Annotated in this window: 60 protein-coding genes, 1 tRNA gene and 2 pseudogenes (1 of these 63 running past the window's edge); 27 read left to right on the top strand and 36 right to left on the bottom strand. The window is 69.2% G+C overall.

Going from position 1 to position 53,902, the window contains the following annotated elements; translation table 11 throughout:
• Positions 1 to 1,076 carry the 5' portion of an APC family permease gene (locus ACWCSU_RS16470; RefSeq protein WP_449935745.1) on the bottom strand. Its footprint begins 172 nt before the window's first position, so 1,076 of the gene's 1,248 nt are visible here — the first part of the coding sequence; its start codon is at positions 1,074 to 1,076; its stop codon lies off the left edge, out of view.
• Positions 1,077 to 1,156: 80 nt separating this feature from the next.
• Here ACWCSU_RS16470 and ACWCSU_RS16465 point away from each other — a divergent pair, with 80 nt between their 5' ends.
• The 4 genes from ACWCSU_RS16465 (at position 1,157) to ACWCSU_RS16450 (ending at position 4,158) form a co-directional block, all read left to right on the top strand.
• Entirely contained in the window at positions 1,157 to 1,627 is a 471-nt protein-coding gene (locus ACWCSU_RS16465; protein WP_449935743.1) for an Lrp/AsnC family transcriptional regulator, read from the top strand.
• Between the two features lie 70 nt (positions 1,628 to 1,697).
• Positions 1,698 to 3,119: a serine hydrolase domain-containing protein gene (locus ACWCSU_RS16460; protein WP_449935740.1), complete on the top strand. Its 1,422-nt coding sequence runs from the start codon at positions 1,698 to 1,700 to the stop codon at positions 3,117 to 3,119.
• Between the two features lie 20 nt (positions 3,120 to 3,139).
• A complete protein-coding gene (locus ACWCSU_RS16455) occupies positions 3,140 to 3,571 on the top strand; it encodes a hypothetical protein (protein ID WP_449935738.1) in 432 nt (143 codons plus the stop codon).
• A complete protein-coding gene (locus ACWCSU_RS16450) occupies positions 3,568 to 4,158 on the top strand; it encodes a TetR/AcrR family transcriptional regulator C-terminal domain-containing protein (RefSeq protein WP_449935737.1) in 591 nt (196 codons plus the stop codon). The genes ACWCSU_RS16455 and ACWCSU_RS16450 overlap by 4 nt, the downstream gene beginning before the upstream one ends.
• Positions 4,159 to 4,529: 371 nt before the next feature.
• On the opposite strand, the gene ACWCSU_RS16445 is transcribed toward ACWCSU_RS16450, so the two are convergent.
• The 6 genes from ACWCSU_RS16445 to ACWCSU_RS16420 form a co-directional block, all read right to left on the bottom strand.
• Positions 4,530 to 5,675 carry an acetyl-CoA C-acetyltransferase gene (locus ACWCSU_RS16445; RefSeq protein WP_357708232.1) on the bottom strand — a complete coding sequence of 382 codons (1,146 nt, stop codon included), beginning with the start codon at positions 5,673 to 5,675 and terminating at the stop codon, positions 4,530 to 4,532.
• A gap of 72 nt (positions 5,676 to 5,747) precedes the next feature.
• Positions 5,748 to 6,398, bottom strand: coding sequence for a hypothetical protein (locus ACWCSU_RS16440; protein WP_357708231.1), 651 nt, complete (start codon positions 6,396 to 6,398; stop codon positions 5,748 to 5,750).
• Positions 6,399 to 6,422: 24 nt separating this feature from the next.
• Positions 6,423 to 7,097 carry a class F sortase gene (locus ACWCSU_RS16435; RefSeq protein ID WP_449935736.1) on the bottom strand — a complete coding sequence of 225 codons (675 nt, stop codon included), beginning with the start codon at positions 7,095 to 7,097 and terminating at the stop codon, positions 6,423 to 6,425.
• A 71-nt stretch (positions 7,098 to 7,168) separates the two neighbouring features.
• On the bottom strand, positions 7,169 to 8,458 hold the full coding sequence (locus ACWCSU_RS16430; protein WP_449935734.1) for a hypothetical protein: 1,290 nt from the start codon (positions 8,456 to 8,458) through the stop codon (positions 7,169 to 7,171).
• 190 nt (positions 8,459 to 8,648) lie between these two features.
• A complete protein-coding gene (locus ACWCSU_RS16425; RefSeq protein ID WP_449935733.1) occupies positions 8,649 to 9,428 on the bottom strand; it encodes a class F sortase in 780 nt (259 codons plus the stop codon).
• On the bottom strand, positions 9,428 to 10,849 hold the full coding sequence (locus ACWCSU_RS16420; RefSeq protein ID WP_357708227.1) for a hypothetical protein: 1,422 nt from the start codon (positions 10,847 to 10,849) through the stop codon (positions 9,428 to 9,430). The genes ACWCSU_RS16425 and ACWCSU_RS16420 overlap by 1 nt, the downstream gene beginning before the upstream one ends.
• A 199-nt stretch (positions 10,850 to 11,048) precedes the next feature.
• Between ACWCSU_RS16420 and ACWCSU_RS16415 the strand changes: the two genes are divergently transcribed.
• Complete coding sequence (locus ACWCSU_RS16415; RefSeq protein ID WP_364095929.1) at positions 11,049 to 12,194, top strand: acyl-CoA dehydrogenase family protein; 1,146 nt, start codon at positions 11,049 to 11,051, stop codon at positions 12,192 to 12,194.
• Positions 12,195 to 12,237: 43 nt separating this feature from the next.
• Entirely contained in the window at positions 12,238 to 12,399 is a 162-nt protein-coding gene (locus ACWCSU_RS16410) for a hypothetical protein (RefSeq protein ID WP_357708225.1), read from the top strand.
• 13 nt (positions 12,400 to 12,412) lie between these two features.
• Here ACWCSU_RS16410 and ACWCSU_RS16405 read toward each other — a convergent pair whose 3' ends face one another.
• Positions 12,413 to 12,841 (bottom strand): MarR family winged helix-turn-helix transcriptional regulator, encoded by a 429-nt coding sequence (locus tag ACWCSU_RS16405; protein ID WP_449935731.1) that lies wholly within the window; start codon positions 12,839 to 12,841, stop codon positions 12,413 to 12,415.
• 20 nt (positions 12,842 to 12,861) lie between these two features.
• Here ACWCSU_RS16405 and ACWCSU_RS16400 point away from each other — a divergent pair, with 20 nt between their 5' ends.
• Entirely contained in the window at positions 12,862 to 13,224 is a 363-nt protein-coding gene (locus ACWCSU_RS16400; protein ID WP_357708222.1) for a MarR family transcriptional regulator, read from the top strand.
• Here ACWCSU_RS16400 and ACWCSU_RS16395 read toward each other — a convergent pair.
• The 3 genes from ACWCSU_RS16395 to ACWCSU_RS16385 all read right to left on the bottom strand — a co-directional run bounded on the left by ACWCSU_RS16395 (position 13,221) and on the right by ACWCSU_RS16385 (position 17,071).
• The gene (locus tag ACWCSU_RS16395; protein WP_449935729.1) at positions 13,221 to 14,024 is read right to left on the bottom strand and encodes an alpha/beta fold hydrolase; all 804 of its coding nucleotides are present in this window, start codon (positions 14,022 to 14,024) and stop codon (positions 13,221 to 13,223) included. The genes ACWCSU_RS16400 and ACWCSU_RS16395 overlap by 4 nt on opposite strands.
• Positions 14,021 to 16,243 (bottom strand): SpoIIE family protein phosphatase, encoded by a 2,223-nt coding sequence (locus ACWCSU_RS16390; protein WP_449935727.1) that lies wholly within the window; start codon positions 16,241 to 16,243, stop codon positions 14,021 to 14,023. Before ACWCSU_RS16390 ends, ACWCSU_RS16395 begins: the two co-directional genes overlap by 4 nt.
• Before the next feature lie 123 nt (positions 16,244 to 16,366).
• Positions 16,367 to 17,071: a metal-dependent transcriptional regulator gene (locus tag ACWCSU_RS16385; RefSeq protein WP_357708219.1), complete on the bottom strand. Its 705-nt coding sequence runs from the start codon at positions 17,069 to 17,071 to the stop codon at positions 16,367 to 16,369.
• A 102-nt stretch (positions 17,072 to 17,173) separates the two neighbouring features.
• Between ACWCSU_RS16385 and ACWCSU_RS16380 the strand changes: the two genes are divergently transcribed.
• The gene (locus ACWCSU_RS16380; protein ID WP_357708217.1) at positions 17,174 to 17,797 is read left to right on the top strand and encodes a UdgX family uracil-DNA binding protein; all 624 of its coding nucleotides are present in this window, start codon (positions 17,174 to 17,176) and stop codon (positions 17,795 to 17,797) included.
• Here the strand turns inward: ACWCSU_RS16380 and ACWCSU_RS16375 are convergent.
• The gene (locus tag ACWCSU_RS16375; RefSeq protein WP_357708215.1) at positions 17,743 to 19,029 is read right to left on the bottom strand and encodes an MFS transporter; all 1,287 of its coding nucleotides are present in this window, start codon (positions 19,027 to 19,029) and stop codon (positions 17,743 to 17,745) included. The two genes, ACWCSU_RS16380 and ACWCSU_RS16375, sit on opposite strands and share 55 nt — an antisense overlap.
• Positions 19,030 to 19,039: 10 nt before the next feature.
• Positions 19,040 to 19,717 (bottom strand): pyridoxamine 5'-phosphate oxidase, encoded by a 678-nt coding sequence (gene pdxH / locus ACWCSU_RS16370; RefSeq protein ID WP_357708213.1) that lies wholly within the window; start codon positions 19,715 to 19,717, stop codon positions 19,040 to 19,042.
• A gap of 153 nt (positions 19,718 to 19,870) precedes the next feature.
• Here pdxH and ACWCSU_RS16365 point away from each other — a divergent pair, with 153 nt between their 5' ends.
• Entirely contained in the window at positions 19,871 to 20,977 is a 1,107-nt protein-coding gene (locus ACWCSU_RS16365; RefSeq protein ID WP_357708212.1) for a citrate synthase 2, read from the top strand.
• 111 nt (positions 20,978 to 21,088) lie between these two features.
• Complete coding sequence (gene serC / locus ACWCSU_RS16360; protein ID WP_357708210.1) at positions 21,089 to 22,198, top strand: phosphoserine transaminase; 1,110 nt, start codon at positions 21,089 to 21,091, stop codon at positions 22,196 to 22,198.
• Here serC and ACWCSU_RS16355 read toward each other — a convergent pair.
• The gene (locus tag ACWCSU_RS16355) at positions 22,195 to 22,566 is read right to left on the bottom strand and encodes a BlaI/MecI/CopY family transcriptional regulator (protein WP_364095949.1); all 372 of its coding nucleotides are present in this window, start codon (positions 22,564 to 22,566) and stop codon (positions 22,195 to 22,197) included. The two genes, serC and ACWCSU_RS16355, sit on opposite strands and share 4 nt — an antisense overlap.
• A gap of 37 nt (positions 22,567 to 22,603) precedes the next feature.
• Here ACWCSU_RS16355 and ACWCSU_RS16350 point away from each other — a divergent pair, with 37 nt between their 5' ends.
• On the top strand, positions 22,604 to 23,182 hold the full coding sequence (locus tag ACWCSU_RS16350) for a TIGR00645 family protein (RefSeq protein ID WP_357708207.1): 579 nt from the start codon (positions 22,604 to 22,606) through the stop codon (positions 23,180 to 23,182).
• A 3-nt stretch (positions 23,183 to 23,185) separates the two neighbouring features.
• On the opposite strand, the gene ACWCSU_RS16345 is transcribed toward ACWCSU_RS16350, so the two are convergent.
• The 8 genes from ACWCSU_RS16345 to ACWCSU_RS16310 form a co-directional block, all read right to left on the bottom strand.
• Complete coding sequence (locus ACWCSU_RS16345) at positions 23,186 to 23,806, bottom strand: rhomboid family intramembrane serine protease (RefSeq protein WP_364095954.1); 621 nt, start codon at positions 23,804 to 23,806, stop codon at positions 23,186 to 23,188.
• A gap of 114 nt (positions 23,807 to 23,920) precedes the next feature.
• Complete coding sequence (locus tag ACWCSU_RS16340; RefSeq protein WP_357708204.1) at positions 23,921 to 24,685, bottom strand: crotonase/enoyl-CoA hydratase family protein; 765 nt, start codon at positions 24,683 to 24,685, stop codon at positions 23,921 to 23,923.
• 6 nt (positions 24,686 to 24,691) lie between these two features.
• Positions 24,692 to 25,465 carry an SDR family NAD(P)-dependent oxidoreductase gene (locus tag ACWCSU_RS16335; protein WP_357708202.1) on the bottom strand — a complete coding sequence of 258 codons (774 nt, stop codon included), beginning with the start codon at positions 25,463 to 25,465 and terminating at the stop codon, positions 24,692 to 24,694.
• 48 nt (positions 25,466 to 25,513) lie between these two features.
• A complete protein-coding gene (locus ACWCSU_RS16330; protein ID WP_449935722.1) occupies positions 25,514 to 25,852 on the bottom strand; it encodes an STAS domain-containing protein in 339 nt (112 codons plus the stop codon).
• A 161-nt stretch (positions 25,853 to 26,013) separates the two neighbouring features.
• Positions 26,014 to 26,751 (bottom strand): energy-coupling factor ABC transporter ATP-binding protein, encoded by a 738-nt coding sequence (locus ACWCSU_RS16325; protein WP_449935720.1) that lies wholly within the window; start codon positions 26,749 to 26,751, stop codon positions 26,014 to 26,016.
• Positions 26,745 to 27,500 carry a cobalt ECF transporter T component CbiQ gene (gene cbiQ, locus ACWCSU_RS16320; protein WP_357708199.1) on the bottom strand — a complete coding sequence of 252 codons (756 nt, stop codon included), beginning with the start codon at positions 27,498 to 27,500 and terminating at the stop codon, positions 26,745 to 26,747. The genes ACWCSU_RS16325 and cbiQ overlap by 7 nt, the downstream gene beginning before the upstream one ends.
• 23 nt (positions 27,501 to 27,523) lie before the next feature.
• Complete coding sequence (locus ACWCSU_RS16315) at positions 27,524 to 28,531, bottom strand: energy-coupling factor ABC transporter permease (RefSeq protein WP_357708198.1); 1,008 nt, start codon at positions 28,529 to 28,531, stop codon at positions 27,524 to 27,526.
• 74 nt (positions 28,532 to 28,605) lie between these two features.
• A complete protein-coding gene (locus ACWCSU_RS16310; RefSeq protein ID WP_449935717.1) occupies positions 28,606 to 30,462 on the bottom strand; it encodes a glycosyltransferase family 2 protein in 1,857 nt (618 codons plus the stop codon).
• 292 nt (positions 30,463 to 30,754) lie between these two features.
• On the opposite strand from ACWCSU_RS16310, the gene ACWCSU_RS16305 reads away from it, so the two are divergent.
• Together ACWCSU_RS16305 and ACWCSU_RS16300 are read left to right on the top strand one after the other, a co-directional pair.
• Positions 30,755 to 31,126 (top strand): hypothetical protein, encoded by a 372-nt coding sequence (locus tag ACWCSU_RS16305; protein WP_449935716.1) that lies wholly within the window; start codon positions 30,755 to 30,757, stop codon positions 31,124 to 31,126.
• Positions 31,127 to 31,438: 312 nt separating this feature from the next.
• Positions 31,439 to 32,380 (top strand): D-2-hydroxyacid dehydrogenase family protein, encoded by a 942-nt coding sequence (locus tag ACWCSU_RS16300; protein WP_449935715.1) that lies wholly within the window; start codon positions 31,439 to 31,441, stop codon positions 32,378 to 32,380.
• A 27-nt stretch (positions 32,381 to 32,407) separates the two neighbouring features.
• On the opposite strand, the gene ACWCSU_RS16295 is transcribed toward ACWCSU_RS16300, so the two are convergent.
• Positions 32,408 to 32,977 carry a CGNR zinc finger domain-containing protein gene (locus ACWCSU_RS16295; RefSeq protein ID WP_449935713.1) on the bottom strand — a complete coding sequence of 190 codons (570 nt, stop codon included), beginning with the start codon at positions 32,975 to 32,977 and terminating at the stop codon, positions 32,408 to 32,410.
• A gap of 72 nt (positions 32,978 to 33,049) precedes the next feature.
• On the opposite strand from ACWCSU_RS16295, the gene ACWCSU_RS16290 reads away from it, so the two are divergent.
• On the top strand, positions 33,050 to 33,799 hold the full coding sequence (locus ACWCSU_RS16290) for a class I SAM-dependent methyltransferase (RefSeq protein ID WP_449935712.1): 750 nt from the start codon (positions 33,050 to 33,052) through the stop codon (positions 33,797 to 33,799).
• 54 nt (positions 33,800 to 33,853) lie between these two features.
• Positions 33,854 to 34,624 (top strand): arylamine N-acetyltransferase family protein, encoded by a 771-nt coding sequence (locus tag ACWCSU_RS16285; protein ID WP_449935711.1) that lies wholly within the window; start codon positions 33,854 to 33,856, stop codon positions 34,622 to 34,624.
• A gap of 125 nt (positions 34,625 to 34,749) precedes the next feature.
• On the opposite strand, the gene ACWCSU_RS16280 is transcribed toward ACWCSU_RS16285, so the two are convergent.
• Complete coding sequence (locus tag ACWCSU_RS16280; RefSeq protein WP_397042202.1) at positions 34,750 to 35,592, bottom strand: hypothetical protein; 843 nt, start codon at positions 35,590 to 35,592, stop codon at positions 34,750 to 34,752.
• A 55-nt stretch (positions 35,593 to 35,647) separates the two neighbouring features.
• Between ACWCSU_RS16280 and ACWCSU_RS16275 the strand changes: the two genes are divergently transcribed.
• Both ACWCSU_RS16275 and ACWCSU_RS16270 read left to right on the top strand, forming a co-directional pair.
• Positions 35,648 to 36,352: a class I SAM-dependent methyltransferase gene (locus ACWCSU_RS16275; protein ID WP_449935710.1), complete on the top strand. Its 705-nt coding sequence runs from the start codon at positions 35,648 to 35,650 to the stop codon at positions 36,350 to 36,352.
• 203 nt (positions 36,353 to 36,555) lie between these two features.
• On the top strand, positions 36,556 to 37,377 hold the full coding sequence (locus ACWCSU_RS16270) for a hypothetical protein (protein WP_449935709.1): 822 nt from the start codon (positions 36,556 to 36,558) through the stop codon (positions 37,375 to 37,377).
• Between the two features lie 63 nt (positions 37,378 to 37,440).
• Here the strand turns inward: ACWCSU_RS16270 and ACWCSU_RS16265 are convergent.
• Positions 37,441 to 37,700 (bottom strand): annotated as a pseudogene (locus tag ACWCSU_RS16265) (Imm8 family immunity protein).
• Between the two features lie 293 nt (positions 37,701 to 37,993).
• Between ACWCSU_RS16265 and ACWCSU_RS16260 the strand changes: the two are divergent.
• Positions 37,994 to 38,728 (top strand): Type 1 glutamine amidotransferase-like domain-containing protein, encoded by a 735-nt coding sequence (locus tag ACWCSU_RS16260; RefSeq protein ID WP_364095986.1) that lies wholly within the window; start codon positions 37,994 to 37,996, stop codon positions 38,726 to 38,728.
• A 71-nt stretch (positions 38,729 to 38,799) separates the two neighbouring features.
• On the opposite strand, the pseudogene ACWCSU_RS16255 reads toward ACWCSU_RS16260, so the two are convergent.
• The 3 genes and pseudogenes from ACWCSU_RS16255 to ACWCSU_RS16245 all read right to left on the bottom strand — a co-directional run.
• Positions 38,800 to 39,063: pseudogene (locus tag ACWCSU_RS16255) on the bottom strand (DUF5984 family protein); the annotation flags it as partial.
• A gap of 542 nt (positions 39,064 to 39,605) precedes the next feature.
• Positions 39,606 to 40,526 carry a hypothetical protein gene (locus ACWCSU_RS16250; protein WP_449935708.1) on the bottom strand — a complete coding sequence of 307 codons (921 nt, stop codon included), beginning with the start codon at positions 40,524 to 40,526 and terminating at the stop codon, positions 39,606 to 39,608.
• Positions 40,519 to 40,971 (bottom strand): RNA polymerase sigma factor, encoded by a 453-nt coding sequence (locus ACWCSU_RS16245; RefSeq protein WP_449935790.1) that lies wholly within the window; start codon positions 40,969 to 40,971, stop codon positions 40,519 to 40,521. The genes ACWCSU_RS16250 and ACWCSU_RS16245 overlap by 8 nt, the downstream gene beginning before the upstream one ends.
• A gap of 244 nt (positions 40,972 to 41,215) precedes the next feature.
• On the opposite strand from ACWCSU_RS16245, the gene ACWCSU_RS16240 reads away from it, so the two are divergent.
• The gene (locus ACWCSU_RS16240; RefSeq protein WP_449935707.1) at positions 41,216 to 41,680 is read left to right on the top strand and encodes a hypothetical protein; all 465 of its coding nucleotides are present in this window, start codon (positions 41,216 to 41,218) and stop codon (positions 41,678 to 41,680) included.
• 228 nt (positions 41,681 to 41,908) lie between these two features.
• On the opposite strand, the gene ACWCSU_RS16235 is transcribed toward ACWCSU_RS16240, so the two are convergent.
• Entirely contained in the window at positions 41,909 to 42,220 is a 312-nt protein-coding gene (locus tag ACWCSU_RS16235) for a hypothetical protein (RefSeq protein WP_449935705.1), read from the bottom strand.
• A gap of 300 nt (positions 42,221 to 42,520) precedes the next feature.
• On the opposite strand from ACWCSU_RS16235, the gene ACWCSU_RS16230 reads away from it, so the two are divergent.
• Positions 42,521 to 42,973 (top strand): hypothetical protein, encoded by a 453-nt coding sequence (locus tag ACWCSU_RS16230; protein WP_449935704.1) that lies wholly within the window; start codon positions 42,521 to 42,523, stop codon positions 42,971 to 42,973.
• A gap of 193 nt (positions 42,974 to 43,166) precedes the next feature.
• Complete coding sequence (locus ACWCSU_RS16225; RefSeq protein WP_449935702.1) at positions 43,167 to 43,613, top strand: hypothetical protein; 447 nt, start codon at positions 43,167 to 43,169, stop codon at positions 43,611 to 43,613.
• A 392-nt stretch (positions 43,614 to 44,005) separates the two neighbouring features.
• On the opposite strand, the gene ACWCSU_RS16220 is transcribed toward ACWCSU_RS16225, so the two are convergent.
• Positions 44,006 to 45,295 carry a hypothetical protein gene (locus ACWCSU_RS16220; RefSeq protein ID WP_449935701.1) on the bottom strand — a complete coding sequence of 430 codons (1,290 nt, stop codon included), beginning with the start codon at positions 45,293 to 45,295 and terminating at the stop codon, positions 44,006 to 44,008.
• A gap of 346 nt (positions 45,296 to 45,641) precedes the next feature.
• Here ACWCSU_RS16220 and ACWCSU_RS16215 point away from each other — a divergent pair, with 346 nt between their 5' ends.
• Together ACWCSU_RS16215 and ACWCSU_RS16210 are read left to right on the top strand one after the other, a co-directional pair.
• A complete protein-coding gene (locus ACWCSU_RS16215) occupies positions 45,642 to 45,926 on the top strand; it encodes a hypothetical protein (RefSeq protein WP_449935699.1) in 285 nt (94 codons plus the stop codon).
• Positions 45,927 to 46,213: 287 nt separating this feature from the next.
• Positions 46,214 to 46,906: a GntR family transcriptional regulator gene (locus ACWCSU_RS16210; protein WP_449935697.1), complete on the top strand. Its 693-nt coding sequence runs from the start codon at positions 46,214 to 46,216 to the stop codon at positions 46,904 to 46,906.
• 8 nt (positions 46,907 to 46,914) lie between these two features.
• Here ACWCSU_RS16210 and ACWCSU_RS16205 read toward each other — a convergent pair whose 3' ends face one another.
• Positions 46,915 to 47,307: a hypothetical protein gene (locus ACWCSU_RS16205; RefSeq protein WP_449935696.1), complete on the bottom strand. Its 393-nt coding sequence runs from the start codon at positions 47,305 to 47,307 to the stop codon at positions 46,915 to 46,917.
• Positions 47,308 to 47,485: 178 nt separating this feature from the next.
• On the opposite strand from ACWCSU_RS16205, the gene ACWCSU_RS16200 reads away from it, so the two are divergent.
• Complete coding sequence (locus ACWCSU_RS16200) at positions 47,486 to 48,166, top strand: site-specific integrase (RefSeq protein ID WP_449935694.1); 681 nt, start codon at positions 47,486 to 47,488, stop codon at positions 48,164 to 48,166.
• A gap of 61 nt (positions 48,167 to 48,227) precedes the next feature.
• Here the strand turns inward: ACWCSU_RS16200 and ACWCSU_RS16195 are convergent.
• Together ACWCSU_RS16195 and rlmB are read right to left on the bottom strand one after the other, a co-directional pair.
• Positions 48,228 to 48,300 (bottom strand) — tRNA-Thr (locus ACWCSU_RS16195).
• A 20-nt stretch (positions 48,301 to 48,320) separates the two neighbouring features.
• Positions 48,321 to 49,289: a 23S rRNA (guanosine(2251)-2'-O)-methyltransferase RlmB gene (gene rlmB / locus ACWCSU_RS16190; protein WP_357706250.1), complete on the bottom strand. Its 969-nt coding sequence runs from the start codon at positions 49,287 to 49,289 to the stop codon at positions 48,321 to 48,323.
• Between the two features lie 151 nt (positions 49,290 to 49,440).
• Here rlmB and ACWCSU_RS16185 point away from each other — a divergent pair, with 151 nt between their 5' ends.
• Both ACWCSU_RS16185 and ACWCSU_RS16180 read left to right on the top strand, forming a co-directional pair.
• Positions 49,441 to 50,139 carry a class I SAM-dependent DNA methyltransferase gene (locus tag ACWCSU_RS16185; protein ID WP_449935692.1) on the top strand — a complete coding sequence of 233 codons (699 nt, stop codon included), beginning with the start codon at positions 49,441 to 49,443 and terminating at the stop codon, positions 50,137 to 50,139.
• Positions 50,140 to 50,255: 116 nt separating this feature from the next.
• Positions 50,256 to 50,588, top strand: a complete 333-nt coding sequence (locus ACWCSU_RS16180; protein WP_449935691.1) for an NIPSNAP family protein — start codon at positions 50,256 to 50,258, stop codon at positions 50,586 to 50,588.
• 57 nt (positions 50,589 to 50,645) lie between these two features.
• Here ACWCSU_RS16180 and cysS read toward each other — a convergent pair whose 3' ends face one another.
• Positions 50,646 to 52,037, bottom strand: a complete 1,392-nt coding sequence (cysS, locus tag ACWCSU_RS16175; RefSeq protein WP_364096007.1) for a cysteine--tRNA ligase — start codon at positions 52,035 to 52,037, stop codon at positions 50,646 to 50,648.
• Positions 52,038 to 52,080: 43 nt separating this feature from the next.
• Positions 52,081 to 52,467 carry a PPOX class F420-dependent oxidoreductase gene (locus tag ACWCSU_RS16170; RefSeq protein WP_397042196.1) on the bottom strand — a complete coding sequence of 129 codons (387 nt, stop codon included), beginning with the start codon at positions 52,465 to 52,467 and terminating at the stop codon, positions 52,081 to 52,083.
• 59 nt (positions 52,468 to 52,526) lie between these two features.
• Between ACWCSU_RS16170 and ACWCSU_RS16165 the strand changes: the two genes are divergently transcribed.
• Positions 52,527 to 53,501 (top strand): DUF2637 domain-containing protein, encoded by a 975-nt coding sequence (locus tag ACWCSU_RS16165; RefSeq protein ID WP_449935688.1) that lies wholly within the window; start codon positions 52,527 to 52,529, stop codon positions 53,499 to 53,501.
• Between the two features lie 101 nt (positions 53,502 to 53,602).
• Here the strand turns inward: ACWCSU_RS16165 and ACWCSU_RS16160 are convergent, their stop codons facing one another.
• The gene (locus ACWCSU_RS16160; RefSeq protein ID WP_352355438.1) at positions 53,603 to 53,872 is read right to left on the bottom strand and encodes a GlsB/YeaQ/YmgE family stress response membrane protein; all 270 of its coding nucleotides are present in this window, start codon (positions 53,870 to 53,872) and stop codon (positions 53,603 to 53,605) included.
• Positions 53,873 to 53,902: the final 30 nt, after the last annotated feature.

Genomic DNA, 53,902 nt, shown 5'->3' with positions numbered 1-53,902 from the left:
CGCAACCGCCCGGCGGGCAGCACCCGGACCGCCGCCGCCACGCCCGCCGCCGTGACGGCCGCCAGGCACGCCGAGGTGGCCCGCATCAGCAGGTCCAGATCCACCGCCCACACCACGACGGGCACCGTCAGCACGGCCAGCGCCCCCAGGCTCCGGTACGGCCCCCGTCCCCCGGCCAGCCAGGCAGGCATGGCCCCGTCCCCGGCCAGCGCCACCCCCAGCCGCGCCGCCCCCGCCAGGTACGTGTTGACCGCCCCGAACGTCAGCAGCACCGCCAGCACCCCGGTCACCGGCCGCGCCACTCCCCCGAGGCCGGCCTCCAGCAGCGCGCTCAGCGGCACGCCCGGCATGTCCGCGCCGAGCACGCCGACCGAGGTGATGCTGACGCCCAGGTACAACACGCCGACCACGACGAGGGTGACCACGGTGGCCCTGGTCAGCCCGCGCCTCCCGGCGGCGAACTCGGCCGACAGGTGGCTGGCCGCCTCCCAGCCCACGAAGGCGAACATGAGCACCCCGGCCGCGCCGGCCACCCCGGCGAGCCCGTGCGGGGCGAAGGGGGTGAAGCGGTCGAGGTCGGCCCGCGGGGCGGCGGTGACCACGGCGACGGCCAGCAGGGCGACGAGCAGCGCGACGGAGGCGAGCTGCAACCGCCCCGAGGTACGCAGCCCGGCCGCGTTGGCGGCGAACGCCGCGGCGAGGATCAGCACGCCGGCCAGGGTGCCGTCCACGCCCAGGCACGCCTCGACGTACCGGCCGCCCACGAGCGCGCCCGCCACGGTCCCGACCGGCACGGCCCCGTAGAACCACCAGCCGACCACGGCGGCGGCCCGCGGCCCGAAGGCCAGCCCCGCGAAGCTCGCCACCCCGCCCCCGTCGGGATACCGGACGCCGAGCGCCGCGAACGTCAGCGCCACCGGCACGCTCAGCGCGAGCAGCCCCGCCCAGGCCAGCACGGAGGCCGGCCCCGCCGCCGTGGCGGCGAGCTGCGGCAGCACCAGCATCCCCGGCCCCAGCACCGCGCCCACCAGCAACGCCACGCCCTGCCCCGCACCCATCCGGCCCTGTTCAGTCATGCACGTGAAAGTAGCCCGATCGTTCGGCCTCACCCCCGCTCCACCGAACGTTCGATCGGAGAAGGGTGCAGAATCGCGTCATGGACGAACTTGATTCGGCGATCATCCGCCTGCTCCAAACGGATGCGCGGCAGTCCAACCGGGAACTGGCCCGCCGGCTCGGCATCGCCCCCTCGACCTGCCTGGAACGGGTGAGGGCGCTCACCCGGCGCGGCGTGATCCGCGGCTACCACGCCGACATCGACCCCGCCGCGCTCAACCGGAGCACGCAGGCGATGGTCTCGGTCCAGGTCCGCCCGCTGAGCCGGGCCGTGATCAACGCCTTCAAGCAGTCGGCCGCCGAGCTGCCCGAGGTGCTGAGCGTGTTCGTGCTGGCCGGCGGCGACGACTTCCTGCTGCACGTCGCGGTCCAGGACCTCGACCACCTCCACGCCTTCCTGCTCGACCGGCTCAGCAAGCGCAAGGAGATCGTCGGCTTCCGCACCTCGGTGATCTTCCAGCAGGTGCACGACACGGTGCCGGAGCGGCTGCCGTCCCCCATGGAGACCTGACTTTCGTCGGGGGTACCACTAGACCGTCGGCAGATTCGGAGGTGGGGGCGTTCTCCGTACGTTTGCCTGCATGAGCTTGAAGATCGCCCTCGCCGGGCTGGCCGCGGCCCTGACCCTCACCCCCGCTTCCGCCCCGGCCTTTGCCTCGGCCCCCGTCGAGCCGACCCCCGCCGCCGTGGACTCCTACCTGCGCGAGGCGCTGGAGGCCACCGGCGTGCCCGGCCTGTCCGTCGTGGTGACCCACGGCGACAAGGTCGTGCACGCCGCCGGGTACGGCAAGGACTCCGAAGGGCGTGCGATCAGCGCGGCCACGCCGATGCGGGTGGCCTCGGTGAGCAAGTCGTTCACCGCGCTGGCCGTGATGACCCTGGTGGAGCAGGGGAAGATTGCACTGGATGAGCCGGTGGCCGGGCAGCTTCCCGGTTTCCGGATGGCCGATCCGCGCCATGCCAAGATCACTGTGCGCCAGTTGCTGAACCAGACCTCCGGGCTGTCCGACAGCTCGCTGGACATCGGCGACCTGGAGTCCGCCGGCTCGCTGGCCGACTACACCGCCCGCCTGGCCGAGGGCCGCCTGGCCGCCGACCCGGGCAGCCGGTACGCGTACTGCAACGTCAACTACGACCTGGCCGCCCGGCTGGTCGAGACCGCGAGCGGCCGGCCCTTCGACGCCTTCATGAAGGACCGCGTCTTCGGCCCGCTCGGCATGACCGGCAGCGCCGTGAGCGCCCAGGCCGTCCGGCCGGCGGACGGTTTCGTCTCGGTCTACGGCATGTGGCTGCCCCGGCCGGAGGCGTCCGGGTTCCTGGACGGCAGCGGCTCGGGCGCGGTCATCACCACTGCCGCGGACATGGGCAAGTGGCTGATCGCCCAGAACGGCGCCGGCCGCCCGCTGGTCAAGAAGCAGAGCCTGGAGACCATGCACAAGCCCGGCCTGCAGGGCTACGGCATGGGCTGGGGCCTGGAGGAGGAGTCCGGACTGCTCGTGCACTCCGGCAACCTGTTCACCTACAACGCCGTCGAGGCCGTCTCGCCGAAGACCGGCTACGGCTTCGCCGTCATGACCAACGGCGCCTCGCTCTACGACCCCACCTACGACATCATGCGGGGCCTGGCCGCGATGAGCGAGGGCCGCGCACCGGCCGCCCTGGGCGGCGACCGACAGCTCTACGACCTGGTGCTGGGCCTGCTCGCCGTCGTGGCGGCCGGCCTCGGGGTCATGGGCGTGCTGCGGGCGCGGCGGTGGGCGTCCCGGCGATCGGGGAAGCCGTGGTGGCGGATCGCCCTGCGGCTGGTGCCGGTGCTGCTGCCGGTCCTGGTGTTCGCGTTCTACCCGAACTGGGTCTCCGTGCTGCTCAACGGCCGGTACGTGACCTGGGAGCAGCTCACCTACTTCCCGGCGTCGTTGTCGATCACCCTGCTCGCCGCGGCCCTCGCAGGGCTCGTGACCGCCGTCGTCCGAATTTGTGTACTGTGTAAGCTTACCAAGTAAGCAAATTCGAGGAGATCCCGATGACCGTGGTCGCCGTCGCCGTCCCGCTCGTATGGCTCGCCTGGCTCGTCCTCATCGACTGGGTGCCCATGTTTCCGCTCAACGACCTCAGCGGGGCGAACGTCAAGGGCCGGGCCCTGGCCGCCGCGATCAACTACCCGTTCCCGCTGCTCATCGCGGCCGGCGTCGCGCTGCACCGGACGTGGTCGCTCGCCGCCGCGACGGTTCTGTGCCTCCTGGTCATGACCGGTCACGTACGGAGCTGGTGGCTGCCCTACTTCGGCACGGCCACGGACGAGCAGCGCGAGCTCTACCAGCGCGAGTACAGCCGCACCTGGAAGGTCCTGCCGACCGCGGGCCGTGCCGTGGTCATCGACGTCCAGCACATGGTGGTGGGCGTGCTGTCCCTGCTCATGCTGGCGACCACGATCGTCGTTACGCTGACCGCATGACTCAGGCACCCAGGCGGGCGGGGCGACCGGCCGTGCTCAGCGTCGAGCGCATCGTGGCCGCCGCCGTCGGCATCCTCGACGCCGAGGGCCCCGACGCGCTGACCATGCGCCGCCTGGGCGCCGACCTCGGGGTGGCGGCCATGTCGCTCTACCGCCACGTGCCCAACCGGGACGCGCTCGTGGCCCTGGTCGTCGACCGGCTGTTCGCCGAGGCCATGGCCGGTTACACGCCGGTCTCCGACTGGCCGCGGGCGCTGGCCGGGTTCGCCGTGGCCTACCGCCGCTCCCTGCTCGCCCACCCGCGCGCCGTCCCGCTGCTGGCCACCCACCCCGTGGACGTACGGCTCGCCACCGAGCTGATCTCCGGCCTCCTGGCCCGCTTCGAGGCGGCGGGCGTGCCCACCGCCGACACCGTCAACGCGGTGCAGTCGGTGGGCGTCTACGTGCTCGGCCACGCCCTGGCCCAGGTCGGCTCGACCGCCGAGACCCACGACGCGGACGCCCTGCGCTTCTACGACCAGTGGTTCGACGCGGGCCTGCGGGCCATGGTGACGGGCTTCGAACAGCAGCTCGCGGCGGCCGGTTAATTCAGTTGCCCGGCGTCACGGACACGCCGTAGCTTGTCGGTCATGCGCCTTTACCTGTGACAGCAGCCACCTCAGTCCATCGTCCGACAGACGCGGCCACGCTGTGCTCGCCGACGCCCGGCCCTTTCCGGAGCCGCGTCCTGAGTTCGCGTAAAGGAGCTTCGCATGCGAGTTCGCTCAGCCAGGAAGAAGACCGCCACGCCCGTGCCGCCCCGGCAACTGCCCAAGATGCCGCAGCGACCGGTCGTGCCGCCCCGGCGGATCATCCCGCCCAAGGGCCGCTAGACAACTACCGGGATGGTAGTTAGCGGGCGCCGCCTCCCCTCTTACGCCCGGGAGGCGGCGCTCACCCTTTTCCTGGACCGGTTCTCCTAGAGCCGCTCGATGATGGTGACGTTGGCCTGGCCGCCGCCCTCGCACATCGTCTGCAGGCCGTAGCGGCCACCCGTGCGCTCCAGCTCGTGCAGGAGCTTGGTCATCAGGATCGCTCCCGTGCCGCCCAGCGGGTGGCCGAGCGCGATGGCGCCGCCGTTGGGGTTGACCTTGGCCGGGTCGGCGTCCAGCTCCTTGATCCAGGCCAGCGGCACCGGGGCGAACGCCTCGTTGATCTCCACGACGTCGATCTCGTCGATCGACATGCCCGCCTTCTCCAGGGCCCGCCGGGTGGCCGGGATCGGCGCGGTCAGCATGTACACCGGGTCGTCGCCCATGAGCGCGAGCTGGTGGATGCGGGCGCGCGGGGTCAGGTTGTGCTCGCGTACGGCCTGCTCGGAGGCGATCAGCACGGCTCCGGAGCCGTCGGAGATCTGCGAGGAGGTGGCCGCGGTGATCTGGCCGCCCTCCTTCAGGGTCTTGAGCCCGGCCATCTTCTCCAGCGTGGTGTCGGGCCGGGGGCCCTCGTCGTCCTCGACGCCGTTGATCGGGGCGATCTGGTCCTTGAAGTAGCCGTTCGCGACGGCCTTGGCGGCGCGCTGGTGGGACTCGTAGGCGAACTGCTCCAGCACGTCACGCTGGAGTCCCCACTTCTCGCACATCAGCTCGGCGCCGCGGAACTGGGAGATCTCCTGCTTGCCGTAGCGCTCGACCCACTTGTCGCCGAACGGGAACGGCATGCCCTTCTCCAGCGCGGCGGTGATCGACGCGCCCATCGGGACGATGCTCATCGACTCCACGCCCGCGGCCACCACCAGGTCCTGGGTGCCCGACAGGACACCCTGGGCGGCGAAGTGGATGGACTGCTGGGACGAGCCGCACTGCCGGTCGATCGTGACGCCGGCCGTCGTCTCGGGCAGGCCCGCCGACAACCAGGCGTTTCGCGCGATGTCCATGCTCTGGGGGCCGAACTGCATGACGCACCCCATGATGACGTCCTCGACCGCCGCCGGATCGACGCCGGTGCGGTCGATGAGCGCCTTCAGCGTGTGGGCGGCCAGGTCGGTGGGATGGACGGTGGACAGACCGCCCTTCTTCTTGCCGACCGGGGTACGGACCGCTCCGACGATGTACGCCTCTGCCACAGTGCCTCCTGGAAACCGAGCATTATTCGGTTATTAGGGAGAGACTACAACAGAACGACGTTCTGTGGCTCGTCACTCCGGGGGCAGAAGGTCCTCCGCGGCGTCGACCCTGAACCGCCACCGGTCCACGACCAGCCCGTTCAGCGATTCTGCCAGCTCCAGAGCCAGACCTCCGAGCTTGACGGGCTCGTCGCCGCGCAGCTCGATCGCGGTCAGCTCGGTGGCGAACGGCAGCAGCTCCCCCACCGCCGGCGGCTGCCCCTTCTGCGGGACCAGCGCTGCCCGGATGTCGCCCGACGTGTACGTGAACTCGTCCTCCCCCTGCTCAAGCAGGGGCGCCAGGTCCTCGGCGGACGGGCGTACCGGCAGGATGACGGCGGGACCGCCCCCCTCACCGTCAGCCGGATCGCTCACCTCGCCCCGGCACACCGCGAGCCCCTTGAGCCGGAAGGCCAGCCCCTCGGCCAGGTAGCGGTCGAAGAAGTCGAACGGCAGCGGCCCCTCGGCGGTGACCCGGCAGGCCCACACCTTCTCCAGCACCCCGCCGGTCAGCTCGCTGTCGGCCTCGACCGGCGCGCACACCCGCACGTCGGCCGCCACGATGTCGTCGCCGTCGGGTCGTGCGTCCGGATCGGCCAGCCGGACGATCCGCAGCAGCTCGGCGGCGTCCGGTTTGACGGGCAGTGCCGCCGTCGGGCCAGTACGCAGTCTCCGCTTCGCCATCCAGCCCATGCCCGCCTCCGCGAATCAGCTTCGATAGGAGCTCGTCATCGTCGCGTAGACGATGATGTTGTCGTTGTAGTGCCCGATGGTGCGATCGTAGGCCCCACCACAGGTGATGAGGTGGAGCTGGGCGTTCTCCCTGCCCCCGTAGACGCGCTCGGTCGGGAACGTCTTCTTGCTCGCCTGCTCCACGCCGCCGACCGTGAACACGGCGGTCGTCTTGTCCTGGCGTCTGACCTCGATGGTGTCGCCGTTCTTCAGCTCGCCGAGGCGGCTGAACACGGCGCTGCGCGTCCGGGTGTCCTTGTGCCCGAGCAGCACCGCCGGGCCCGCCTCGCCGGGCGTGGACATGTTCCGGTACCAACCGGCCAGGTTGGGATTGTCGGACGGCGGCACCTCGATCGCCCCGTCCTTCGCCAGCCCCACGGACTTGATCGGCGCGTTGATCCCGAGCCGCTTGATCACGATCCGGACCGGTGTCGAGGGCAGCATCGGCGGCGCCGGCACGATCTGCGGCAGCGGCGGCGGCTGGTCCGGCGGCGCCTGGAACAACGCCTGCTGCGGCTGCCCCGACGCCTGCGTCTGCACCGCCACGGGCAGGGCGTCCCTGTCCATGCCGTACTCCTCGGGCGACTGCAGCACGATCAGCATGCCCGCCACGACCGTGACGACCCCGGCGATGGCCGCGCCGATCAGCACGGTCCTGAGCGCGGCACTCCCCCTGTCCCGCGGCGGCGGGCCACCGTAGGGATACTGCCCGGCCACGCCGCTCAGCCCCTGCCTGCGGTACGCCGGCGCAGCACCAGCCCACCGGCCGCCGCGGCCGCGATCAGGACGGTACCGGTGAGGACGAACAGCCGCCCGTCAGGCCCCGCCATACCCCCGGCCCCGGTGTCGGCCCCGGCCTTGGGGGTCTTCGACTTGTCGGGCGGGGTGACGGTCACGGTCGCGGTGCTGGTCTTGGTGGGCTTGGGGGTGGTCGTCGTGGGGGTGGGACTCGGGCTGGGGCTGGGGCTGGGCGACGGGCTCGTCCCCGTGCCGGCCGCGACCTGGAAGGTGAAGCTCTTGAGGTTCGTCGTGGGAGCCACGCACTTGATCACGCTGCCGGTGGTCGCCGTGGCCGAGGTGCCGAGGATCACGTCGCCGGGGGTGAGCGTCACCGTGCCGGTCGTGGTGGGCTTCACCTTGAGGGTGACGCTGGGCAAAGTGGTGATGTCCTGCCCGACGACGACGTTGGTCAGCGCGCCCTCGGCCGCCGCGGGCTGGGTGACCCCCGCGCCGGACGCCTTCATGTTGAGGAAGTACTTGCCGCCGCTCGCGGGGAAGCCGGTGGGGGCCTTCAGCGTGTCAAGGCTGCTGGTCTCGATGGTGCTGGTCCACGAGATGCTGACTTCCTCGTTCGCCTTGGCGTTGGTGGGCAGGGTGCCAGGAGTGATCTTGATGTCCACGTCGGCCGGATAGGCCGGATCGTTGATTGTCGTGTCCACCAGATCACACTTGTACGCGACCACATCCGTCCCGGTACCGCCGCCTCCGCCGGTCTGAACCGGGATCGAGATGCTGGTGGGGGTGGCCGACCCGTAGGTGCAGGTGGTCGTGTCCTGGCCGATCTTGATGCTCAGCAACGGCGTCGTCCCGGTCGCCGTCGCGGTCGGCGCGAGGATGAGGTTGCCCCCCGTCGTCGCGGTCACGCTGACCGACGCCGACATCTTGGGAGGCGTGTAGGTCTGGCCCATCGCGACCACCGCGGTCGTGCCCGTCCCGGTGCCCTTGAGCTGGAGGGGCGTTCCTCCGGTCACCGTGAGGTCCCCGCCGCCGGTTGTGACGGTCTCACCGGCGGTCAGGGCCTTCGTCACCGGGATCGCCGGGAACGTCCAGTCGATCGTCGTCGACTTGGCCGGTTCCACCGACGCCGGAGGCGTGATCGTCACGATCACGGGACCAGCCTGCAGAGCACCACCCGTGCAGTTGTAGGTGATCTTCAAGGGGTCCACCATCGCCGCTTCGGCGGGGAAGGACAGGCCGACCACCGAGCCGACGGAGACGGCGAGTGTGCCCATCAATCCCAAGGCGGAGGTCTTGTGGGCGAGGCGGCGCCACGCCTGGGACGTAAGCACGGGTCCATCTCCGTTTCAGCGCAGTGTCAACAGTCGTGCCAGAATTCCAGCCGATGGTCACGGTTCGGTTGAGATCCTACGAACTGTCCCTGTCAACTTCCCGTAAAACGCAAAATTCGCCCCAAAAACCCCATCAGCCCTTCGTCTTCGACAGGGTCGCGTACACCACGATGTTGTCGGTGTAGCTGTGCGCCTCCTTGTTGAAGACGCCGCCACACGTGATCAGCCTCAGCTGCGAGTCCTTGGTGTTCCCGTACACCCGGGACGTCGGGAACGACGACTTGCTGACCTGCTCGATCCCGCTCACCGTGAACCGGGTGACCTTCCCGTCCGACCGGTACACGTAGATCTGGTCACCCTTGGCCAGCTCGCGGAGGCGGTCGAAGACGGCGGGGCCCTTGCGGGTGCTCACGTGGCCGTTGATGACCGCGGGCCCGAGCTCGCCCGGAACCGGCGAGAAGCGGTACCAGCCGGTCTGGTTCGGCCTGCTCAGCGGCGGGGTGCCCAGGTTGCCCTTGATGTCCACGGTGACGCCGCCGATGGGGGCGTTCACCTTGATCTTGGGAATCTTGATCCGGCTGGGCCGGGCCTTGGCCTTGGCGGCCTTGGTCTTCGCCTTGGGGATCGGCGGCACGGTCGGCGCGGCGGCCAGCGGCGGCGGCGCCTCCGGCCGGGCCGGGGTCAGCGTCGCGCCCTTGCCGCCCGGACCCACGGTCGCGGGCAGCACGAACGCGCCGGCGTTCTCGATCTGCACGGTGGTCGGCCGGTCGGCGGCGGCCAGCGTGCCGGAGCCGTCGTCCACCTTGGGCGCCACGGAGAGCAGGCCCACCATGATCGCGCCGACGCCGGCCAGCGAACCGGCGATCAGCAATCCGGGCATCGCCCGCTGCATCGGAGTCTTCTGCTCGGCCATCACTTCGTTCCTCCCGCGTGCGCGGCCCTGCGCCGGCGCAGAGCGAGCCCGCCGCCCGCGCTGCCCATGAGCAACATCGCCCCACTGGCCATCAGCCCGTACGGCCGGTCCGGCTCGTCGGGCGCCTCACCGGTGTCCACCCCGCCCTTGGGGATCTTGGCCACCTGCGCCCTGACGTACGTGGTCGCCGTCGGGCCGGTCGCGGTGGGCGTGCTCGTGCTGGTACTCGTCCCGGTCGCCGCCGGCACCACGATCACGTGCCCGAGCCCGCTGCTCGGGGTGGGCCGGGAGTGGTTCCGCGTGGGGGTGCTGGTCGCGGTGGACGTGCCGGTGTTGGTGGGGGTGGTCGTCGGGGTGGTGGTCGTGGTGGGGGTCTGCGACGGGTCGGGGGTCTGGCTGTTGGTCGGTCCCGTCTTGTCCCGTACGGTCACCGTCACCGAGACCGGCCCGCCGACCAGCTTGCACTTCGCGCCGTGGTAGCCCGTCGGGATCTTGGCGGTGTTGGTGGACACCTTGAACGCGTCGAGCCAGGCAGGCTTGCTGGAAGCGTTCTCGATCTTGATGGTGTGCTTGCCGTACTTCAGCTCCGGCGACTTCCAGAGCGTGAAGCCACCGTCGAGGTCGTCGTTGACGGGCAGGTTGTCGTCGGAGCGCGAGGGGTCCACTCTGGCCACCTTGCTGCCGTCGATGTAGACGTCCACCGGGCCGGCGTCCTTGTCGTGCGGCCCGATGTACTCCACGCCCGTACCCGTGAAGCTCAGCTCGGCCCAGGCGCCGAGGTCGTTGGTCTCGTGCAGGTCGTTGTGCACATGGTTCTCGGAGCCCGGACGGTCGTCGAGCGAGGTCCAGCCGGGTCCGTAAGTGACCTTCATGTCGGTCGGGTTGTCGGTCTCGTTGCCGTCGTTGGCGATGACGGTGCCGTCCGGCGGGGTGAAGTCGAGGTCGATGTCCTTCGGCGTGACCTTGATGGTCCCGACCTTGTCGATCAGGCCGGGGTCGTTCAGCGACTCGGGCAGCGACAGTTCGTAGTCGGGGCGCAGCTTGCTTTTCTGCTCGACCGAGCCCTTCGGCTGCAGGATGCCCTGCCAGCTGCTGGCCAACTCGACGTTACCGGTGGCATGCACGTTGGCGCCCGGAGCGAAGTAGCCGGGCGACTGGAGCCGTCCGTGGTCGGCGTAGTCCAGCTTCCACGTGAAGTTGAGCGGGTCGCCGACCACCAGGTCGGTGGCGAAGGTGAGATGGGTGTTCAGGCGTACCGGCCCGTGCCTGACGATGCTGTCGGTCCCGGAGGGAACACATTCGTACTGCACGTCCAGGTCGGCCGGTGCGGCCAAGGCCGGGACGCCGGGCAATGCAACCACCCCGATGGCCGCCACCGATGCGATCGACGCGGCGAGCAACGACTTGCGCCACCGACTCACGGGACACTCCGATCATCACAAATAGACCGAGGGTAGATCTTAGAGTCGAAAACACCCCCAACGCAGGCCGATTCCCTCAAGTTCCAGCACTTGTGATGAAGCCGTGTCCCCCGCTGTCCTCCTCGCCCGAAAAGCGGGTATACCTCCGGGTAACAGAATCGTATTCTGTCGTGCACGACACCTGCTTGGAGGCGAACCGATGCAGCGAGACCTCTTCGACGAGGAGCACCTGCTCTTCCGGGAAACCGTGCGCGAGTTCATGGCCCGCGAGGTCGTGCCGCACCACGGCCAGTGGGAGAAGGACGGCATCGTGCCCCGCGAGGTCTGGAAGAAGGCCGGCGAGCTCGGCATGTTCGGCTTCGGCGTCCCGGAGGAGTACGGCGGATCCGGCATCACCGACTTCCGCTACAACGCGGTGATCGTCGAGGAGATCATCGGGAACGGCGCCTCCGGCCTGGGCTTCTCCCTGCACAACGACGTCATGGCCCCGTACGTCGTCGAACTCACCGACGACGGGCAGAAGCAGCGCTGGCTGCCCGGCTTCGCCTCCGGCGAGCTCATCACCGCCATAGCGATGACCGAGCCGGGCGCCGGCAGCGACCTCCAGGGCATCAGGACCACCGCCGTCCGCGAGGGCGACCACTACGTGGTCAACGGCCAGAAGACGTTCATCACGAACGGCGTCAACGCCGACCTCGTGGTCGTGGTCGCCAAGACCGACCCGGACGCGGGCGCCAGAGGCACGACGCTGATCGTGGTCGAACGCGGCATGGACGGCTTCCACCGCGGCCGGAACCTGGACAAGGTCGGCATGAAGGCCCAGGACACCGCCGAGCTGTTCTTCGAGAACGTCCGGGTGCCGGTGGCCAACCGTCTGGGCCCGAACGAGGGCGAGGGCTTCTTCCACCTGATGAACAACCTGCCCCAGGAACGCCTGTCGATCGCCGTCGCGGCCGTGGCCGCGGCGGAGGCGGTGCTGGAGCAGACGATCGAGTACTGCAAGACCCGCCAGGCGTTCGGCCGCAACATCGGTTCGTTCCAGAACACCCGCTTCGTCCTGGCCGAGCTGGCCACCGAGACGGAGATCGCCCGCCACTACGTGGACAAGTGCATCCTGGCGCTCAACGCCAAGCAGCTCACCGTCGTGGACGCGGCCAAGGCCAAATGGTGGACCACCGAGCTGCAGAACAAGGTCATCGACCGTTGCCTCCAGCTCCACGGCGGCTACGGCTACATGATGGAGTACCCGGTCGCCAAGGCGTGGCTGGACAGCCGCGTCCAGACGATCTACGGCGGCACCACCGAGATCATGAAGGAGATCATCGGCCGGTCCTTCGGATTCTGACGGCAGCCGCGCGCCGGGCCGGGCCGCGCCGCATACTGTCAGCATGGACGGCGGCCTGATCCTCCTCGTTTTCCTGGCGTTACTGTTCGCCTGGGGGCTCAACCGCGTGCGCAGGGCGTTCCGGTTCGGCCCCGTCGGCTACGTGGGCGTGATGATCGTGTTCATCATCGCCATGCTGCTCGTCTGGGGCCAGACGATGCGCTGACGCCGGGAGCGCCTCAGCCCGGCATCCCCTCCACGAACCGGGTCAGCAGCCGGGCGAACCCGGCCCGCTCGGCCGCCGACCAGTCTGCCGTGGCCGAGGCGAAGGCCGCCTGCCTGGCCTGCCGGGCCTGTCCGAGCGCCGCGACGCCCGCCTCCGTCAGCACCAGCCACGCCCGCCGCCCGTCGGCCTGATCGGCCTCCCGTCGCACCAGCCCCGCCGTCACGGCCGCCGTCACGAGCCGGCTCGCCCGCGGCTGGTCGACGTTCAGCGCCTCCGCGACCATCGACACGGTGACCTGCCCGCCGGCGCCCTCGACCACGTCGAGCACCTCGTACTCGGGCCCCGTCGCGCCCTGTCGCCGGGCCAGCGCCCGCCTGCTCTGCCTGCGCCTGATCGCGACCATCGCGCGTTCGATCGCGACGATTTCCTTGTCTTCATACATATAGTTGTTATTGTACATGCATGGACAAACCTATCGGATACTGGGTGAAGCACCTCGACAACCTGCTGGAGGACGCGATGGGCCAGACCCTGTCCGCGTACGGCGCCTCGCGCAGGGAGTGGCAGCTTCTCCACGCAACCGCCCACGATCAGAACGCCGCCGCGCTGGCGCCGTTCGAGGGGGTGGAAGAGGCCGTACAGAGTCTGACGTCGAGGGGATGGCTCGCGGACGGAGAGCTGACCGCCGAGGGAAGGGCCACGCACGCCGCGGTCTCCGAGCACATCACCCGATTCAGGCGGCGCATCACCGAGGGCGTGAGCCCGCAGGAGTACCTGACCGCCGTCGACGTGCTGCGCCGCATGGCGGCCAACGCCGAACGTTAGCCGGCCGCCCGGTCGGCCTCCAGCACGACCCGGGCGACCAGCCCGGGATCGTCGCTCATCGGCACGTGCCCGCAGCCCTTGAGCAGCCTGACCCGCTGCCCCGACCACCGCGCCGCGCGGACGGCCTGGCGGCGCGGCAGCAGCCGGTCACGCTCGCCCCACGCGATCGTGACCGGGCACTTGGGCGGAGCCGGCGGCATCAGCCCGCCGAACGACTCCAGCGTCTCGTCGAACCCGGCCGCTCCGGCCAGCGCCTGCGCGGCCGCAACGAGCCCGGCGGGGTCGAGCCGGCCCGGCCGGGCGACCAGGATGCCGCTGGACAGGGCGCGCGTGAACGGGCTGCCGGCCGCCATGGCCGCCTGCTCCGGCGACATCGCGCGGGCCGAGCCCCGCAGGGCCTTCAGCATCGACTGGCAGTAGAGCAGCTCGGACCGCGACCAGAACCCGGCCGGTGACAACGCGGTCGCCGTGCGCACGACGCCGCGCGAGGCGAGTTCGAGCGCGATGTAGCCGCCGAGCGAGTTGCCCACCACGTGCGGCTCCCGGATGCCGAGCAGCGCGCAGAACGACTCGACCGCGTCCGCCAGCGACTCCGCGGTGTACGGGATGCCCGCCGGCAACCGCGGCGACACCCCGAAACCGGGCAGGTCGATCGCGATCACCGTGTGGTCGGCGGCCAGCCGGTCCATCACGGGCAACCACGCCTGCCAGTGGTGTCCGATGCCGTGGACGAGGATCAGCGGCTCGCCGGTGCCCCGGCGCTCGAAGGCCAGCTCCATGCGGCCCAGTGAACCACTCACCTGCGCCGGGTGGGAATCTCGAACCAGACCGCTTTGCCTTCCCTGGTGGGACGGGATCCCCAGCGCTTGGCGAGCTGGTCGACCAGGTAGAGACCGCGGCCGCCCTCGTCGTTCTCACCGGCGCTGCGGATGCGCGGCAGGCGCAGGTCCTGGTCGAACACCTCGACCCAGACCGACTCCTCGCCCCTGCGCAGCCTCAGCGTGAACTCCTTGTCGCCGACCGGCTCCTCCTCGAAGCCCGGCATGTCCCAGGAGTCCTCGAACGGCAGCGGCGGCCCCTCGACGACCAGCTCCCGGCGCGGGGAGTTGGCGGTGGAGGCGTGCAGCACCACGTTGGTGACGACCTCGGAGACGAGCAGGCAGGCCAGCTCGGCCCGTTCTTCGGGCACGTTCCAGCCGGAGAAGGCCTCGGAGGCCATGCGGCGCGCCTCGCCGACCATGATCGGCTGGGCCGGGAAGGTGCGCTCCTCGACGTCGAGGTCGACGTCGCTGGACCGGACGACGAGGATCGCCATGTCGTCGTCGATCTCGCCGGGCACCGCGACCGTGGCGGCGTCGGCGATGCGCTCGACGTCGGCGTCGGCCATCTTGGCGAGCTTCTCGCACAGCACGCCGAGCGTCTCCTCCTCGCTCGGCATCCGCCCGTCGCGGCCCGGACGCCGGTCGACCAGGCCGTCGGTGTAGAGCAGCAACGCCGCGCCCGGCGGGAGGGTGCGGGTCTCCTCCTTGTAGACCAGGTCGGCGTGCAGGCCCTTGGCCCGGACGCCCAGCGGCTGGCCGACCTCCTCGATGTCCATCTCCAGGCACTGGCCGTCGACCACCAGCAGCGGCGGTGCGTGCCCGGCGTTGGCGAAGGACAGCTGGCGCGACCAGGCGTCGTAGACCAGGTACTGGCAGGTGACGATGGGCGGGATGCTGACGTCGGCGCCGTTGTCGTCCTGCTCGGGGGTGGCGATGATGCGGGTCCACTCGTCGAGCCTGGCCAGGATGTCGGCGGGCGACTTGTCGTCCTGGGCGAAGGCCCGCAGCGCCGCCCTGAGCTGGCCCATGATGGCCGCGGCCTTGGCGCCCCTGCCCTCGACGTCGCCGATCACGATGCCGACCCGGCCGGCCGAGAGCGGGATCACGTCGTACCAGTCGCCGCCGACCTGGGTCTGGATGCCCTGGCCGTGGGAGGCGAGCGGGGCCGCCGGGTAGTAGCGCACCGCGATGTCGAGGCCGTCGAGCTGGGGCAGCGCCCGCGGCAGCAGGTGCTTCTGGAACGACTCGGCCGTGTGACGCTCCTCCTCGAACAGCAGCGCGTTGTCGATCGCGAGGGCCACGCGGGTGGCGATGGCGCCCACGAAGTCGCGGTCGAAGGCGTCGTAGTGGGGGCTGCGCCGGTCGGTCAGGTTGGACAGGCCGAGGTACATCAGGCCCAGCGTCTCGCCGCGCACCAGCAGGGGGGCGACGATGGCCGAGGTCATGCCGATCTCGCCGGCCAGCCGCGCGCTGCCCTCGTGGGGCATCGGGTAGCTGGTGGTGGAGAAGTCCTCCACCAGGATGGTCTCCTGGCGGCGCAGCGCGGTGTCGGCGTAGTGGCCGGAGGGGTAGCGGATCTCCGCGCCCACCGGCTTCCACGTGCCCGCGGGCGGGGTCCAGCCCTGGACGTGCTCCGAGACCCGGCGGACGAGCCGGTCGCCCTCCATGAGCTCGATGAAGCAGTGGTCGGCGAACTGCGGGACGAGCATCTCGGCGACGCGCTTGAGCGTCTCCTCGACGTAGAGCGAGCCGGCCAGGCGTTCGCCGATGCGCTCAAGGAGCCCGAAACGGTCTTTCTCGCGTTCGTTGCTGCGCAGGGCCTCGCGGGCCAGGATGACGATGCCGGTGACCGAGCCGGACGGGTGACGCAGCGGCACGGCCTGGGCGCGGACGTAGACGACCGTGCCGTCGCCGCGCCTGACGTCGAACGTGCCCTCCCACACGCCACCCTTGAGCACGTGCTTGGCCAGCTCGATCGCCTGCGGGTGGTCCTTGTCCATGATCCCGAGGGACAGGACGGACGCGTCACGTGCCGGCGCCTTGCCGGGACGGCCGAACAGCTGCTCGGCGAAGGGATTCCAGTAGAGGAGATTGCTGAAGCGGTCTGTCACGACCACTGCCATTTCGGCATGGTCCAGAACGGACCCGGCACCAAGGTGATCAGCCGTTTCTTGTGACAGATCCCCCCATCGCTTCATCCGGAGACCACTCCTTGGGGTGGCTTGTGCGCACAGCGGACCACGGGCGCTCCTGCAACTGTCTTGGCCAGGGGAGAGTGGAGGGCCTCCCGAGAGGGATTCAACCAAGTGGCTGCGCGCGCGTCAGCGCTTGGAGACAAAAACGTGCGCGGCAACGTCACGCGGAAGCTCCGCGGGAGTGTCGTTCGCGTCACCGTCACCTGTCACCCGCACACCGTCGTCGCTCGCCGCGAGCGTCACCTCGCGTCCGGGTTGTATCCCAACTTGCTTGAGTTTAAGCATCACAGCAGGATCGCTTTGCACTTGTTCGCTGATCCGGCGCACCACGACCGGAATGTCCCTCGGCCCGGCGGCCTCGGACATCGAGGTCAGGACGTTGGCCGCGCCCTCGGCGGCCTCCGGCGCCCCCAGCTCGGCCAGCCCCGGGATGGGGTTGCCGTGCGGGCAGACCGTGGGGTTGTCGAGCAGCGTCACCAGCCGCGCCTCGACCGACTCGGACATGACGTGCTCCCACCGGCACGCCTCGATGTGCACCTCTTCCCAGGGAAGGCCGATGACCTGGGTGAGCAGGCATTCGGCCAGACGGTGCTTGCGCATCACGCGCGTGGCCAGCGTGCGGCCCAGGTCGGTCATCGACAGATGCCGGTCGCCCTCGACGCGGACGAGGCCGTCGCGCTCCATGCGGGCGACGGTCTGGCTCACGGTGGGGCCGCTCTGCTGGAGGCGCTCCGCGATGCGGGCGCGAAGGGGGACGATGCCCTCCTCTTCGAGCTCGTAAATCGTGCGGAGATACATCTCCGTCGTGTCGATCAGGCCGTGTGCGGTCAAGGCTCCTCCCAACTGAAATGCTACGCCGGTCGTGGCGGGGACTGAGCCCGTCCGCTACGGGCACAGAAGTCTTCAGGAACCCTATTGGGAGAACGACCGACGATGGTTAAGGACGGCAACAACGGGGCGGCCGAGTTCGTTCCCGACCGGCGTGATCTCGGCTCCCTGCGGACCGCGGCGGCCCGCTGCGAGGGCTGCGACCTGTACGCCGCCGCCACCCAGACGGTGTTCGGCGAGGGCCCCGAGCAGGCCCGCTTCATGCTGGTCGGCGAGCAGCCCGGCGATCGCGAGGACCTCGAAGGGCATCCATTCGTGGGGCCTTCGGGACGCGTGCTGGACCGCGGGCTGGAGGAGGCGGGAATCGAACGGGACGCGGTCTATTTGACGAACGCCGTCAAACATTTCTCCTTCACTCCGCGGGGGAAGAGAAGGATCCACCAGAAGCCGACGGTGGCCGAGATCGAGGCCTGCCGGCCGTGGCTCAGCGCGGAGCTGGCGCTGGTGCGGCCCGAGGTCGTCGTGGTGCTCGGCGCGACGGCGGCCAGGTCGCTGCTGGGCAGGGCGTTCCGGCTGACGGAGCACAGAGGCGAGCCGGTGCCGCTCGGCGACGCGCTCGCGGTGGCCACGATCCACCCCTCGGCGGTGCTGCGCGCGCCCGACAGGGACGCGGCCTACGCGGGCTTCGTCTCCGACCTCAGGGCCGCGGCGCGGGTGTCGGAGCGATAGTCGCGGAACGCGGCCACCGACAGGCCGACGACGAGCACGGTGACCGCGCACGCCAGTCCCCCGCCCACCCAGGCGCCGGTGAGCCCGAAGGCGGTCGCGGTCGCCCCGGCGCGCAGGTCGCCCAGGCGCGGGCCGCCCGCCACCACCACCATGAACGCTCCCTGCATGCGCCCGCGCATCTCGTCGGGGGCGTAGAGCTGCAGGATCGACTGCCGCCACACCGACGAGATCACGTCGGCCACGCCGCCGACCGCCATGAACGCCACGACCAGCCACAGCTCGCCCACCAGCCCCGCGGCCGCCACGGCGAGCCCCCACATGGCGATCGCCAGCACCAGCGCGAGGCCCTGGCGCGAGACTCGGCCCACCCAGCCGGAGAACAGCGCGCCGGCGACCGAGCCGATGGCCATGGCCGAGGTCGCCCAGCCGAGCGCGGTCATCGAGCCGCCGAAACGTTCGGCGGCCAGTTCGGGGTAGAGGGCGCGCGGCATGGCGAAGACCATCGCGATGATGTCCACGACGAACGACATCAGCAGCACCGGGCTCCTGGCGATGAAGCTGAGGCCCTCCCAGACCGCCCGGGCTCCCGGACGTCCCACCTCGGTCAGCGGGGGCAGGGCGGGCAGCCTGAGGGCCGCGTAGAGGCCGGCGCTGAACAGCAGGGCGTCCACCGCGTAGGCGGCGGCGTAGTTGGGGTGGTCGCCGCCGGTGGCCAGCAGCACGCCGCCGAGCATCGGGCCGACGACCGCGCCGAGGCTGTAGACCAGCGAGTTGAGCGCATTGGCGGCCGGCACCAGCTCGGGGTCGAGGATGCGCGGGATCACCGAGCCCCTGGTCGGGCCGGTGATCGCGAACCCGGTGGCGTTGACCGCCGTCGCCGCGAAGATCAGATAGACGTTGCCCAGCCCGAGCAGGGCCTGCGCCAGGATGACCAGGGTGGCCGCCCAGGTGATGAGCGAGCCGATGACGAGCAGCCTGCGCCGGTCGAAGGCGTCGGCGACGGCCCCGCCCCACAGCCCGAAGACCAGCAGCGGGATCAGGTTGGCCATGCCGAGCAGGCCCACCCAGAGCGAGGAGTGGGTCAGGTCGTAGACCTGCTGGCCGACCGCCACGACGGTGACGGCGACGCCCACGTTCGAGACCGCCTGACCGGACCAGATCCGGCGGTAAGCGGGCACGGCCAGCGGCCTGGTGTCCACAAAATGACGTTTGACCAGTTCCCCGAATGCCACCTAAGGCAATTTAAGGGGCAAGTCTTTCCAAGGCCCACCCGGGTCGGGTACGCCGGTACCGCAGCCTGTCGTGCATCCGGTCCAGCTGTCCCTGCCAGAACTCCACCTCGATCGGGGTGACCCGGAAGCCGCCCCAGAAGTCGGGCACCGGCGGATCCTCCGGCCAGCGGGCGGCCAGCTCCTCGTAGCGCTCGTCCAGCTCCTCGCGCGAGCGGACGACCGCCGACTGGCGCGAGGCCCAGGCCCCGATGCGCGAGCCGTACGGGCGGGAGTTGTAGTAGTCGGCCGACTCCTGGTGGGAGATGCGGGCGACCGTGCCCTCGATGCGGATCTGGCGGCGGATGGCGTGCCAGGGGAACAGCAGCGAGGCTCGCCCGTTCTCGGCCAGGTCGCGGCCTTTGCGGGACTCGTAGTTGGTGTAGAAGATGAAGCCCTGTTCGTCGTAGCCCTTGAGCAGGACGGTCCTGGCGCTCGGCCGGCCGCCCGCGGAGGCGGTGGCGAGGACCATGGCGTTGGGTTCGGGCAGGCCGGATTCGAGCGCCTCCTGGAACCAGACGGTGAACTGCGCGATGGGGTCGGACGCGAGGTCGGTTTCGAGCAACGGCTCGCCCTCGTACGTTCGGCGTAGCCCCGCCAGCAGGGGCGGGCGCGGGGTGGCATCCACGAGAAGGTATTCTTGCGCGCTCATGTGGCAGATCCCACAGAAGGCTCCCTACCAGCGGGTTTGGCGTTTCGGCGGGTCCCGAGACCGACCATGAGCTGGGAGGGGGTTAAATTGACCCGCCGGTATCTCGACATCAAGGCATTGCCGTTACATGGCAAGAAAGGGAGGCGGCCGAGCATGTCCGACTTCAAACCCGGCCTCGAAGGCGTCGTAGCTTTCGAGACCGAGATCGCGGAACCGGACAAAGAAGGGGGCGCCCTTCGATACCGGGGCGTCGACATCGAGGAGCTGGTCGGCCGTGTCCCGTTCGGGCACGTTTGGGGCCTGCTGGTCGACAACAAGTTCCAGCCGGGCCTGCCCCCGGCGGAGCCGTACCCCATCCCTGTCCACTCCGGTGACATCCGTGTAGACGTGCAGAGCGCGCTGGCCATGCTGGCTCCGGCCTATGGCTTCAAGCCCCTGCTCGACATCAGTGACGAGGAGGCCCGCGACCAGCTCGCGCGCGCCTCCGTGATGGCTCTCTCCTTCGTCGCGCAGTCCGCGCGCGGCCTCGGCCTGCCGATGGTGCCGGAGAGCCGGGTCGACGAGGCGAAGACCATCGTCGAGCGTTTCATGATCCGCTGGCGCGGCGAGCCTGATCCCAAGCACGTCAAGGCCATCGACGCTTACTGGACCTCGGCCGCCGAGCACGGCATGAACGCGTCCACGTTCACCGCCCGCGTCATCGCCTCCACCGGCGCGGACGTGGCGGCGGCGCTGTCCGGCGCCGTCGGCGCCATGTCGGGCCCGCTGCACGGCGGCGCCCCCGCCCGCGTGCTCCACATGATCGAAGGCGTGGAGCAGCTCGGCGACGCCAAGAAGTACGTCCAGGGCGAGCTCGACAAGGGCAACAGGCTCATGGGCTTCGGCCACCGCGTGTACCGCGCGGAGGACCCGCGCGCCCGCGTGCTGCGCCGTACCGCCAAGGAGCTCGACGCGCCCCGCTACGAGGTCGCGGCGGCGCTGGAGCAGGCCGCTCTGGAGGAGCTGCACGCCCGCAAGCCCGACCGGGTGCTCGCCACGAACGTCGAGTACTGGGCGGCCGTGGTGCTCGACTTCGCCGAGGTGCCCTCGCACATGTTCACCTCGATGTTCACCTGCGCCCGCACGGCCGGCTGGGCCGCGCACATCCTGGAGCAGAAGCGCACCGGAAGGCTGGTGCGGCCGAGCGCCAACTACATCGGCCCGGCGTCGCGCCCGCTCAGCGACGTCCCCGGCGCCTCCGAGGTTGCCGGCACGATCTGACACGATTTCGCCCGTGTCATGAACGGCCCGCCCGATCAAGGGCGGGCCGTTCCGCGTCTCATTCGGCGGACCCGCGCGACGTCACCCGGACGGCCTCAGTACGCTTGGCACGTGGCTGACATCGTGATTCCCGCTGACATCAAGCCCGCCGACGGCCGCTTCGGCTGCGGGCCCTCGAAGGTTCGCACCGAGCAACTGGCCGCGCTCGCCGCCTCCGGCGCGAGTCTCATGGGCACCTCCCACCGCCAGAAGCCGGTCAAGAACCTGGTCGGCCGCGTGCGCTCCGGGCTCGCCGACCTGTTCTCGCTGCCCGAGGGCTACCAGGTCGTGCTGGGCAACGGCGGCACCACCGCGTTCTGGGACATCGCGGCCTTCGGGCTGATCAGGGAGAAGTCCCAGCACCTGGCGTTCGGCGAGTTCTCCTCGAAGTTCGCCGCGGTCGCCAAGAAGGCGCCCTGGCTGGGCGACCCGAGCGTGATCAAGTCCGACGTCGGCACCTACCCCACCGCGGTGGCCGAGGACGGCGTCGACGTCTACGCGCTCACCCACAACGAGACCTCGACCGGTGTCGCCATGCCGATCTCCCGTGTGGGCGGCGACGACTCGCTGGTGCTGGTCGACGCCACCTCCGGCGCGGGCGGCCTGCCGGTCGACATCGCCGAGACCGACGTCTACTACTTCGCCCCGCAGAAGAGCTTCGCCTCCGACGGCGGCCTGTGGATCGCGATCATGTCGCCGCGCGCCCTGGCCAGGGTCGAGGAGATCGCCGCCTCCGGCCGGTACGTCCCCGAGTTCTTCAGCCTGCCGATCGCGATCGACAACTCCGGCAAGGACCAGACGTACAACACGCCCGCCGTGGCCACGCTGTTCCTGCTGGCCGACCAGCTCGACTGGATGAACGGCAACGGCGGCCTGGCCTGGACCACCGCCCGCACGGCCGACTCCAGCCAGCGCCTGTACACCTGGGCCGAGAAGTCGTCCTACGCCACGCCGTTCGCCGCTCCGCAGTTCCGCTCGCAGGTGGTCGGCACGATCGACTTCAACGACGACGTCGACGCCGCCGAGGTGGCCAAGGTGCTGCGCGCCAACGGCATCGTCGATACCGAGCCCTACCGCAAGCTGGGCCGCAACCAGCTGCGCATCGCGATGTTCCCGGCCATCGAGCCGTCCGACGTCGAGGCGCTGACGGTCTGCGTCGACCACGTGGTCGAGCGGCTCTAGCCCGGCGCCCGCCGGCGCGTCCGGCGGGCCAGCTCGTCCAGGAGCGCCAGGGCGTCCTCCTCCTCGACGCTCTGCGCGAACCTCGTCAGCACCGGCAGCCTGTCGGTGCTGACGGCAAGCGCCTCCAGCATCAGGCGGCTGACGTGCTCGGCCCTTGAGCAGGCGGCCGCGTAGCGGAAGGCGTTGCGCGAGGGCGTGCGCACGAGCAGCCCCTTGCGCACCAGCCGCTCGGCCACGGTCTGCACGGTCGTGTACGCGAGGTCGCGTTCCTCGTTGAGCCTGTCGAGCAGCTCCCTGACGCGCATGGCCCGGCCGGCATCCCACAGCACGTTCATGATCGCGCGTTCCAGGGATCCCAGGTTCGCCAACTCACCAGTCCTCCGGCTCGATCAGTAGGAAACATTCTTGCCTGAAAAGCCCCCTATCGGCCAGGGGCGAGCGCTGCCCCGGAGCCTCGGCTACCTCATGTTCGCCAGCCGCTGGCTCCAGGTCCCGCTCTACCTGGGCCTCATCGTGGCCCAGGCGGTGTACGTCTGGCAGTTCATGACCGAGCTGTGGCACCTGCTGAGCAGCGTCTTCCTGCACCCGGCGACCGGCGACGGCACGTCGGCCGAGGTCGTCGTCATGCTCACGGTGCTGGCGCTGATCGACGTCGTGATGATCTCCAACCTGCTGATCATGGTGATCATCGGCGGCTACGAGACGTTCGTCTCGCGCATCAACCTCAACGACCATCCCGACGAGCCCGAATGGCTCTCCCACGTCAACGCCAACGTGCTGAAGGTCAAGCTGGCCACGGCCATCATCGGCATCTCATCGGTGCACCTGCTGCAGACGTTCATCCGGGCGCGTGACGTACCCAACGACAAGATCATGTGGCAGACGATCATCCATCTGGCGTTCGTGGCCTCGGCGATCGGCCTGGCGCTCATCGACCGCATGCTCTCCAGCTCGCCGGCCGAGCACACCAAGCCGCACCTGTAGGGCTCAGAGCGAGGCGGGCAGCTCTTTCCTGCGCCGCAGCACCCAGGCGGCCACCACGCCGCCCAGGAGCCCGAACAGGTGGCCCTGCCAGGAGATGCCCTGCTGGTTGGGCAGCAGGCCCCACAGGATCGAGTAGTAGGCCACGCCCACGCCGATGCCGATCAGGATGTCCACCAGGCGGCGGTCGAACAGCCCCCGGGCCAGCACGAAGCCGAAGTAGCCGAAGACCAGGCCGCTCGCGCCGATCGTGATCACGCCGGGGCTGGACACCCACGTGCCGACGCCGCCGATCACCACGATCAGCAGCGTGGCCCACAGGAACTTGCGGATGTCGCGCACCGCCGCCAGGAAGCCCAGCACCAGCAGCGGCAGCGAGTTGGCCATGAGATGGCCGAAGCCGCCGTGCAGGAACGGCGCGAAGAAGATGCCCAGCAGACCGTCGGGGTCCCAGCCCGCGATGCCGTACGAGTCGAGCGCGCCGCCCATCACGTAGTCGACGCCTTCCAGCACCCACATCACGGCGAGCATGGACCCGAGGATGACGATCGCCTTGATCGCGCTCGACAGGAAGGTGCCGGCGCCGCGCCTGGCCGACTCGAACCTGGAACCGGACTGGTCGCTCATGCGCTCTCCTGGTGGTCGTCTCCTCTTTTTTTACCGTACGCAGGAAAGCTCACGCGCGCGCGTTGACGCCGCCCCTCCCGGACGTCCCGGAAGGGGCCGGCGTGCCGGCGAGGGTTACTCGCCCTTCCACTGGGGGGCGCGCTTCTCGGCGAAGGCCGCCGCGCCCTCCATCGCGTCCTTGGAGCCGAACACCGGGTTGATGATCGCGCCCTGCTTCTTGAACATCTCCTCCAGCGACCAGTCCTGGGACTCGATGATCACTTTCTTGGTCGCCGCGAGCGCCAGGGGCGCGTTGGCGGCGATCTTGCGGGCCAGCTCCAGCGCGCCCTCCAGGGCGGCCCCCGGCTCGGTGATCCGGTTGACCAGGCCCAGCTCGTACAGGCGGGAGGCCGGGTAGTGGTCGCCGGTCAGGGCGATCTCCATGGCCACGTGGTACGGGATGCGCCGCGGCAGCCGCATGATCCCGCCCGCGCCCGCCACCAGCCCGCGCTTCGGCTCGGGCAGCCCGAACGTGGACTCCGACGAGGCCACGATGACGTCGCAGGACAGGGCCAGCTCGAACCCGCCGGCCAGCGCGTACCCCTCGACCGCGGCCACCAGGGGCTTCTTGGGCGGCGCCTCGGCGATGCCGCCGAAGCCGCGGCCCTCGACCACCGGGAGGTCGCCGGTCAGGAACCCCTTGAGGTCCATGCCCGCGCAGAACGTGCCGCCGGCGCCGGTCAGCACGTACGCCGAGATCTCGGCGCGGGCGTCGAAGGTGTCCAGCGCCTCGGCGATCCCCCGGGCCACCGCGCCGTTGATCGCGTTACGCGCCTTCGGCCGGTTGATGGTGATGATCGCGACGTTTCCGGACTGCTCGACGAGCACTTCGTCAGACACGAGACCTCACTTGGGCTGGAAGCGGATGCCGCCGTCGAAGCGCACGACCTCGGCGTTCATGTAGTCGTTCTGGATGAGCGAGTGGACCAGGTGGGCGAACTCGTCGGCGCGGCCCATGCGCTTGGGGAAGACGACCGGGGCCACGAGCTTGGCCTTGAACTCCTCGGCGTTGCCGGAGAAGCCGTAGATGGGGGTGTCGATGATGCCGGGGCAGATCGTGTTGACGCGGACGCCGATGGCCGCCAGGTCGCGCGCGGCGGGGACCGTCATGCCCACGATGCCGCCCTTGGAGGCGGAGTAGGCGAGCTGGCCCGTCTGGCCCTCCAGGGCGGCCACGGAGGCGGTGTTGATCACGACGCCGCGCTGGCCGTCGGCGTCGACCGGCTCGGTGGCGGCGATGGCGGCCGCGGCGACGCGCATCAGGTTGAACGTGCCGATCAGGTTGACCTCGATCACCTTGCGGTACGTGGCCGGGTTGTGCGGCTTGCCCTCGCGGTTGACCGTGCGCTCGGCCCAGCCGATGCCCGCGCTGTTGACCACGACGCGCAGCGGCTTGCCCGTGGCCACGGCCGCGTCGACGGCCGCCTGCACCTGATCGTCGTCCGACACGTCCGTCCTGACGAAGACGCCGCCGAGCTCGTCGGCGACGGCCTTGCCGCGCTCCTCGTTGAGGTCGGCGATGACCACGGTGGCGCCCGCCCGGGCGAGCTCACGGGCCGAGGCCTCGCCAAGGCCGCTGGCACCGCCGGAGATGATTGCTGCAGATCCGTTGACGTCCATATCCCGGACCCTAACGCGCCAACCGAATGAAGTTCTACTCGGGGCGGGTTAAATCTCCCCCACGGCGCTGTCGACGTCGGCGTACACCTTGATCCGCCGGTCGAGCCCCGTGGTCCGCAGGATGCGGGCCACGGGCGCCTGGGGCGCGGCCAGGCACACCCCGCCGCCTTCTCCGGTGGCCAGCCGCCAGGCCTCGATCAGCACCGAAAGACCGCTGGAGTCCATGAACGACAGCTGCTGCAGGTCGAGCACGAGCCTGGCGCTGTCCTGCTTGATGGCGTCGCGTACCTCGTCGCGGAGGAACGGTGCGGTGAACAGATCGAGCTCTCCCTCAACGGCCACCACCACGGCGTCACCCAGGGCGTGTCGCGCAAGCCGCAGCTTCATTTGGCCCCTCCTCGATGAGCCACTGTACTTCGACATCCCCGGATAGCGGGCATGCACAAACTACGAAGAGCCGGATGTGGAAGGACCGGGCCGGATCGATCGCGCGCCGGAGGTCGCACCAAGGGTTCCCACCCGGCCCGCGACCTGGGCGCCAGGTCGCCTCACCCGGCCGGGACGGCGAAGCCGTAAGGGAGCTCCAGGCGGTGGTCGGCCAGCAGCCCGGGGTCGGCCAGCAGCTCGCGTGTCGGGCCGTCGGCGGCGATCACGCCTCCCGACAGGATCAGCGAGCGCTCGCACAACTCCAGCGCGTACGGCAGGTCGTGGGTGACCATGAGCACCGTCACGTCCAGCGACCGCAGGATCTCGGCCAGCTCCCTGCGCGCGGCCGGGTCGAGGTTGGAGGAGGGCTCGTCGAGCACCAGGATCTCCGGCCGCATCGCCAGCACCGTGGCCACCGCCACCCTGCGCCGCTGCCCGAACGACAGGTGGTGCGGCGGCCGGTCGGCGGCCTCCAGCATGCCGACCCGGTCGAGCGCGTCGCGGACCACCCGGTCGAGCTCGGCGCCCTTGAGTCCGGCGTTGGCCGGGCCGAAGGCGACGTCGTCCTTGACCGTGGGCATGAAGAGCTGGTCGTCGGGGTCCTGGAAGACCAGGCCGACGCGCTGCCTGATCTCCTTGAGCGTGTCCTTGCGCACCGGGACGCCGCCCACGGCCACATTGCCGTGCCCGGCGGTGAGAATGCCGTTGAGATGCATGACGAGGGTCGTCTTGCCGGCGCCATTGGGGCCGAGCAGCGCCACCCGCTCGCCGCGGCCGATCGCCAGGTTCACGCCGAACAGCGCCTGAGTGCCGTCGGGGTAGGCGTAGGCCAGGTCACTGACCTCCAGAGAGTTCACCATGAGAGCCCCAGAACCGCGAGTGCCGTGACGGGCAGGGCGAGCGCCGCCCCCCACTGCCCGATGGATGCCGAAATATCTTGAATTATCGGCATCCGTCCGGAGTAGCCGCGGCTCAGCATCGCCAGATGCACCCGCTCACCCCGCTCGTACGAACGGATGAACAGCGCCCCGGCCGAGCGCGCGATCACCGGGATCTGCCGGAAGTTGCGCGCCTCGAACCCGCGCGACTCCCGCGCCACCCGCATCCGCCGCATCTCCTCCACGATCACGTCCATGTACCTGAGCATGAACATGGCGATCTGCACCAGCAGGCTCGGCAGCCGCAGCCGCTGGGCCCCGACGAGGATGACCCGCGGCTCGGTGGTGGCCGCGAGCAGGATCGAGGCGATCACCCCGAGCGTGGCCTTGACCAGGATGTTCCAGGCCGCCCACAACCCCTGCACGCTCAGCGAGACCCCCAGCACCGTCGTGCGCTCCCCCATCCCGATCACCGGGATCAGGAACGCGAACAGCACGAACGGCACCTCGATCACCATCCGCCGCAGCACGTGCCCGAACGGCACCCGCGCGGCCAGCGCGACGCCCCCGAGCAGCACCGCGTAGACCGCGAACGCCCAGAAGCGCTCCCGCGGCGTGGCCACCACGACGACGGCGAAGGCGAAGACGGCGAGCAGCTTGCACTGCGGCGGCAACCGGTGGACCGGTGAGTCACCCGGCAGATAGAGATCGTGCCGATGCCCCGCGCCCACCGTCACTCACCGTCTCTCACAGATCAGACCCCCACGTTCGTACGGCTCCGCGCGGCGAACGCCACGCCACCGGCGATGAGCAGCACGAGCCCGACGCCGACGATCCCGGCCACGCCGACCGGGATGCCGCCCACCTCACCGTAGTCGGCCAGCGCCCACGACCCGAACGCGTGGTCGACCGCCTGGCCGCTGAAGCCCTTGTTCTCGGCCACGGCCTCCAGCCCGTCGGGGTCGGAGGCGGCGAAGAAGGAGACCACGCCGGCCAGCACCAGGGTCAGCCCGATCCCGCCCAGCAGGAACGGCCTGAGCGCGCCCGGCCGGGCCGCCGGCGCCTCCTCGCCCACGGTCGTGGTCGTGCCCTCGGCGCCCTTGAGCACCAGCGGCTTGGCCAGCCCGCGGGCGCCGTAGACCAGGTCGGGCCGGACGGCCAGCACGGCGGCGACGGTGGTGGCGGTGATCAGGGCCTCGCCGATGCCGATCAGCACGTGCACGCCGCCCATGGCCGCGGCCACGGCCGACACCTCGATGGGCGCGGTCCCGCCGATCCAGAACAGCAGCGAGAACACCAGCGCCGAGGCCGGCACCGAGATCAGCGCACCGAGGAACGCCCCGAGCGTCACCCCGCCCCTGCCCCTGGACAACCCGGTGACCAGCCGGAACACGCCCCAGCCGACCAGCACGGTGACGATGCCCATGATCGTGATGTTGACGCCCAGCGCGGTCAGCCCGCCGTCGGCGAAGAACACGGCCTGCACCAGGAGCACCACGGCCATGCAGAGCACCCCTGTGTAGGGCCCCACGAGTATCGCCGCCAATGCGCCGCCCAGCAGGTGGCCGCTGGTGCCCGCCGCGACGGGGAAGTTCAGCATCTGGACCGCGAAGATGAAGGCCGCCACGAGCCCCGCCATGGGCGCGGTCCGGTCGTCAAGTTCCCGGCGTGCGCCCCGCAGGCAGACCGCCACCCCGGCGGCCGCCACCGCTCCGGCGGAGACGGAAGTAGCTGCGTTGAAGAAGCCATCGGGTACGTGCACGGCAACGCCTCCAGAAGGACGAACAAATCCTTCTCACTTTAGAGCATTGCCTTGCACCTGCACATAGGTGGCAATTACTGAAGCATCCTCCTGAGGATCGTTCGCGGCGTCAGCCGGTGCACGACCGTGCTCAGCCGCCCCTTCCCCGAGGTCGCGTACGGCCGCACGCTGCGCAGCAACGCCGCACCCCACCACCTGCGCGGACCGGCGACCGTCTCGGCGTCGGTCTCGACCCTGAACCGCGCGGGCGGCCCGCCCAGGTCGAGCTCCAGGTAGGCGTCCCAGGTGCCGGGCGGGAGCCGGCCCACCGCCGGCCTGGCCGCGAACCCGCCCCCGGGCAGCGCCGTCACGCGCTCGGCGCGCTCGCGGCCGGTACGCCGCTCCCGCCAGACGATCTGCCTGACCGCCGTGCACTCGGGGACCGTCCCGGCCACGCTGACCTCGCCGTGCACGACGAGCCGGTGGCCCAGCGCCCACCGCGTCCTGTGCAGCCGGACCGTGCCGGGCACGGCGACCACGTGCCCGCCGACGTCGATGCTCAGGTTGCCGTTGTCCCGGGTGAAGTACGGCAGGGTCACCACCCCGCCGATCAGGTGGGCCGGCGGCCGGGTGACGCCGTTGTCCCGGTCGGCGCCCAGCCTGCCGTGGCGCACCACCCCCTCCAGCTCGACCGCCACCCGCAGGTCCCAGACGCCGGAGGAGAGCGCGGCGACGTCCACCCGGGCGGTGAACTCGGCGCCCCGCCGCTCGGCCGGGACGACGAGCTCGCCGTGCGGGTCGTTGCGGGCGCGCAGCACCAGGGCCACGCCGTCGTCCTGGCTGATGCCGTCCAGGCCGGCCGTGCCGGTGACCACCAGGTGGTCGCCCTCCCAGCGCAGCCCGGTCAGCCGCCGCCGCACGGTGGCGCTCTCGATGCGGGCCAGCCGCACCAGGCGGTCGACGTCGCCGAGCGCGGCCACGCGCTGCTTGTCGATGCTGTTGAGCCGGGCGTGCACGCCGGGGGTGAACCACTCGTCGCACAGTGCCGCGACCTCCTGCGCGATCTCCTTGCGGCGTACGTCGTCGCTCTCCAGGAACACCGCGCCGAGCTGGGCGAAGGCGTCAAGCCTGAAGTGCCGGCGCAGCAGGTGGTCGCGCAGCGGGCCGGGCTCGACGTGCCGGGCCATGAGCCGGATGGGCCGCCGGATCATGGACAGCCAGGCGACCGGGTCCCTGCTGCCCGCCCGCTGCATGATGCTGGTGCCGTCGGATCTGGAGACCAGGTGGTAGCAGTCGTAGTCGGCGACCACCGAGATCACGCCGGCGTGGCAGTAGGCGTGCACGGTGAACATGATGTCCTCGCCGACCAGCATGTCCTCGGCGAAGCGGATGCCGTGCCGCTCGACCATCTCCCGCCTGAACAGCTTGAAGCAGCTCAGGCTGTTGTAGACGTTGCTGTCGGCGAGGGTCAGGCGCTCGGCGTTCTGCTGGAACATCGAGGCGGGGGCCCGCCTGCCGTGGCCCACGATCTTGCCGAGCACGATGTCGGAGCCGTTCCTGTCGGCCATGGCGACCATGCGTTCGAGCGCCTCGGGGCCGAGGTGGTCGTCGGCGTCGCAGAAGAAGACGTACCGGCCGGTGGCGTGGCCGAGGCCGACGTTGCGCGGCCGGCCCGCGCCGCCCGAGCCCTCGATGTGCACGACCTTCACGCTGGTCTGGTGGTAGGTCGCGTAGAGGTCGAGGAGCTCGGCGCCGCCGTCGGTGGAGCCGTCGTCGACGACGATGATCTCCTTCTTCACCCGCTGCACGAGCGCCGAGGTGAGACACCTGTCCAGATAGGGACGGCAGTTGTGCACCGGGATGACGACGCTGACGTCGACCGTCTCGTCGTTGTTCCCCGCCACCGACATCGCCACCACTACCGCCACCTCAGAGTCACGTTGCGCTGCCATGTCGTTTCAGTATGTGACGAACGCCCGTCGCCGCGGGGGCCGATCGACCGTCTTCGAGCCACCTAATTTGCCCAGCACGGCGATTCGTTGCATTCCTCGGAAAAGACCCCAGACACGGCCCTAATCAGCACATTCAGCGGTGACCGAATGAGTTTCAGGGGAAAATCTTCGACCTGTGAGAGGAAGAAACTCTCCGCCGGGAGCATGGACCTACTCCTCGGGCTCGCGCGTCATCCTCCGGCGGGGTACAGACGTCTACAGTTAGGCAACCTTGACCGGGAAGGTGGCGGGAATGGCATCGAATCTTCGCTGGCATCGGGCGGGCGGCATGACGATGAGCAAGTCCGACTTCGCTCGTTCCTCAGCGCGTCTGACCGAGCTCTTCCAGTGCTCGGCGATGCTGCGACGTACGCGGATGCGGGCCGAGGAGATCGTCGACGAGGCCCGCGCGCTGCTGGCCGAGGCGGAGGCCGAGGAGCTCGCCGACCTCGACCGCATCGAACGGCTGCGCACCCAACTGGAGCAGGCGCGAGCCTCCTACTCCAAGGTTCTCACCGCATATGTGACGCTCTGCCGCAGGATCAACGAGGAGCGGCAGGAGATTCTGGCGATGCAGATGGAGATGGAGTTGAACCGCGATTCCGGCCTGCCAGGAGTGGCCTGATGATTTGCCCTGGACAATTGCCGCAACCCGCGCGGGAATGACCCCACCGGCCCCGGTCCGCGCCTCCCCTGAGAACGTCTCAGATAGATGTGAACCTATGTGACACCTGAGACGTCATTTGTGCAGGGAGGCCCACCATGCGCGTCCTTGACGGTCTGGCGACGCCGGACCTGGAGGAGCTCAACCTGGAGCTGATCCTGGTCGCGGCGCTGCACGAAGAGGCGGAAAGGCTGGCCGCCGACTGAACGGGCTCCAGCTCCCCGGCCCCGCCGGGGAGCTGGAGCAGGGGGCCGCGGCGTAGGATCACAGGTCATGCTGCGCTGCGCCGTCCTCGACGACTACCAGGGCGTGGCCCTCGGCCTGGCCGACTGGTCGCGGGTCCGGGCCACGAGCTTCCGGGGCCACTTCACCAGCCACGACGAGCTGGTCGCGGCCCTCGCCGACGTCGAGATCGTGGTCATCATGCGGGAGCGCACGCCGTTCACCGCGGAGGTGTTCGAGCGGCTGCCCCGGCTGCGCCTGCTGATCACCACGGGCATGCGCAACGCCTCCGTCGATCTCGACGCCGCCCGCGCCCGCGGCGTCACGGTGTGCGGCACGGGCGGCGCCTCCACCCCGCCGGCCGAGCTGACCTGGGCGCTGATCCTCGGCCTGGCCCGGCACCTGGTGCCCGAGGCCACGGCGATGCGCTCCGACGGCCCGTGGCAGAGCACCGTCGGCATGGATCTGCACGGCAGCACCCTCGGGCTGGTCGGCCTCGGCAAGATCGGGGCGCAGATGGCCCGGATCGGGCAGGCGTTCGGCATGGACGTCATCGCCTGGAGCCAGAACCTGACCGCGGCGCGCGCCGGCGAGCTGGGCGTGCGGGCGGTGGCCAAGGAGGAGCTGTTCGCCGAGTCGGACGTCGTCTCCGTGCATCTGGTGCTGAGCGAGCGCACCCGCGGGCTGGTCGGCGAGCGCGAGCTGTCGTTGATGCGGCCCAGCGCCTACCTGGTCAACACCTCGCGGGCGGCCATCGTCGACCAGGCCGCCCTGGCGTCGGCGCTGCGCGAGGGGCTGATCGCGGGGGCCGGGCTGGACGTCTTCGAGACCGAGCCCCTGCCCGCCGGGCACGAGCTGCGCAGACTGCCCAACGTGCTGGCCACCCCGCATCTGGGATACGTCACCGGCGGCAACTACGAGACCTTCTTCCGCGACGCCGTGCAGGACATCGACGCGTTCCTGGACGGCGCGCCGATCCGCGTCCTCAGCTGACCCGGCCCGGTTCACCTCCTGGCCGGTTCACTCGGTCCGTGTCCTGGCGCGGAAGGCCGCGGTCTTGACGCGGTTCTGGCAGGCGGTGGAGCAGAAGCGGCGGGTGCCGTTGCGGGAGACGTCCACGTAGACGCGGTCGCAGTGGGGGGCGGTGCAGACGCCGAGGCGGTCACTGAACTCGCTGCCGAGCACGATCGCGAGCCCGGTCGCGCAGCTCGCGGCCCAGTCGCCCGCCAGCGAGCCGCCGGGGCCGTGGAAGTGCAGGTGCCACGGCTCGCCGTCGTGGCGTTCGAGCATCGGCCTGGCCCTGCTCTCCTCCAGCAGCGCGTTGGTGGCCAGGGCGGCGGTGTCGGCGTCGCCGTCCGCCACCGCCCGGAACACCTCGCGCAACCGGGCCGCGACCTCGGCCAGCTCGGCGGCGTCGGCCGCGCCGAGTTCACGGTGGCCGGGATAGACGCTGTCCAGCGCCTCGGAGGCCGCCGCGACGAGGTCGCCGGGGGCGGGGAACTCACGCCCTCGCTGCTCGCCCGGGGTCAACCCGTTGACCAGCGCCACCGCGACCCGGATGATCGTATCCGTGTGACTGTTGTAATCCACTTGACCAGTTACACCTTCGCGCTCTAAGTTGTGACTGCCCAAATCTTAGACGACGGTTACAGGGAGATTGTGATGCTCACCCACGAAGTCGCACTGCACTGGATCGAGCGTTGGGACCGCCAGCAGGAGGGCTACCTGCCCGACCGGGAGGCCCGCTTCACCGCGCTGATCGACGCGGTCGAGGCCCTGGGACGACCCGATCCCGTGGTCATCGACCTGGGCTGCGGGCCGGGGTCGCTGTCCGCCCGGCTGCTCGAACGCCTTCCCCAAGCCACCGTGATCGCCGTCGACGCCGACCCGCTGCTCCTCGGTCTCGGCCGGGCCGCCTACCCGGGTCTTCGGTTCGTCTCCGCCGACCTGCGCACCGGTGGATGGACCGCGGCGCTCGGCCTCGACCGTCCCGCCGACGCCGCCGTCAGCACCACCGCGCTCCACTGGATCTCGCCGGAGGAGCTCCAGGAGACGTACGCCGAGCTGGCCGGCGTGCTGCGTCCCGGCGGGGTCCTGCTCAACGGCGACCACATGGACTCCTCCTCCCCCACCCTGGCCCGGCTGGAGCGCGCGGTGCACCAGCGCGAGACCGACCGGGTCTTCGGCGACCGCCTCCCCGAGGACTGGCGCTCCTGGTGGGACGCCATCTCCGCCGACCCCGCGTTCGCCGACCTCAGCCAGGAGCGCAGCACGGCCGGCGCCTCCCACGACGGCTCCGAGTCCCACTTGGTCGAGCACCACGTCAACGCGCTGACCAAGGCCGGGTTCGGCGAGATCGGCACGTTGTGGCAGCGGGGTAACAACCGTCTGCTGTGCGCCGTACGGAGCTGAGCCCCGACGCCATCCGGCGGGCACGAGCAGGCGAGACGTGGTTTCCTGTACGTCATGGACGAGTCGCAAGTCACCCGCTACTTGGACAGATTCGGAGCGTCCCGGCCGGTGCCCCCGGACGTCCACGGCCTGCGCGCCCTCCAGCTCGCGCACCTGAGGGCGGTGCCGTTCGAGAACCTGAGCATCCACCTCGGCGAACCCATCTCGCTCGCCACGGACGCCCTGTTCGACAAGCTGGTCACCCGCCGCCGCGGCGGATTCTGTTACGAGCAGAACGGCCTGTTCGCCGCGCTGCTCACCACACTCGGCTATCGGGTGACCATGCTCGCGGCGCGGGTGTTCGGGGGCGGCCGGCCCGGGCCGCTGTTCGACCACCTCGCGCTCCGCGTCGACCTCGACGAGTCGTGGCTGGTGGACGTCGGCTTCGGCGACTTCGCCGACGAGCCGCTGCGGCTGGACGAGCGCGGCGAGCAGAAGGACCCGGCCGGGACGTTCCGGATCGTCCCCGCTCCCGGGGAGCACGGCGATCTCGACGTGTCGCACAACGGTGAGATCGCCTACCGGCTCACGGGGCGGGCGTATGAACTGGCCGACTTCGTACCGACCTGCTGGTGGCAGGCGACCTCGCCGGACTCGCACTTCACCAGGTCGCCGGTCTGCTCGATCCGTACGGCGGAGGGGCGTACCACGGTCAGCGGGCGCAAGCTGATCGTCACCCGGCAGGGGGAACGGGCCGAACGCATCCTGAACGAGAACGAGCTGCTTCCGGCGTACCGGGAGCACTTCGGCGTGCTGCTGGACCGGGCACCGGCAGCCGGCGCCTGACTCCCCCTGTCCCTCTCCGGGCTCTTTCGGGCCCTTTGCGGCTCTTCCTAGCTCTCGGGCCCCTTTGGCTCTTCCTGGCTCTCGGGCCCTTTCGGCTCTTTCTGAGCGGCGGTGCCGAGGCGTCGTCAGCGCCTGATCGGCTCGCGCAACACCGGCAGCCCCGCCTCGGAGTCGAGCACGAGCCGGTTCCCCAGCGGCCGCGCGAGCGTGACGGTGGTCGTGGCCGTCTTCAGCATGGCCGGACACACCTGGACAACCCTGGCACTTCCCTCGTCCACATCGACCACCACCACCTGGTCCGTCTCGTAGACCCGAACCCCGTGCACGGTCTCGCAGGCGCCGTACCCGTACCGGAGCAGCAGCCCCTGCGACTCGCCCGCGACGAGGTCGTACGCCAGCACCTCCTCGACCTTCCCCGGCACCCGCTCGGGACGAGCGGTCACGGCCGACGGATCGACCGCCACATGCACCTTCTTCTGCTCGACCCCCTCAACGCTGAACACCCACGCGGGGACCCGGACCGTCCCCCGGCTGGTCTCCACCGGCACCCGGCCCAGCCGGACACCGACCACCCGAAGCGGACGGCAACCCTCGGCCGGGCACTCGTCCTCGATGAAGGGGGCCGGCCTGCCGAACTCCGCGTACGCCCTGGACGCCGACACGAGCGGCACACGCGAGACCTTCCCGTCCGGCCATCGCACGTCCGCGCTGGGCGGTGTGTCCGTGGGCAGTTCGACGTCCAGCCGCCACACACCGTTGTGCGCGCTCCTGTTCACCCAGGCCGGAATGTCGCCCACCCGCGCCCATCCCTGCGGATTCAACACCTCCAACGCCACGAACCCGTCGCGCCAGGCACGATCGTCCGCCGACCCCTGCCACCGCGCAGCCACCTCACGGGCCCGACCCTGGAACGTCCCCCGTCGCCCGGAATCATCCCCACCGCACACCAGCCCGATGAGCAGTGCCATGAAGAGCACCACGCCCACCCGCGCTCGTGAACCACCTGAACTACGGTGACCGGCCATGGCCGACTACATCTCCCCCGTCTTCTACGACTTGCTCGCAGTGAACAGCCACGTACCGGACGTCCGCAGGAAGTTGCCGCCCCTCCTGGCCGGAGTTCACCGCAGCATCCTGGAGATAGGCGCCGGAACCGGCCTGATCACCACATCCGTGGCCGAATGGACACCAGCCGAGATCTTCGCCCTGGAACCCTCGGCCGCGATGCGCGCGGTCCTACTGTCCCGCCTGGCCGAACGCCCGGACCTGCTCGAACGGATCACCGTACTCCCCCACGACGCCCTGAGCCTCGACCTCGACGACCCGCTCGAAGCCATGGTGATGATCAACGTGATGTACGCCCTGGAACCCGGCTACCGCAAGCGGCTCTGGCCCGTCCTGGCCGGCCAGTTGGAGCCCGGCGGTCTTCTGATCTTCACCTGGCGCGACGGCGGCCCGCCGAAACCCCGTCCCATGCGGCAACTCGACTCCCGCCAGGTGGGCCGCCACACGTACACGGTCTCGTCCGAGATCACAGAGTCGGATGACGAAGGCGCCACGTGCCGCTACCTCTACCGGATCACTCAGGGCGACAAACTGCTCAGCGAGGAAGAACTCGTCGGCCACGCCTACCGTCCTGCCTGGGAAACCCTCCGGGAAGAGCTCGCGAGCGCAGGCTTCGTTCAGGCCGACGCCCCCGACGGCCTCCTGGCCTGGCGACGCCCCTGAACCATCCTCGAACACCGGGCTGCCACACCGACCGCCATCGCCTCTCGACGTCCGGGCAAATCGACGGCTCCCTCAATATCCCGCACCACCACTGAAACTCAGAATTACCACTCGGCACAGGATCGTTACGAGATATCCCTCATCTCCCCAACACCATTCTCTTACTCTTTCCTCTGCTATATCTCACCCGATCAAGGACCCTGATGAAGCTCTTCTTCGCAAGCCTCGCGACCACGGCCGCAGTCGTGTGCGCGGCAGCCGTACCCGCTCAGGCCGCATCCCTGGCAACCGTGCAGGCCGCCCCCGCGGACCCGGTGAAAGCCCTGAAGGCCCAACTGCTCCCGGGCAAGGGAGTGAAGATCACCGAATTAAGCAGCATCACCCTCGATTTCACCGCCAACGACCAGGCCATGCAGGTGCAGGTGAACACCCGCACCGACGGCACCCTGGCGTTCGGGAAGGGCAACGTGGCGGCCGCCGACCTCCGCGTCCGCATGTCCTCCCGCCAGAAGGCCGCCAAGCCGCCCTACCGGGTCATCGCCGAAGGCAGAAACGCGTACGTGACGAACGCCGGAATCGCCAAGGCGCTGCCCGCCGGTCGTCCCTGGATCGGCGCGAGGACCGGCGACCACGAGAACTCCATCCTCGACACCGGCATCACGCCGGCCGACCTGAAATTTATGCTGGCCAACTCCTCCGAAGTGGCGACCGGCGAATACCAGGGCACCTCCACCCTCGCCGCCTACCGCCACAACAAGGCCGCCGGTGACGGCGACGTCGAATTCCACCTGTACTTCGACAAGAACAACCTGCTCACCCGCGCCGTCGTCGACAGCACATCCACTTCGGACAGCGACGCCTACGAGCAGATGGCCTTCCACACCGACACCAAGTTCTCAGGGTGGGGCGTCAAGACGAAGATCACCGCACCGGCGGCCACCAAGGTCATCAGCGAGAAGAAGCTCAACGCGAAGACCCGCCAGGCCGTCATCAAGGCCGGCTACCCCGAATTCGGCCCCTTCTGACCCCCACCACACTCCCGCCGGCACCACTGCTGTACGGCCCCGCCGTACAGCAGCCCCCAACCCTCACCCGGTGTGATCCTCGAACTCCCACGCCCCGATCCGGCCGATCCTCTCCGCCAGCTCGCCCCAAGTGGGCGCCTCCAGTACGGCGATCCGATCGCTCAGCCACTCGGTCACCTTGTCAGGATGAAGTTCGGCGACAAAGAGCCAGTGCCGACCGACGATAAAGGCCGCTGCCCAAGTTTCTCCACGAGCGCCGACGGAGTACAGACGGTGAGCTGAAATTGCTCCTCACCCACCCAACCTTGAGGACCGACATACATTTCCAGAAGCTCGCAGGCATGGGCGGGATCGTCGATCCTCCCAGCCTCAAGATCGACCCAGCGGAACGCTCCTCCTCGTGCCCTCACCACTCAATGATCGCTTCGGAATCACGTGGACCACGCCTTGTGTGAGGCGTGAGACGCGGAATCCGATTCCCCTCTCCGACGTCGCCGGCACTGTCCGGAACCAGGCGCTCCCGTCCTCACCCGGAACCGAGGCCCCGATGGAGGCATGAAGCCGGTGAGGGCGACGAAGGGCTCATTGCACGTGACCCTTCTCAGGCGGAAAATGCGTGATCGTGATCAGAGAGTCCCAGATCCTGGCCTGCTCCGGTGTGCTGTATCCGCCTGAGGGATTCAGGCACGTCGGCGTTCAGATATGGCAGGCGAGACAGTTGGCCGCTGTGCGCAAGCCGCGCATGTGCCTCATCGCGACGGCGGTGGGTGACTCGCGAGAGCACATCGACGGCTGGTCCGCGCGGGCCGCGTCCTTCGGCGACACGCACCTCTCCCATCTCCAGCTGTTCACCCAGCCGAACGTGGCCGACGTGCGGGCGCATCTCCTTGCCCAGGATGTGATCTTCGTATCCGGGGGCAGCGTGGTGAACCTGCTGGCGGTCTGGCGTGCGCACCGCCTCGATGAGATCTTGCGTGAGTGCTGGGAGAAGGGTGTCGTACTTGCCGGACAGAGCGCGGGCAGCCTGTGCTGGCACACGGGCGGCGTCACCGACTCCTTCGGCGACGAACTCGATCCCCTGGACGACGGATTGGGATTCCTGCCGTTCAGCAACGGCGTCCATGACGACTTACGCGATCAGCCCCGGCGGGCACGGTTCCGCGAACTCGTGGGCAGAGAGACGCTGCCTTCGGGGTACGCCACCGAAGACGGCGTCGCCCTGCACTACGTCGGCACCGAACTGCACGAGGTCGTGAGCGTCCTTCCGGACCGGAACGCATGGTTCGTCGAGGCGGACGGCGAGGGCGGGCACAGCGAGCAGGCCCTTCCCGCCCGCCATTGGGTCCCTTGAGAGGAACTGCGCTGCAGCTCCGCCCCCGCGGCCCCAACCCGTGACCCATCCGAGCTGCCGGCATCACGCACGTGCTCGATGCGCAACTCTCCGAAGTCCAGCTCGACGCCAGCCGGCGCCCCCATTCGCTCAAGCTCGGTGATCCGCTCTTCCACGGCTGTGACCACTCGCCGCCCGAAATCCTCGATCGCTTCGAGGTGGACAAGGACGATACGAGTGCTACGCGGACCGGCGCAAGCCACTTCACGACCACCTCGTCGCGGTCGTCCGTCCTGCGCCACATACGGATGAGCGGCGCCACGCGAGAGCGGCCCAGCACGCCTCTGGAAGATCATCAGAGTGTGATCCGCCAGGCGCTCGCCCTGCCCCTGTCAACAGAAGGTCAGGGGTTCGATTCCCCTCGTCGGCTCTGCAAGCGAAAGGCCCCTGAGCAGGCGTTACGCCGTCAGGGGCCTGCTGAATTCCGACCTTCAACCGGTGTCTTCGGCGCCTTTGGGAGCCACCGGGGCCTGTCCGCCCGGGAGGGCGTTGGAGATGGCTTCCGTGGCCGCCCCTCCAGCAGGTGGCCGTAGACGTCCTTCGCGATCAAAGCGGTGGCTGTGCCGTCGCAGCCCGCGCGAGCTGCGGTCCGGGGCGCCTTCCGCCTCGGCCCAATGGCCGGCTCGTTGTAGGGGGGAAGCCTGATCACCCCGTCCCCGTGGCCTTGGCCTTGGCCCGTTTCTTTCGGGCGGGACGATGGCATACGGGATGATCAGGCAGAGGTGGAACGCGCAAGTGCGCTACTCGACAGAGGACCCGTGGTGGCCGGTCAGGGCACGCGTCCGGCGAAGCCGCCGGAAGTCCGACCGGGCCAGGACGTAGTCGACGGCGATGGCCCTCAGCGGGGCCGGTCCAGGTCGAACGCCACACCGGCCAGGCGGATCGTCCGCACCCTCGGGTCCTTCAGCAGCTCCCGCAGCTCGCGGACCGAGCTGAGCTGGTCCACATAGCCGTAGGCGAGCCCGGCCTCGGCTGCCTTGCGCAGCCGATCCAAGGACAGGTCGAAGGATCGCAGGTTGGCGTTGTCGTGGTCACGCAGCAGGGCGACCCAGTCGCGGAACTGCGGCAGGTTGCCACCGCACATGTCCTCGGTCTTGTCGCCGCTCTTGCCGGGGTCCATCGCGTCGTTCCAGTAGTCGAAGCCCCAGGTGACAGGGAGGGAGCCGGGTCTGCGCTCGTACACGATCCGTTCGGCGCAGGTGCCGTACTGCTTCACGACCGACTTCATCTCGGCCTCGCCGAGCGGCTGCTCGAACTCCACAACCGCCAGCGAGCTGAGGTCGGCGGGCAGCCGGGCGAGCACCACGCGCACGTCGTCCTTGGGCGCCAGCGTGGTGCCGATGTCGAACAGAGACTGGGAAAGCCGGGTGTTGGCGGTGTGGCCCAACGGCAGGCGGCCCACGCGGCCGAAGAAGTCCTGACTGATCGCGTACGGCTCGCTCCCGGCCGGCCAGTCTCCGGTCGGCGCGATGGGACGCGCGGCCACCTCGAACGACATCGAGAGGGGCGTGGTCTGGCAACAGGAGCCGACCGTCACCGTGTACGCCGGGTTGTAGATCTTGAACGCGGTGCCGAGCACGGCCTGCATACGGCGTTCCCGGTCGCCGCGGGTCTGCACCAGGGACGAGCCCTCGGTCGCGGCCACCGCGAGCAGCGCCAGCACGGCCAGGACGAGGGCGACCGTCCTGAACAACCCCCGCCGAACCGCGCGCCGGGTGCGCTTGGGGTCGAAGTCCGGCAGGTCTGGCATTTCAGGCATGTCCATTGCTCTCCTCGTAAAGGTCGGCGAAGGCGGCCCTCGCCCGCCACACCGCGGTCTTGATCGAGTTGTGCGACCTACCGGTCATCGCGGCCACCTCCACCATCGAGAAGCCCTCGAAGTAGACCAGCGTGAGCAGCCGGCGTTGCTGCTCGGGCAACCGCTCGAGCGCGTCGCGCACGTCCAGCGAGTCCACGTGCAGCGGCGGTACACCCAACTCGTCAGGGTTCGGTAGGGCCATCTCGCGGCGGCTCCTACGTACGTGATCGACCAGGACGTTGCGCGCGATCGTAAGCAGCCACGCCGCCGCGTTATCACCCCGCCAACCGAGCAGCGCTCTGGTCGCCTTGACGAACGTCTCCTGCGCCAGGTCCTCGGCGAGATGCGGATCGCGGGTCCTGCGCAAGAGGAACCCGCACACGAGCGGCCAGTGCTCGCGATACAGCTCCTCGATGATGTCGCCCCCCGAACGGTTTCGATTGTCACGTCACATACAGACGCCACCGCGGCGAGGATGGTCACACGGGTTGCCGATCAATGTGCCGGAAGCATGACATCGCAGCAGAGCCAGGGCCGCCCCCTCGACCGAGTGCCGGCAAGAGCGCCGTCAACGGTGCATCAGGTGAACGGACATGCCGTGGGCGGATTCCAGGGCCCTTTCTCATCGCGTGCCATGCTGAGATGGCGGAATGAATGAAGCCGATCGCGCTGCGGTGCACGCCTTGCAGAATCTCTTCGCGACGCTGGGCGCCGATGACCCTCAGGAGTGGGCTGCCTCAGAGATCTCGGAGGACGTACCTCAGCTGGCCGGCTTCTTGGCGCTGCGGCGCATATGGCCAGACCTGATCAACGGCTGGGCTGCGCCGGGAGCGCTGGAAGGCATTCCCGCGGCTGCTCGACTGCTCGCCGACGGCGCGGACCCCACCGACCTTGCCCGGGTCGCCCAGGTGGCCGCCTACGAAACAGCGTTCGGTCTCCTTCACAGCCTCACCGCCCACGGCCGCGACGACGACGCACCCACCGACACCCCTGGCTGGCGTCTCATGGAAACCACACCGTCAGGCGAACTCACGGGCAGAGCTGTACAAGGTCTTCATGAGAGCCTGCTCACCATGGACCCCTCAGGCCGCGACGGGCAGGGCATCTTCGGCTAGAGACGGTTGCTGCACGAGATCGAAAAGGCCCTCTCCCGATCACGGGAAAGGGCCTTCTACGTGCAGAGCCGACGAGGGGAATCGAACCCCTGACCTTCTGTTTACAAGGTCCCCAAACGATCTCCAGTACTGTTCAGGGCCGTTCGCCCTACTCCTCATCGGGCTCCGGCCGTTCACATTCGTTCGGCCTAGTTCATGATCGTCCGTTCGAGTGGCTCCCAGGACGGCCTACTCGTACAGGTGGGCGGCGTGGATCTGGAGAGCGAGGGACTGCCACGTCGGCGGGTCAACATCGCCCTCGAACGGAGCTCCTTCACGGATACAACCGTCCTGGAGCCACGCCGCCCAAGTTCTGAGGAAGTCGCCAACGTACAAGGTGCTCCAGCGGCCATCGACGAACTGCTTACCTTTGCGGACTTGCCGTTCGCACTCGGCACGGTCGGCATCGAAGTCGTCCGCCATGATCTCCAGATAGCCGGCGAAGCCTCGCATGTCACGAACACACTCGACGTTCAGGGGAAGTTCACGCGGTGGCGTCATGAGGGCGAGGGTAAACATGGCCTGTCAGCTTGGGAAGTCCTTCAACATCATGCTTTCTGAGCTGCGAAAACCGACCTGGGGGTATGCAGATCCACTTACCGTGAGCCCCTGTGACTCTCCGATGGTCGCCGACCGTACGGGCACGCAACGGGCACGCGGCTTCGAATGGCGTCGGATTTGAAATGTGACCATCCTTTGGCGCATCACATGCCTGCTGGCCAGCTGACGTCCAGGAAGTTTCGGCAGTCGCTGTGTGGATCACGCCGCATATATCCCGGATCTTGGCCAAGGCGACGTGCCATGCTGATGGGCATGGAGGATGCTTCGCTGCGTAGGGTCGTGGCTGTCAAGCCTCAGGGTCCGTGGTTGGTGATTGCCAGGGGAGCTTGGACCGTCGAGTCACGTCCTGCGGACACGGACACTCCCTTTGAGATATCGCGGATAGGACTCCTCCCGCTGCTGGAGAGGCCACGGGAGGAGGTGGAGGGCCAGGCCAGAGAGTTGCTTCGTCCTGGTGATCCAGACCTAGCCGAGGCGCTACAGGCAGTTGTTCAATGCGGCCTGATGGTGACGCAGTCGGACTACTGGGTCACAAGGACACTGGCATGGATCACCCCCGAGGAGATCGAGCTCTTCACCGAACTACTCCGAGAGATCGCACTCGGCCGAGGGTCCCAAGCCAATCAGCACGCGGCGAAACGGCTCCTCAAGAAGAACGGCCTCTGGTCAACCAATCGCCGTCCGCCGTCGTAGCCGCCAGCATTCCAGCGGGCTGACGGCTCCGACGCTGAGTGCTCTACGACCTGCACTTCTGATCGACCACGGAACCGACAGTTCATCCCGCACGTCCCGAAACTTGGTCTTGGCCCTGTCCTGGTGCCCCGGGGGCGTTCGTGACCGCGTGAAAGTGGCGAGGCATCCTGAATTTAGGACATAAGGTGTCGCCGTGAATATGATCGAGTTCCGCGTTGCAGGGCCGGTCGCCCCCAGCGTCTATCCGCACATGGACATCCTGATCGACGGCATCAATCTCATCGAACTCGCGCGCGTCGTCGAACTACCATTGGCCTCCAGCCCAAGCATCGCGGGTGCCTATGCTGGGCTACTGGAGCGGGACTTGATCTGCTGGCCAAGCACTCATTTCCTCGGGGCACCCCATCTCCAGTGGTTTTCCGAAGGAGAGACGGTGCTGCTGGGCTGCGAATGCGGTGAGTGGGAATGCTGGCCGTTGACCGCGCAGGTCGAGGTAACCGAGCAGATCGTCACTTGGTCTGGGTTCCGTAACGGCCACCGCCGCAACTGGGATCTCGGGGCGCTTGGTCCTTTTGTCTTCGACAGACAGCAGTACGAGGTGGCTCTCCGCAGAACCGCTGCCTCACCGAAGCTGTCTTAACCGTCATCTCGTGGTGTAGCTCCCAGAACCTGGAGCACCCTCGGCATGGAGCTGGACCGCAAGGACCCTGCTCAGTGAGCCGTGCTGAGGAACGAAGCACGGATCGTCGATCGCCCCAGCAATCCGAGACGGCCGGCCACGCAGTGGCGATCGTAGGGCTGCATCTGTGCGGCGGCGTGGCAACCCCGGTCGGCGCGTTCGGCAAGTGCGGCGGGGCCGGCGTGCGATGCCCGGCCCGGTGCCCCGCCGCCGTCCGGGACCGGCCCCCGGGCCGCACGCCCGGACGGCGGCGGGCGGAGGGCCGGGGGTACGGCAGCGCGCCGCGCCGCCGCTTGATACCTAAAAGAACAACTCGGCAATTCGGCAGACGCGCAAATACGCCCTCGTTGCTCTCAATCGAGCACGTCAGGACGGCGGCTGGTCAAGGCTCTCCGGGCGGTTACGAAGCGTTCGTGGAACTCTTCGGCAAGTGCCTCGCGTCGGTAGCGTTGCCGTAGTACGCGATCGAGATCTCCGGCGCGGTTCACGAGGTCTGTGAGGGATCGGCGGTCGATGTCGAATGCGGCCAGGCCCTCGTCAACTGCTGCGTCGAGTTCTCCTCGGCGGGCGTGGACGATACCGAGATCGATGTGTGCGTCGGCGACCCGCATGGGGGCGTTTGAGGTGCCGTCTGGGCGGGTGTGCATCTGGATGGTTTCGCGGGCGTGTTCTTCGGCGCGGTCGTCGTCAGCGAGCCAGGTGTAGCAGGTGGCGGCGTAGAAGACCCACTTGGCGTGGTCGAAGACGAAATGGTGGTCTGGGTGGTCGGGCATGGGCAGGCTGCTGAGGACTTCGGCTCCGCGAGTCAGGGCGCGGTCGGCTTCCCGGCGCTCGCCGATGCGGGCCAAGCCGCGGGCCTCTTGGAGAGTGAGTTGGACCATGGCGCTGCTGGTGCCGGCGACGGCCTGGCCCATGCGGGCGGAGGTGACAACGTCTTCATAGCGGCCTTCAACGAGGGCGAACCACGCGGACATCTCGTGTGCCCAGCCCATGAGTTCGCCGTGTCCGACCTGGCGGCCCATCTCGAACGCGGCGCGTCGAGCCGTCTCGGCTTCTTCCCTCTCACCCAGGTCATAGTGAACGCATCCCAGTAGCGCGGTCAGCCATCCAGTGATCACGAGCAGTTCGCGATGCTGATCGAAGGTGAGGCGCCCAGACAGTAGGTGGTTGATCTGGGCGAGGCGCTTTTGTGTGCGGTCGCGGAGCGTGCCTGCGGGCACGACCGGATAGGCGCGGCACAACAGGTCGACGGCCTCGGCAAGGGCCTCCAGGGTGCCGGTTCCGACGTCGGATGCCTGGAGTTGCTGGGCGAGTTCCATCGTCCCGTAGAGATCGGCTTCGGCTCGCAGCGCGTCGGCTGGGATGACGCGAGCCTCGATGATGCGGCTGTCGTTCTGCCTTCCCTGGAAGAACCCGAGTGCTTCCGGTTCCAGTCCGGTCAGTTGCGTCAGTGCGAGCCGGTAGGGCGTGCGAGGCCATCGGACTTCGCCGGCCTCCCAGCGGCGGACCCGCTCTTCGTCACACGTCAGACGTTCGGCAATACCTACCTGCGTGGCATTGATGCGGTCGGCCATGTCCGCGCGGGTGAGCCGCTGCTCGTTGCGCCAGGCACGAAGCCGCACGTTCGGGATGTAGTCGGGCATCTGCGGGTCTTCCTCCCGGCTGGGGGCTCGAAAGGGGAAACAAGGGGGGCCGTTCAGGGGTCCTGCAGAAACGCGGTTGCCGGTGGACTTGTCATCAAGCAACCACGGTACGTCACGCGGCCTCCCGCCACAGGGAACGCCGGATGAACGAGGAGATGGCGACGGTGACCCGGCCAGACGAGACAAGCAAGACGTCGTGCTGCCCCGCCTGCCGGGGGCGCGGGATCAAGCTGCGTGACTCACGCCGTGCGCTCCTCATCGGCGACGACGACGGAGATCAGACCTTGAGTGGGGAGCAGGAGTGTCTCGACTGCCTCGGAAGCGGCCGGGCCGAAGGGAGCGTGAAATGAATTCGATCATTCAGGCGGTGAACGCGGGCTTGGCACAGAGCCAGGACGAGGGCATCATGCTCGTCCGGCTGCGTGACCGGCTTACCGGCCTCGGTGTGAATGCCGAGCTGCGCGACAACAACAGCGTGCTTCTGGTGCACAGGCCGGTGGAAGGGCTGCCGGTGTGGGTGTTCGTCGGGTACGGCGGCGCCTGTTACTCCTGGCAGAACGCCGAGAAGCGGCATCCGACCAGCGACCCGGAGGGTGCGGCGAACGTCCTGGCTGAGTACGTCGCCAGGTGATGACGGGCACGGCGAGGCAGGGTGACCCCTTCCAAAGGGGGGTGAGGGTCACCGTCCGGTCTCGCCGTGCCTTCCCCGGCAGGCAGTTGCAGTGGCGTCCCCCGCGGCACCCTTCCCAGCCCGGTCGCTGCGCTGCCTGCCGGTTCTTCATGTACGGCTTCCGCTTCGGCGAACCACGTGGACAGCCGGCGGCAAGCCAGTTACGCTCAAACTTGGTAAAACAACCTGTCGGCTGTTGGACGGTCATGATGTCGCTAGAGTCCGTGCCGCCTAAGTATGCGCAGCTTGTGCAGACTCTACAAAGGCGCATCGAGTCGGGAGAGTACCCGCCGGGCACGCTCCTGCCGAGCGAGAACCAGCTCATCCAAGAGTTCAGCGTCTCCCGTCCTACTGTGGTCGCCGCCCTGCGGGTGTTGCGCGAGCAGGGCTGGATCGAGTCCCAGCAGGGCAAGGGCCGCTTCGTGCGAGGCCGTCCGGCGATGGCCTCCGTCGAGCAGAAGCGGCCGGGACAGGCGTACCTGATCAAGCCGGAGACCGACTCCGCGGGTGAGGTCGTCGATGTGGGCGCGCTGACCGCGCCGAACCGGATCAGCGCTCTGCTCGACCTCCAGCCCAAGAGCAAGACGTTCGTACGGCGGCGTCTGATCACGCGCGATGGCGAGCCGACCGAGCTGGTGGCGCTCTGGCTGCCGTTGGAGCTCTCCGAAGGAACGGACCTCACCAGTGGGGATCCCCTCAGGCAGGGCTTCCGGGAACACCTCCAGGCTCGCAAGGGCGTCCGCTTCGATCACATCGTGGAGCAGATCACCGCTCGCATGCCCTCCGCTGACGAGGCCAAGCAGCTCGCGATGCCGAAGAACCAGCCACTCCTGGCTGTCTTCGGCGCGGTCCGCGACGCCTCCGGCCGGCCTCTCATCGTCGTGGAAGTCTTGCTTCCCGCCGACCGACACGAGCTGGAAGACGCCTACCCGATCGCCTGAGGGGACGCCTACCCGCCTGGGCAGTCATTGCCTCCACCGCTGCGCTCCATGCAATGGTTGGACGGCGAGGGAGACGGTACGGGGTGCAGCTTCGCCTCATGGGCCTGTACGGATCCCAGGACGAAGATCACGCATGCTGCTGCGATGACGCCGAAGATCCATGCACCGACGCGCCTGTCAGTGAACAGGCAGATTCCCGTGGCGAGAACCGGCGCCGCAGCGAAGATCCATGCGGCTGCGGTCAGCCATCCGCTCACACTTGCCTGATCAACTTCGGGAAACGTCATGCTGGCCTCAAGCGCCTGCATGAGGCAGAGCGGTACCCCGAAAACCCAGATGAGCGCTAACAGCCCGAGGGCGATGCCGCTAATGGCGCCGGACTCCGTTTCTACGGTCTCCACAATTGTGACTATTTCGTCCGATTTGGCGTGAATAAAGCACAGGGGATTCACGATTCCGCGCCAGAATTTCTCTTAGGCACTTGACCTAGCAAGTTTGAGCTGCGTAATCTCAGAGCGGAACGTCGCGGCCCTGTCCATGCCTCCACGCGTCCCGGTCGAGGAGGGCCGGACGCTCACGGTGGAGGAGGGCAAGCTGCTCCTCAGCACAGCAGCCGATCACCGCATGGGCGTCCTCGTCCTCCTGGCCCTCGTCTTCGGACTGCGTCGCGGCGAAGCACTCGGACTCATGCGGAACGCCTTCGACCCGGACGCCCGCACCCTCCGCGTCACCCACTCCGTCAAGCGACTCAAGAACCAGGACCCGAACGCCACGACCAGGACCCGCATCGTGATCAGTGAGCTCAAGACCAAGCGATCACGCCGCGTCCTCTGCCTCACTCCCGAGCTGATCGACGCGATCAAACGGCACAAGGCCACGCACAACCAGGAACGTCTCAAGGCCGGCGAGGACTGGACGGAGCACGGACTGATGTTCCCGACGACTTTCGGCAATCCGTCCGACCCGGACACCTTCTCGCACCTGTTCTCCCGCCTGGCCAAGAAGGCGGGCCTCGGCCACTGGCATCCCCATAAGCTTCGCCACTCCGGCGCATCGCTCATGCTGGCCCAGGGCACGCCGCTGCACGTCGTGTCCGAAGTCCTCGGCCACGCCAGCATCTCGATCACAAAGGACGTCTACGGCCATCTGCTGGAGGGCGACCGGCGCGCGGCTACGGAAGCCATCTCCAGCGCTCTCCTGGGCGGACAGACCCCGGTGGCTCCCAAGGTGGCTCCCAAAGGCGCCGAAGACACCGGTTGAAGGTCGGAATACAGAAGGCCCCTGACGGCGTAATGCCTGCTCAGGGGCCTTTCGCTTGCAGAGCCGACGAGGGGAATCGAACCCCTGACCTTCTGTTTACAAGACAGATGCTCTGCCGATTGAGCTACGTCGGCACGGCCTACCAGTGTAGACGCTAGCGGCGCCTGTGACGAGCGACCTCGTACAGTGCCACACCGGCGGCGACTCCCGCGTTGAGGGATTCAGCCGCGGCCTGCATCGGGATGCGGACGACCACGTCGCACTGCTCTCGTACCAGCCGCCCGAGGCCCTTGCCCTCGGAGCCCACCACGACCACGAGCGGCTCGGCGAGGAGGTCGGCGTCGCCGATGTCGATCTTTCCGGCGCCGTCGAGGCCGACGATGAAGAGCCCGGCTTCGCGGTATTCGCGGAGGGCGGCCGTCAGGTTGGAGGCGCGGGCGACGCGGAGCGTGGCGAGGGTGCCAGCTGAGGTCTTCCAGGCGCCACCCGTCACACCGGCCGAGCGCCGGGACGGGATGAGCAGGCCATGCGCGCCGAAAGCGGTCGCGGAGCGGGCGATGGCGCCCAGGTTGCGCGGGTCGGTGACCGAGTCGAGCGCCACGATCAGCGGGACCTCGGCCGCGTCCTGGGCGAGTTCGACCAGCTCGGACGGGTGGGCGTAGTCGTAGGCCGGGATCTGGAGCGCGATGCCCTGGTGGACGGCGCCCTCGGTCAGCCGGTCGAGCTTGTCGCGGGAAACTTCGAGCAGCGCGATGCCGCGCTCCGCCGCGATCTTGATGGAGTCGCGGACGCGGTCGTCGTTCTCGACGCGCTGGGCGACGTAGAGGGCGTTGGCGGGCACGCCGGCCTGCAGCGCCTCCAGCACCGGGTTGCGGCCGCCGACGTATTCGGGGGCGTCCTCGGAACGCTTCTGCCGGACCGGGCCGCTGCCCGGACGGCGCGTGTCGCCGCGCTCTTCCCTGGCGATGCGCTCGGCCCTGGCCTTGTCCTTGAACCAGTGGCGCGCCTCGGCAGGCGGCGTCGCACCCCTGCCCTCGAGCGACCGGCGCTTCTGGCCCCCGGTGCCCTTGGAGGGGCCCTTCTTCTTCGCGGGCCTGCCCGATGCCCTACCGCCTGCTGCCATGCCATCAAGGGTATCGGCCCGCCGACCCACCCGATCCCGCCGACCATGGCCCGCCCGAGTCCGACGCGCTTCCTGCCGCGAACCGCCACGAATCACCATGACCCCCGCAAGCACCACCACCCGTCCCGAACGCGAGTTATCGTCCTTGGCCATGACTGAGTCCGCCTACCTCCACACCACCCGGACGGCCTATGACACCGTCGCCCCCGAATACGCCGAACTGCTCAGGAACGAACTCGACGGCAAGCCCCTCGACCGGGCCATGCTGGCGGCGTTCGCCGAGCACGTGCAGGGACCGGACGCCGGAGAGGTGGCGGACCTCGGCTGCGGTCCGGGCCGCGTCACCGCCCACCTCCATTCCCTCGGGGTGAACGCCTTCGGCATCGACCTGTCCCCGAGGATGATCGACGTCGCCCGCCGGAGCCACCCCGGCCTGCGCTTCGACGTGGGTTCCATGACCGCGCTGGACCTGGCGGACGCGTCCTTGGCCGGCGCCGTCGCCTGGTACTCGACCGTCCACACCCCGCCGGAGCTGCTGCCGACGGTGTTCGCCGAGATCCACCGGGTCCTGGTCCCGGGCGGCCATCTGCTGATCGCGTTCAAGGTCGGCGACGAGCGCCGCCACCTCAGCCAGGGCTACGGGCACGAGCTGTCGCTGGACGTCTACTGGACGCCCCCCGAGCTCGTCGCCGACCTCCTCGCCAAGGCCGGACTGTCGCTGTACGCCCAGCTCATCCGCGAACCCGACGACAGCGAGAAGCCCCGCTCAGGCCGGCAGGCCTTCTTCCTGGCCCACAAGCCCGAAAACTCCCCTGGCCACAAGCCCGAAGCCTCCGAACCCCGCTCCTAGCGGAAGACCTTCGTCCACGCCGTCGAACACTGACAGAAGGTGTCAGCGGCCGCGGGTAGCGTGCCAGCCGTCCTCCCGCATGCATACCGACCGTCGCCCTCGAAGGAACAGCAGACATGATCCTGGAGATCCGCACCTATCGCCTCAAGCCCGGCACACGCGAAGAATTCCTCCGGGTCATGCGCGACGAAGCGCTCCCGCTCCTGGCGAAGGCCGGTATCGACGTGGTGGCCCACGGCGCCTCCCTCGTGGACGAGGACGGCCACGAGGAGGCGTACCTGATCCGCGCGTTCCCCACGAAAGAGGCCCGCGACGAGCAGGAGGACGCCTTCTACGGCAGCCCCGAATGGCATCAGGGCCCGCGTGAGGGCATCGTCTCGCGCATCGACGGCTATCACACGATCGTGATCGAGGCGACCGACGCCGCCATCACGGCCCTGCGCCGCTGACGGCCCCGGATCGACGGCGGGCGCGAAAGGAGCCCGCCGTCGAGAACCGGCGGAAGGTCAGCGGGCCAGCTCCCAGCGGGCCCCGTGCGGCGTGTCCTCGACCGTGATGCCCGCGTCGGTGAGCTGGTCGCGGATCGCGTCGGCAGCCGCGTAGTCCTTACGGGCCCGCGCGGCCTTGCGCTGCTCCAGGGCCACCGCGACCAGCGCGTCGACCACCGGCGACAGGTCGGAGCCGGCCCCGCGCCACTGCGGCGAGCGAGGGTCGAGGCCGAGCACGTCGAGCATGTTCTGGGTCTCGGCGAGGAGCCGGGCGATGGCTTCCTTGTCGCCCCGCGCCAGCGCCACGTTGCCCTCGCGCACCACCTCGTGCACCACGGCGAGCGCCTGCGGCGTGCCGAGGTCGTCGTCGAGCGCGTCGGCGAACGCCTGCGGAAGGGGCGCGTCGGCGTCGACGTCGTGGATCACCTCGGCGGCGCGGGTGACGAAGCCCTCGATCCGCTGGTACGCCGCCGCGGCCTCCAGCAACGCCTCCTCGGAGTACTCGATCGAGGAACGGTAGTGCGGCGCGGCCAGGTAGTAGCGCAGCTCCACCGGACGCACCTTCTGCACCATCTCGGGGATCAGCAGCGAGTTGCCGAGCGACTTGCTCATCTTCTCGGCGCCGATCTTGAGCATGCCGTTGTGCATCCAGTAGCGGGCGAAGCCGTCGCCGGCCGCCTGCGACTGGGCGATCTCGTTCTCGTGGTGCGGGAAGATCAGGTCGATGCCGCCGCCGTGGATGTCGAACGTCGGCCCGAGGTACTTGGTGGCCATCGCCGAGCACTCCAGGTGCCAGCCGGGACGCCCGAGCCCCCACGGCGTGGGCCAGGTCGGCTCGCCCGGCTTGGCACCCTTCCACAGGGCGAAGTCGCGCGGGTCGCGCTTGCACGTCTCGTCGTCGGTGTCGGCCGCGGCCCGCATGTTCTCCAGCTTCTGGTTGGAGAGCTTGCCGTAGTGGTCGGCGTAGGACTGGACGCTGAAGTAGACGTCGCCGCCCGAGGCGTAGGCGTGGCCGCGCTCGATCAGCCGCTCCATCAGCGTGATCATCTCGGGCACGTGACCGGTCGCCCGCGGCTCGACGGTGGGCGGCAGGCAGCCGAGCGTGTCGTAGGCCCAGGTGAAGGCCCGCTGGTTGCGCTCGGCGACCACGAACCAGGGCACGGACTCCGAAGCCGACACCCTGATGATCTTGTCATCGATGTCGGTGACGTTGCGGCAGAACGTGACGTCGTATCCGGAGCGGGTGAGCCAGCGCCTGAGCACGTCGAAGTTCACGCCCGAGCGGATGTGCCCGATGTGCGGAGGAGCCTGCACGGTCGCCCCACACAGGTAAATCGACGCCCGGCCGGCTTCGACCGGAACGAATTCACGGATGGCGCGCGTGCTGGTGTCGTAGATGTGCAGGCTCACAAAAGAAAGGCTAACGCCTCGGAGGCCCTTGTAGGCCGATTACTCAGCCTCGCAGCGTGACCTTGTCCGGACGGATCCGGATGATCAGCCGCTCGGTGCCCGGCTTGTCCGTCCAGGGGCCGCCTGTGTACTTCTGGGCCAGCTCCTGGATCAGCGCGCCCTCGGGGTCCTCCTCGATCGTCACCCGGCCGCGCACCTCCAGGTAGCGGTAGGGGTTGCCGGGGTCGATGACCAGCAGGCTCGTACGCGGGTCGCGCTCGAAGTTGCGCGGCTTCACCCGCCCCCGGACGGTCGAGAACAGCACCTCGTCGCCGTCCGTGCGCACCCACACCACGGTCGACTGCGGCCCGCCGTCGGGGTTGATACTGGTCACCGTCGCATGGTTCGGGGCATCAAGGAGTTCGCGCGCTTCTTCCGGCAGCTCGGGCATGTGTCTCCCTCGATCGGTCTTGATCCCCATTCTTCTGTAGTCTCGAAGGCGCCATGGACGTGACTCCCCCCTCTACGCTCCGTCGCCTGGGCATCGCCCTGGCGGGGCTCGCGGTGGCCGCTCTCACCGGAGCCGCCTGCGCGCTGTCCTTCGACGATCTGCGTGCGCTGGCCATCACCGGCGAGGCGCGGCAGGACCTCGCCTTCCTCTATCCGGCCGCCTTCGACGCGCTGCTCGTGGTCGCGCTGCTCGGCGTGCTGCTGCTGCGGCCCGCCCGGCCGCTGGTGCGGGCGCAGGCCGCCACCGTGCTGGTCCTGCTCATCGTGGCCGCCGCGGCGGCCAACGTGGCGACCGCGCTGCGGTTCACCTTCGACGCGCGCCAGGTGGCCGTGGGCGTGGCCCTGGCCCCCTGGGTCATGCTGGCCCTGGCCCTGTGGCTCTGGCTGCTGCTGATCAAGCACGTCCAGGCGCACCGGGGTGCGGCGCGCGAGGAGGACGAGGACGACCTCGTGCCCTTCCATCCGGGCCGGGCGGCCGACACGCCGCCGCCGCTCGTGACGGAGGCGCCTCCGCCCGTGCTGGAGCCCACGCCGCTGGTCGGGCCCACGGCCGCGCCGGAGACGCCGCCGGTCCCGGCCCAGGTGTCCGAGTGGCGGGCCTTACCGCAAGAACCGGAGCCCGAGCCCGAGCCCGAACCCGAGCCGGAGCCGGAACCCACGCCTGAGCCGGAACCCACGCCTGAGCCCGAGCCCGAGCCGCTGAAGCGGCCGGTCCGGTGGGGCGACCGGGTCAAGCCGACCGACGTCCTGGTCCACCCGCGTACCGACACGCGCGACGTCGACACCCGTGACGTCGACACCCAGCCCGTCCCCGTGATCGAGGACGACCTCGGCGACCGTCCGGCCGACGACGGGCCTCAGACGCGCCACAGCGACTCTGAGGACACCGCGCCGCACCCGGTGGTCCACGAGGACACCCGGGCCCCGTCCGGCCGCCTGCGCAGCACTCCGCGCCCGCCGGACCCCGAGGAATGAGCCGGGGCGCCGACCGACGCCCCGAAAACTGAGAGGCCCGTCCGGGATCATCCCGGACGGGCCGTTTCGTGTACGTCTATCTCGTCTGCTCCGCGCCTGCGCTAGACCCTGGAGCCGCGCCGCAGTCCGGCGACCAGGCCGACACCGACGACCGCCAGGACGACCTGCATCACCAGCTCGATCCAGTCGATGCCGGGGGTCGTCTCGACGCCGAGGACCTGGGCGATGAGCGTGCCCAGCAGGGCGGCGACGATGCCGACGACGATGGTGAGGATCCACCCGATGGCCTGCCTGCCGGGAAGCAGCAGGCGACCGATTGCGCCGATGACGGCGCCAATCACGATGGCGCCAAGGATGGACTGAATGGTCATGACACGAAACCTCCCCGTGAGGGTGAGCCG

It is taken from the genome of Nonomuraea sp. NPDC001699 (genome assembly GCF_053596455.1).
The sequence above is the reverse complement of the archived record's forward strand: the minus strand, read 5'-3'. Positions and strand labels throughout refer to the sequence as shown.

Coding starts and splice junctions, on each gene's coding strand:
- ACWCSU_RS16465 (WP_449935743.1), top strand. CDS start 1,157: ATGGACGAACTTGATTCGGCGATCATCCGCCTGCTCCAAACGGATGCG.
- ACWCSU_RS16460 (WP_449935740.1), top strand. CDS start 1,698: ATGAGCTTGAAGATCGCCCTCGCCGGGCTGGCCGCGGCCCTGACCCTC.
- ACWCSU_RS16455 (WP_449935738.1), top strand. CDS start 3,140: ATGACCGTGGTCGCCGTCGCCGTCCCGCTCGTATGGCTCGCCTGGCTC.
- ACWCSU_RS16450 (WP_449935737.1), top strand. CDS start 3,568: ATGACTCAGGCACCCAGGCGGGCGGGGCGACCGGCCGTGCTCAGCGTC.
- ACWCSU_RS16440 (WP_357708231.1), bottom strand. CDS start 6,398: ATGGCGAAGCGGAGACTGCGTACTGGCCCGACGGCGGCACTGCCCGTC.
- ACWCSU_RS16430 (WP_449935734.1), bottom strand. CDS start 8,458: ATGGGCACACTCGCCGTCTCCGTCGGCTCGGTGGTCGGCCTGTCCTTC.
- ACWCSU_RS16425 (WP_449935733.1), bottom strand. CDS start 9,428: ATGGCCGAGCAGAAGACTCCGATGCAGCGGGCGATGCCCGGATTGCTG.
- ACWCSU_RS16415 (WP_364095929.1), top strand. CDS start 11,049: ATGCAGCGAGACCTCTTCGACGAGGAGCACCTGCTCTTCCGGGAAACC.
- ACWCSU_RS16410 (WP_357708225.1), top strand. CDS start 12,238: ATGGACGGCGGCCTGATCCTCCTCGTTTTCCTGGCGTTACTGTTCGCC.
- ACWCSU_RS16405 (WP_449935731.1), bottom strand. CDS start 12,841: ATGTATGAAGACAAGGAAATCGTCGCGATCGAACGCGCGATGGTCGCG.
- ACWCSU_RS16400 (WP_357708222.1), top strand. CDS start 12,862: ATGGACAAACCTATCGGATACTGGGTGAAGCACCTCGACAACCTGCTG.
- ACWCSU_RS16390 (WP_449935727.1), bottom strand. CDS start 16,243: ATGAAGCGATGGGGGGATCTGTCACAAGAAACGGCTGATCACCTTGGT.
- ACWCSU_RS16380 (WP_357708217.1), top strand. CDS start 17,174: ATGGTTAAGGACGGCAACAACGGGGCGGCCGAGTTCGTTCCCGACCGG.
- pdxH (WP_357708213.1), bottom strand. CDS start 19,717: ATGAGCGCGCAAGAATACCTTCTCGTGGATGCCACCCCGCGCCCGCCC.
- ACWCSU_RS16365 (WP_357708212.1), top strand. CDS start 19,871: ATGTCCGACTTCAAACCCGGCCTCGAAGGCGTCGTAGCTTTCGAGACC.
- ACWCSU_RS16345 (WP_364095954.1), bottom strand. CDS start 23,806: ATGAGCGACCAGTCCGGTTCCAGGTTCGAGTCGGCCAGGCGCGGCGCC.
- ACWCSU_RS16335 (WP_357708202.1), bottom strand. CDS start 25,465: ATGGACGTCAACGGATCTGCAGCAATCATCTCCGGCGGTGCCAGCGGC.
- ACWCSU_RS16330 (WP_449935722.1), bottom strand. CDS start 25,852: ATGAAGCTGCGGCTTGCGCGACACGCCCTGGGTGACGCCGTGGTGGTG.
- ACWCSU_RS16325 (WP_449935720.1), bottom strand. CDS start 26,751: ATGGTGAACTCTCTGGAGGTCAGTGACCTGGCCTACGCCTACCCCGAC.
- ACWCSU_RS16310 (WP_449935717.1), bottom strand. CDS start 30,462: ATGGCAGCGCAACGTGACTCTGAGGTGGCGGTAGTGGTGGCGATGTCG.
- ACWCSU_RS16305 (WP_449935716.1), top strand. CDS start 30,755: ATGGCATCGAATCTTCGCTGGCATCGGGCGGGCGGCATGACGATGAGC.
- ACWCSU_RS16300 (WP_449935715.1), top strand. CDS start 31,439: ATGCTGCGCTGCGCCGTCCTCGACGACTACCAGGGCGTGGCCCTCGGC.
- ACWCSU_RS16290 (WP_449935712.1), top strand. CDS start 33,050: ATGCTCACCCACGAAGTCGCACTGCACTGGATCGAGCGTTGGGACCGC.
- ACWCSU_RS16285 (WP_449935711.1), top strand. CDS start 33,854: ATGGACGAGTCGCAAGTCACCCGCTACTTGGACAGATTCGGAGCGTCC.
- ACWCSU_RS16280 (WP_397042202.1), bottom strand. CDS start 35,592: ATGGCACTGCTCATCGGGCTGGTGTGCGGTGGGGATGATTCCGGGCGA.
- ACWCSU_RS16275 (WP_449935710.1), top strand. CDS start 35,648: ATGGCCGACTACATCTCCCCCGTCTTCTACGACTTGCTCGCAGTGAAC.
- ACWCSU_RS16270 (WP_449935709.1), top strand. CDS start 36,556: ATGAAGCTCTTCTTCGCAAGCCTCGCGACCACGGCCGCAGTCGTGTGC.
- ACWCSU_RS16250 (WP_449935708.1), bottom strand. CDS start 40,526: ATGCCTGAAATGCCAGACCTGCCGGACTTCGACCCCAAGCGCACCCGG.
- ACWCSU_RS16240 (WP_449935707.1), top strand. CDS start 41,216: ATGAATGAAGCCGATCGCGCTGCGGTGCACGCCTTGCAGAATCTCTTC.
- ACWCSU_RS16235 (WP_449935705.1), bottom strand. CDS start 42,220: ATGACGCCACCGCGTGAACTTCCCCTGAACGTCGAGTGTGTTCGTGAC.
- ACWCSU_RS16230 (WP_449935704.1), top strand. CDS start 42,521: ATGCTGATGGGCATGGAGGATGCTTCGCTGCGTAGGGTCGTGGCTGTC.
- ACWCSU_RS16220 (WP_449935701.1), bottom strand. CDS start 45,295: ATGCCCGACTACATCCCGAACGTGCGGCTTCGTGCCTGGCGCAACGAG.
- ACWCSU_RS16215 (WP_449935699.1), top strand. CDS start 45,642: ATGAATTCGATCATTCAGGCGGTGAACGCGGGCTTGGCACAGAGCCAG.
- rlmB (WP_357706250.1), bottom strand. CDS start 49,289: ATGGCAGCAGGCGGTAGGGCATCGGGCAGGCCCGCGAAGAAGAAGGGC.
- ACWCSU_RS16185 (WP_449935692.1), top strand. CDS start 49,441: ATGACTGAGTCCGCCTACCTCCACACCACCCGGACGGCCTATGACACC.
- ACWCSU_RS16180 (WP_449935691.1), top strand. CDS start 50,256: ATGATCCTGGAGATCCGCACCTATCGCCTCAAGCCCGGCACACGCGAA.
- ACWCSU_RS16170 (WP_397042196.1), bottom strand. CDS start 52,467: ATGCCCGAGCTGCCGGAAGAAGCGCGCGAACTCCTTGATGCCCCGAAC.
- ACWCSU_RS16160 (WP_352355438.1), bottom strand. CDS start 53,872: ATGACCATTCAGTCCATCCTTGGCGCCATCGTGATTGGCGCCGTCATC.